The organism is Luteolibacter rhizosphaerae, assembly GCF_025950095.1.
Classification (GTDB): domain Bacteria; phylum Verrucomicrobiota; class Verrucomicrobiia; order Verrucomicrobiales; family Akkermansiaceae; genus Haloferula; species Haloferula rhizosphaerae.
In genome coordinates this window covers 1-56,183 of the sequence record NZ_JAPDDR010000017.1, presented here as the reverse complement: position 1 = coordinate 56,183, position 56,183 = coordinate 1, and the positions used below count along the sequence as shown (strand labels likewise).

Annotated in this window: 55 protein-coding genes, 1 tRNA gene, 1 rRNA gene and 1 pseudogene (1 of these 58 running past the window's edge); 26 read left to right on the top strand and 32 right to left on the bottom strand. The window is 62.6% G+C overall.

The genetic code is table 11. The features are described 5' to 3' along the window. On the bottom strand, positions 1-454 hold the beginning of the coding sequence (locus OJ996_RS24015; RefSeq protein ID WP_264516259.1) for a hypothetical protein. It extends 779 nt beyond the left edge of the window; only the first 454 of its 1,233 coding nucleotides appear in the window; the start codon lies at positions 452-454; its stop codon lies beyond the left edge, outside the window. A 128-nt stretch (positions 455-582) separates the two neighbouring features. Here OJ996_RS24015 and OJ996_RS24010 point away from each other — a divergent pair, with 128 nt between their 5' ends. From OJ996_RS24010 to OJ996_RS26615, 3 genes are read left to right on the top strand one after another with little or no spacing between them, the layout of a single operon-like run. Next, entirely contained in the window at positions 583-2,565 is a 1,983-nt protein-coding gene (locus OJ996_RS24010) for an ABC-F family ATP-binding cassette domain-containing protein (RefSeq protein ID WP_264516258.1), read from the top strand. A gap of 41 nt (positions 2,566-2,606) precedes the next feature. Beyond that, positions 2,607-2,822, top strand: coding sequence for a hypothetical protein (locus OJ996_RS24005; RefSeq protein WP_264516257.1), 216 nt, complete (start codon positions 2,607-2,609; stop codon positions 2,820-2,822). Between the two features lie 8 nt (positions 2,823-2,830). Further along, positions 2,831-3,133 (top strand): type II toxin-antitoxin system RelE/ParE family toxin, encoded by a 303-nt coding sequence (locus tag OJ996_RS26615; RefSeq protein ID WP_425605576.1) that lies wholly within the window; start codon positions 2,831-2,833, stop codon positions 3,131-3,133. Between the two features lie 6 nt (positions 3,134-3,139). Here OJ996_RS26615 and OJ996_RS24000 read toward each other — a convergent pair whose 3' ends face one another. From OJ996_RS24000 to OJ996_RS23965, 8 genes are all read right to left on the bottom strand, one after another. Further along, a complete protein-coding gene (locus OJ996_RS24000) occupies positions 3,140-3,574 on the bottom strand; it encodes a hypothetical protein (protein ID WP_264516256.1) in 435 nt (144 codons plus the stop codon). A gap of 52 nt (positions 3,575-3,626) precedes the next feature. Next, the gene (locus tag OJ996_RS23995; protein ID WP_264516255.1) at positions 3,627-4,424 is read right to left on the bottom strand and encodes an SDR family NAD(P)-dependent oxidoreductase; all 798 of its coding nucleotides are present in this window, start codon (positions 4,422-4,424) and stop codon (positions 3,627-3,629) included. 4 nt (positions 4,425-4,428) lie between these two features. Beyond that, complete coding sequence (locus OJ996_RS23990) at positions 4,429-4,857, bottom strand: DUF6941 family protein (RefSeq protein WP_264516254.1); 429 nt, start codon at positions 4,855-4,857, stop codon at positions 4,429-4,431. A 105-nt stretch (positions 4,858-4,962) separates the two neighbouring features. Next, entirely contained in the window at positions 4,963-7,020 is a 2,058-nt protein-coding gene (locus OJ996_RS23985) for a peptidoglycan D,D-transpeptidase FtsI family protein (protein WP_264516253.1), read from the bottom strand. A 79-nt stretch (positions 7,021-7,099) separates the two neighbouring features. Beyond that, complete coding sequence (locus tag OJ996_RS23980) at positions 7,100-7,846, bottom strand: biotin--[acetyl-CoA-carboxylase] ligase (protein WP_264516252.1); 747 nt, start codon at positions 7,844-7,846, stop codon at positions 7,100-7,102. Next, on the bottom strand, positions 7,843-8,694 hold the full coding sequence (gene nadC, locus OJ996_RS23975) for a carboxylating nicotinate-nucleotide diphosphorylase (RefSeq protein ID WP_264516251.1): 852 nt from the start codon (positions 8,692-8,694) through the stop codon (positions 7,843-7,845). Before nadC ends, OJ996_RS23980 begins: the two co-directional genes overlap by 4 nt. Positions 8,695-8,737: 43 nt before the next feature. Next, positions 8,738-9,157, bottom strand: coding sequence for a secondary thiamine-phosphate synthase enzyme YjbQ (locus tag OJ996_RS23970; protein ID WP_264516250.1), 420 nt, complete (start codon positions 9,155-9,157; stop codon positions 8,738-8,740). Positions 9,158-9,180: 23 nt separating this feature from the next. After that, positions 9,181-13,374, bottom strand: a complete 4,194-nt coding sequence (locus tag OJ996_RS23965; RefSeq protein ID WP_264516249.1) for a LamG-like jellyroll fold domain-containing protein — start codon at positions 13,372-13,374, stop codon at positions 9,181-9,183. 303 nt (positions 13,375-13,677) lie between these two features. Here OJ996_RS23965 and OJ996_RS23960 point away from each other — a divergent pair, with 303 nt between their 5' ends. Both OJ996_RS23960 and OJ996_RS23955 read left to right on the top strand, forming a co-directional pair. After that, complete coding sequence (locus OJ996_RS23960; protein WP_264516248.1) at positions 13,678-14,616, top strand: sugar phosphate isomerase/epimerase family protein; 939 nt, start codon at positions 13,678-13,680, stop codon at positions 14,614-14,616. Positions 14,617-14,625: 9 nt separating this feature from the next. Beyond that, complete coding sequence (locus tag OJ996_RS23955) at positions 14,626-14,856, top strand: DUF2905 domain-containing protein (RefSeq protein WP_264516247.1); 231 nt, start codon at positions 14,626-14,628, stop codon at positions 14,854-14,856. A gap of 25 nt (positions 14,857-14,881) precedes the next feature. On the opposite strand, the gene OJ996_RS23950 is transcribed toward OJ996_RS23955, so the two are convergent. Beyond that, the gene (locus tag OJ996_RS23950; RefSeq protein ID WP_264516246.1) at positions 14,882-15,748 is read right to left on the bottom strand and encodes a hypothetical protein; all 867 of its coding nucleotides are present in this window, start codon (positions 15,746-15,748) and stop codon (positions 14,882-14,884) included. 68 nt (positions 15,749-15,816) lie between these two features. Next, positions 15,817-17,184 (bottom strand): RICIN domain-containing protein, encoded by a 1,368-nt coding sequence (locus tag OJ996_RS23945; RefSeq protein ID WP_264516245.1) that lies wholly within the window; start codon positions 17,182-17,184, stop codon positions 15,817-15,819. A gap of 552 nt (positions 17,185-17,736) precedes the next feature. On the opposite strand from OJ996_RS23945, the gene OJ996_RS23940 reads away from it, so the two are divergent. Both OJ996_RS23940 and OJ996_RS23935 read left to right on the top strand, forming a co-directional pair. Next, positions 17,737-19,296 (top strand): esterase/lipase family protein, encoded by a 1,560-nt coding sequence (locus tag OJ996_RS23940; RefSeq protein ID WP_264516244.1) that lies wholly within the window; start codon positions 17,737-17,739, stop codon positions 19,294-19,296. A gap of 59 nt (positions 19,297-19,355) precedes the next feature. Next, on the top strand, positions 19,356-20,237 hold the full coding sequence (locus OJ996_RS23935; protein ID WP_264516243.1) for a sugar phosphate isomerase/epimerase family protein: 882 nt from the start codon (positions 19,356-19,358) through the stop codon (positions 20,235-20,237). Between the two features lie 82 nt (positions 20,238-20,319). On the opposite strand, the gene OJ996_RS23930 is transcribed toward OJ996_RS23935, so the two are convergent. Next, complete coding sequence (locus OJ996_RS23930; protein WP_264516241.1) at positions 20,320-22,449, bottom strand: glycoside hydrolase family 32 protein; 2,130 nt, start codon at positions 22,447-22,449, stop codon at positions 20,320-20,322. 165 nt (positions 22,450-22,614) lie between these two features. Here OJ996_RS23930 and OJ996_RS23925 point away from each other — a divergent pair, with 165 nt between their 5' ends. The 5 genes from OJ996_RS23925 (at position 22,615) to OJ996_RS23905 (ending at position 26,512) form a co-directional block, all read left to right on the top strand. Beyond that, positions 22,615-23,409, top strand: coding sequence for a tRNA threonylcarbamoyladenosine dehydratase (locus OJ996_RS23925; protein WP_264516239.1), 795 nt, complete (start codon positions 22,615-22,617; stop codon positions 23,407-23,409). A 49-nt stretch (positions 23,410-23,458) separates the two neighbouring features. After that, positions 23,459-24,478, top strand: a complete 1,020-nt coding sequence (locus tag OJ996_RS23920) for an SHD1 domain-containing protein (protein ID WP_264516238.1) — start codon at positions 23,459-23,461, stop codon at positions 24,476-24,478. Between the two features lie 89 nt (positions 24,479-24,567). After that, positions 24,568-25,314, top strand: a complete 747-nt coding sequence (locus OJ996_RS23915) for a hypothetical protein (protein ID WP_264516237.1) — start codon at positions 24,568-24,570, stop codon at positions 25,312-25,314. An 11-nt stretch (positions 25,315-25,325) separates the two neighbouring features. Then, positions 25,326-25,745, top strand: a complete 420-nt coding sequence (locus OJ996_RS23910) for an OsmC family protein (RefSeq protein ID WP_264516236.1) — start codon at positions 25,326-25,328, stop codon at positions 25,743-25,745. A 68-nt stretch (positions 25,746-25,813) separates the two neighbouring features. Further along, complete coding sequence (locus OJ996_RS23905) at positions 25,814-26,512, top strand: SDR family NAD(P)-dependent oxidoreductase (RefSeq protein WP_264516235.1); 699 nt, start codon at positions 25,814-25,816, stop codon at positions 26,510-26,512. 82 nt (positions 26,513-26,594) lie between these two features. Here the strand turns inward: OJ996_RS23905 and OJ996_RS23900 are convergent. The 3 genes from OJ996_RS23900 to OJ996_RS23890 all read right to left on the bottom strand — a co-directional run bounded on the left by OJ996_RS23900 (position 26,595) and on the right by OJ996_RS23890 (position 28,822). Next, positions 26,595-26,671 (bottom strand) — tRNA-Asp (locus tag OJ996_RS23900). Positions 26,672-26,773: 102 nt separating this feature from the next. Further along, the gene (gene fabD, locus OJ996_RS23895) at positions 26,774-27,700 is read right to left on the bottom strand and encodes an ACP S-malonyltransferase (RefSeq protein ID WP_264516234.1); all 927 of its coding nucleotides are present in this window, start codon (positions 27,698-27,700) and stop codon (positions 26,774-26,776) included. Positions 27,701-27,712: 12 nt separating this feature from the next. Continuing rightward, complete coding sequence (locus OJ996_RS23890) at positions 27,713-28,822, bottom strand: glycerate kinase (RefSeq protein ID WP_264516233.1); 1,110 nt, start codon at positions 28,820-28,822, stop codon at positions 27,713-27,715. A 147-nt stretch (positions 28,823-28,969) separates the two neighbouring features. Between OJ996_RS23890 and OJ996_RS23885 the strand changes: the two genes are divergently transcribed. Continuing rightward, the gene (locus tag OJ996_RS23885; RefSeq protein ID WP_264516231.1) at positions 28,970-29,842 is read left to right on the top strand and encodes a hypothetical protein; all 873 of its coding nucleotides are present in this window, start codon (positions 28,970-28,972) and stop codon (positions 29,840-29,842) included. 14 nt (positions 29,843-29,856) lie between these two features. Here OJ996_RS23885 and OJ996_RS23880 read toward each other — a convergent pair whose 3' ends face one another. Both OJ996_RS23880 and OJ996_RS23875 read right to left on the bottom strand, forming a co-directional pair. After that, positions 29,857-30,420: a sugar O-acetyltransferase gene (locus tag OJ996_RS23880; RefSeq protein WP_264516230.1), complete on the bottom strand. Its 564-nt coding sequence runs from the start codon at positions 30,418-30,420 to the stop codon at positions 29,857-29,859. A gap of 38 nt (positions 30,421-30,458) precedes the next feature. After that, positions 30,459-31,679 (bottom strand): TCR/Tet family MFS transporter, encoded by a 1,221-nt coding sequence (locus OJ996_RS23875; protein ID WP_264516229.1) that lies wholly within the window; start codon positions 31,677-31,679, stop codon positions 30,459-30,461. A gap of 148 nt (positions 31,680-31,827) precedes the next feature. On the opposite strand from OJ996_RS23875, the pseudogene blaOXA reads away from it, so the two are divergent. Beyond that, positions 31,828-32,616, top strand: a pseudogene (gene blaOXA, locus OJ996_RS26485) (class D beta-lactamase); the annotation flags it as partial. A gap of 509 nt (positions 32,617-33,125) precedes the next feature. Here blaOXA and OJ996_RS23865 read toward each other — a convergent pair. Further along, entirely contained in the window at positions 33,126-33,833 is a 708-nt protein-coding gene (locus OJ996_RS23865; RefSeq protein WP_264516227.1) for an SDR family oxidoreductase, read from the bottom strand. A gap of 44 nt (positions 33,834-33,877) precedes the next feature. Further along, positions 33,878-34,666: a 3-keto-disaccharide hydrolase gene (locus OJ996_RS23860; RefSeq protein WP_264516226.1), complete on the bottom strand. Its 789-nt coding sequence runs from the start codon at positions 34,664-34,666 to the stop codon at positions 33,878-33,880. A gap of 373 nt (positions 34,667-35,039) precedes the next feature. On the opposite strand from OJ996_RS23860, the gene OJ996_RS23855 reads away from it, so the two are divergent. After that, positions 35,040-35,624, top strand: coding sequence for a L,D-transpeptidase (locus tag OJ996_RS23855; RefSeq protein WP_264516225.1), 585 nt, complete (start codon positions 35,040-35,042; stop codon positions 35,622-35,624). Here the strand turns inward: OJ996_RS23855 and OJ996_RS23850 are convergent, their stop codons facing one another. Continuing rightward, positions 35,625-36,806 carry an RsmB/NOP family class I SAM-dependent RNA methyltransferase gene (locus OJ996_RS23850; RefSeq protein WP_264516224.1) on the bottom strand — a complete coding sequence of 394 codons (1,182 nt, stop codon included), beginning with the start codon at positions 36,804-36,806 and terminating at the stop codon, positions 35,625-35,627. A gap of 100 nt (positions 36,807-36,906) precedes the next feature. Between OJ996_RS23850 and lpxA the strand changes: the two genes are divergently transcribed. Further along, complete coding sequence (lpxA, locus tag OJ996_RS23845) at positions 36,907-37,683, top strand: acyl-ACP--UDP-N-acetylglucosamine O-acyltransferase (RefSeq protein WP_264516223.1); 777 nt, start codon at positions 36,907-36,909, stop codon at positions 37,681-37,683. A gap of 139 nt (positions 37,684-37,822) precedes the next feature. Here the strand turns inward: lpxA and OJ996_RS23840 are convergent, their stop codons facing one another. Next, positions 37,823-38,443: an N-acetylmuramoyl-L-alanine amidase family protein gene (locus tag OJ996_RS23840; RefSeq protein ID WP_264516222.1), complete on the bottom strand. Its 621-nt coding sequence runs from the start codon at positions 38,441-38,443 to the stop codon at positions 37,823-37,825. Between the two features lie 30 nt (positions 38,444-38,473). Continuing rightward, a complete protein-coding gene (gene pssA / locus OJ996_RS23835; protein ID WP_264516221.1) occupies positions 38,474-39,331 on the bottom strand; it encodes a CDP-diacylglycerol--serine O-phosphatidyltransferase in 858 nt (285 codons plus the stop codon). A gap of 73 nt (positions 39,332-39,404) precedes the next feature. Between pssA and OJ996_RS23830 the strand changes: the two genes are divergently transcribed. Both OJ996_RS23830 and OJ996_RS23825 read left to right on the top strand, forming a co-directional pair. Continuing rightward, positions 39,405-39,953 (top strand): rhodanese-like domain-containing protein, encoded by a 549-nt coding sequence (locus OJ996_RS23830; RefSeq protein ID WP_264516220.1) that lies wholly within the window; start codon positions 39,405-39,407, stop codon positions 39,951-39,953. A 157-nt stretch (positions 39,954-40,110) separates the two neighbouring features. Next, positions 40,111-41,685: a family 43 glycosylhydrolase gene (locus tag OJ996_RS23825; protein WP_264516219.1), complete on the top strand. Its 1,575-nt coding sequence runs from the start codon at positions 40,111-40,113 to the stop codon at positions 41,683-41,685. A 79-nt stretch (positions 41,686-41,764) separates the two neighbouring features. On the opposite strand, the gene OJ996_RS23820 is transcribed toward OJ996_RS23825, so the two are convergent. Together OJ996_RS23820 and fabG are read right to left on the bottom strand one after the other, a co-directional pair. After that, positions 41,765-42,241, bottom strand: a complete 477-nt coding sequence (locus OJ996_RS23820) for a SixA phosphatase family protein (RefSeq protein WP_264516218.1) — start codon at positions 42,239-42,241, stop codon at positions 41,765-41,767. A 12-nt stretch (positions 42,242-42,253) separates the two neighbouring features. Continuing rightward, positions 42,254-43,000 (bottom strand): 3-oxoacyl-[acyl-carrier-protein] reductase, encoded by a 747-nt coding sequence (gene fabG / locus OJ996_RS23815; RefSeq protein ID WP_264516217.1) that lies wholly within the window; start codon positions 42,998-43,000, stop codon positions 42,254-42,256. A gap of 93 nt (positions 43,001-43,093) precedes the next feature. On the opposite strand from fabG, the gene OJ996_RS23810 reads away from it, so the two are divergent. Continuing rightward, positions 43,094-43,705, top strand: coding sequence for a TPM domain-containing protein (locus OJ996_RS23810; protein ID WP_264516216.1), 612 nt, complete (start codon positions 43,094-43,096; stop codon positions 43,703-43,705). A 3-nt stretch (positions 43,706-43,708) separates the two neighbouring features. Here the strand turns inward: OJ996_RS23810 and OJ996_RS23805 are convergent, their stop codons facing one another. The 3 genes from OJ996_RS23805 to OJ996_RS23795 all read right to left on the bottom strand — a co-directional run bounded on the left by OJ996_RS23805 (position 43,709) and on the right by OJ996_RS23795 (position 45,535). Then, positions 43,709-44,719, bottom strand: coding sequence for a DNA polymerase III delta subunit-related protein (locus OJ996_RS23805; RefSeq protein ID WP_264516215.1), 1,011 nt, complete (start codon positions 44,717-44,719; stop codon positions 43,709-43,711). Positions 44,720-44,799: 80 nt separating this feature from the next. Beyond that, positions 44,800-45,192 carry an NYN domain-containing protein gene (locus OJ996_RS23800; protein ID WP_264516214.1) on the bottom strand — a complete coding sequence of 131 codons (393 nt, stop codon included), beginning with the start codon at positions 45,190-45,192 and terminating at the stop codon, positions 44,800-44,802. Between the two features lie 73 nt (positions 45,193-45,265). Continuing rightward, positions 45,266-45,535: a hypothetical protein gene (locus OJ996_RS23795; RefSeq protein ID WP_264516213.1), complete on the bottom strand. Its 270-nt coding sequence runs from the start codon at positions 45,533-45,535 to the stop codon at positions 45,266-45,268. A gap of 151 nt (positions 45,536-45,686) precedes the next feature. Here OJ996_RS23795 and OJ996_RS23790 point away from each other — a divergent pair, with 151 nt between their 5' ends. From OJ996_RS23790 to OJ996_RS23780, 3 genes are all read left to right on the top strand, one after another. After that, positions 45,687-46,847, top strand: coding sequence for a class I SAM-dependent rRNA methyltransferase (locus tag OJ996_RS23790; RefSeq protein ID WP_264516212.1), 1,161 nt, complete (start codon positions 45,687-45,689; stop codon positions 46,845-46,847). 346 nt (positions 46,848-47,193) lie between these two features. Next, on the top strand, positions 47,194-47,481 hold the full coding sequence (locus OJ996_RS23785) for a PF20097 family protein (RefSeq protein ID WP_264516211.1): 288 nt from the start codon (positions 47,194-47,196) through the stop codon (positions 47,479-47,481). A gap of 343 nt (positions 47,482-47,824) precedes the next feature. Next, positions 47,825-50,158: a BNR repeat-containing protein gene (locus OJ996_RS23780; RefSeq protein ID WP_264516210.1), complete on the top strand. Its 2,334-nt coding sequence runs from the start codon at positions 47,825-47,827 to the stop codon at positions 50,156-50,158. A 39-nt stretch (positions 50,159-50,197) separates the two neighbouring features. On the opposite strand, the gene OJ996_RS23775 is transcribed toward OJ996_RS23780, so the two are convergent. The 3 genes from OJ996_RS23775 to OJ996_RS23765 form a co-directional block, all read right to left on the bottom strand. Beyond that, positions 50,198-50,824 carry a class I SAM-dependent methyltransferase gene (locus OJ996_RS23775; protein WP_264516209.1) on the bottom strand — a complete coding sequence of 209 codons (627 nt, stop codon included), beginning with the start codon at positions 50,822-50,824 and terminating at the stop codon, positions 50,198-50,200. 296 nt (positions 50,825-51,120) lie between these two features. Next, complete coding sequence (locus OJ996_RS23770; RefSeq protein ID WP_264516208.1) at positions 51,121-51,714, bottom strand: hypothetical protein; 594 nt, start codon at positions 51,712-51,714, stop codon at positions 51,121-51,123. Between the two features lie 64 nt (positions 51,715-51,778). Then, complete coding sequence (locus tag OJ996_RS23765; RefSeq protein ID WP_264516207.1) at positions 51,779-52,162, bottom strand: hypothetical protein; 384 nt, start codon at positions 52,160-52,162, stop codon at positions 51,779-51,781. Positions 52,163-52,252: 90 nt separating this feature from the next. Between OJ996_RS23765 and OJ996_RS23760 the strand changes: the two genes are divergently transcribed. Then, positions 52,253-53,242: an SAM-dependent methyltransferase gene (locus tag OJ996_RS23760; RefSeq protein ID WP_264516206.1), complete on the top strand. Its 990-nt coding sequence runs from the start codon at positions 52,253-52,255 to the stop codon at positions 53,240-53,242. A gap of 14 nt (positions 53,243-53,256) precedes the next feature. Beyond that, positions 53,257-53,979 (top strand): L,D-transpeptidase family protein, encoded by a 723-nt coding sequence (locus OJ996_RS23755; RefSeq protein ID WP_264516205.1) that lies wholly within the window; start codon positions 53,257-53,259, stop codon positions 53,977-53,979. 1 nt (position 53,980) lies between these two features. On the opposite strand, the gene OJ996_RS23750 is transcribed toward OJ996_RS23755, so the two are convergent. Further along, positions 53,981-55,213: an MFS transporter gene (locus tag OJ996_RS23750; protein ID WP_264516204.1), complete on the bottom strand. Its 1,233-nt coding sequence runs from the start codon at positions 55,211-55,213 to the stop codon at positions 53,981-53,983. 140 nt (positions 55,214-55,353) lie between these two features. Here OJ996_RS23750 and OJ996_RS23745 point away from each other — a divergent pair, with 140 nt between their 5' ends. Beyond that, the gene (locus OJ996_RS23745; RefSeq protein ID WP_264516203.1) at positions 55,354-55,713 is read left to right on the top strand and encodes a class I SAM-dependent methyltransferase; all 360 of its coding nucleotides are present in this window, start codon (positions 55,354-55,356) and stop codon (positions 55,711-55,713) included. A 15-nt stretch (positions 55,714-55,728) separates the two neighbouring features. After that, positions 55,729-56,001, top strand: coding sequence for a hypothetical protein (locus OJ996_RS23740; RefSeq protein ID WP_264516202.1), 273 nt, complete (start codon positions 55,729-55,731; stop codon positions 55,999-56,001). 104 nt (positions 56,002-56,105) lie between these two features. On the opposite strand, the gene rrf is transcribed toward OJ996_RS23740, so the two are convergent. Next, positions 56,106-56,183: ribosomal RNA gene (gene rrf / locus OJ996_RS26610) — 5S ribosomal RNA — on the bottom strand; the annotation flags it as partial.

The following is a 56,183-nucleotide window of genomic DNA, read 5'->3' as shown; positions in this document are numbered from 1 at the left end:
TCGTGCCGTGGCAGGACATGCAGAGCGAGGTATCCCGCTCGATATCCAGCCCGCCCGGACCGCCTGGTTCGACCACGTAGAAAACGGGGCCGAGCACCGGGTCCTGGATGATGACCTCGATCGAGCCGCCGGGGACGTAGCCGACGTAGGCCTCGTCCGAGAAGAACAGGGCGCGGGGATTCTTCGGATGGATCTGGGCGATCTGCAGGCTGGTCTTCGAGAACACGAGAACCTGCGATTCCTCGGGCACCGCCAGCTCCTTGAGCACGAAGCGGAGCCGCTCCAGTCCCGTCTGCCCATCCACTTTCTTGGCTCCTGAACTCAAGTCCGCCGCCAGCTTCGCCAGACGGTCGGTGGGCGCGGTATCCGAGTAACGGATCGGCTCCAGATCCCAGAAATCGGCATCCGCAGACGCCACGCGCGTCAAAGCCAGCAGAACTGGAAACCACCTCACGCCGGAATAAAACGGCATGAACGGGCGATTTCCTACGCGTATTTTCCCGAAAGCCACCCGCAGCTTGCCCGCGAAGCCCTCCCTCGCCTTGACCCCGGCCCCCGGGACCGCAAGTCTCCGCGCGGCTCATGCTTTCCGTCCACAATCTCCGCGTCGAATATGGCGCCCGCGTCCTTTTCTCCGATCTGACCTTCTCGATCCTGCCGAAGGAACGGATCGCCTTTGCCGGTCACAACGGAGCCGGCAAGTCGACGCTGATGAAGGCGATCGCCGGAATCATCGAGGTCTCCGGTGGCAAGGTCGTGGTGCCGCGGAATACCCGCGTGGGCTATCTTCCGCAGGAAGGCATCCACGTGAAGGGCATCTCGCTCTGGGATGAAACCATGCGGGCCTTCGGCGAGACTCTCGCCCTCCAGGAGAAGATCGACCGCCTTTCCGCGGAACTGGAGAAGCTCGATCCACGCTCGTCCCCCTATGGCGACCTGTTGGAGGAAATCGGCTCGCTCGAGCTGCAGCTCGAGGACAACGATCCCTCCCGGATGAAGCCGAAAGTCGAGTCGGTGCTCCAAGGCCTCGGCTTCAGCAAGGCGGACTTCGATCGCGACTGCGCCCAATTCTCGGGTGGCTGGCAGATGCGTATCGCCATGGCCAAGCTCTTCCTGCAGGAGCCGGAAGTCCTGCTGCTGGACGAGCCGACGAACCACCTCGATATCGGCACGCAGCGCTGGGTGGAGCAGTACCTCGTCAACTACCCCGGGGCGATCCTCCTGATCTCTCACGACCGCGCCCTGCTCGATACCCTTTGCACTCGCACGCTGGCCTTCCACCACGGGCGCTGCGAGGAGTATTCCGGAAACTACACTTACTACGAGACGGAGTCGGTACTGCGACGGGAGATCCACGAGAAGCGCTATATCGCGCAACAGCGTGAGATCGCCGATGTCCAGCGCTTCATCGACCGCTTCCGCGCTTCCGCGAACAAGGCCACGCTGGTGCAGTCCCGGGTCAAGATGCTGGAGAAGATCGAGCGCATCCCGCCTCCGGAAGCCGCCGATGCGGTGATGAACTTCAAGTTCCCGCCGCCGCCGGCCAGCGGCAATCTCGTTGCCAAGCTGGAGAACGTCTCGAAGGCCTACGGCCCGCTGCAGATCTTCAAGAAGTTCGACTTCGAGATCAACCGCGGCGAGCGCATGGCCATCGTCGGCCCGAACGGCGCCGGCAAGTCGACCTTCTGCCGCCTCATCACCGGCCAGGAAGAGCCCGACGACGGCAAGCACGAGTTCGGCATGCGCGTGGCGACCTCCTTCTTCTCCCAGAACCACGCAGACGAACTGGACCCTAACAAGACGGTCCTCGAAACGGTCGAGGAAGTCGCGAGCCGCGAGTCCGGACCCTATTGCCGTAATCTGTTAGGCTGCTTCCTCTTCCGTGGTGACGACGTCTTCAAGAAAGTGGGCGTGCTCTCGGGTGGCGAGCGTTCACGCGTGGCTCTCGTACGCATGCTGGTGGCTCCGGCGAACTTCCTGATCCTGGACGAACCGACCAACCACCTCGACATGCAATCGCAAGAGGTGCTGCAGAAGGCCTTGGCCGACTATGCAGGCTCGGTGATGATCGTGTCGCACAACCGGTCCTTCCTCGACCCTGTGGTGCAGAAAACGCTGGAGTTCCGCCCCGGCGAAGATCCCCGGCTGTTCCAAGGCAACGTCACCTACTACCTCGAGAAGACCGCCGACGAGAAGGCGGGCCCGCAGCTTTCCACCCGCACGGTCACCGCGACCGCTAGCAGCGGCGCGGCAGCCGCGAACACTGCAGCACCCAGCCGCAAGGATCAGAAGCGCATCGAGGCCGAGCAGCGCAAGATCCGGAGTCAGGTTCTGAAGCCCTTGGAAGACGAACTGGCGAGCGTGGAGAAGCGCATCTCCGACCTCGAAATCGCCCAAACGAACGCCACCGCCGACCTGTCCAAGCCCGAAGTGGTGGCCTCCCCGGCGAAGTTCCGCTTGGTGACGAATACCGTCGAGCAGGTCACCCAGAAGCTCGAAGCCGCGATCTCACGCTGGGAACAACTCAGCGAAGAGATCGAAGGGGTGAAGGCGAAGCTGGTGTGAAATGGCGCTGACAAATACCCCTTCCAAGGGTAGTGTTCCCCATGAACCTCGCGGAAGTCCTTCAAGAACTACCTCGTTTCACGGTCGCTGAACGACAGGAACTGATCCGCTCCGCCTTGATTTGCGACGACTCCGACCTGAACCCGGATGAAATGGCCATCGTTGCCGAGCGCCTTGAGGCTCATGATGCGGACTCTTCAAGTTCCCTGAGCCTTGATGAAATCAGATCTCGTCTTGCTTCGAGGCTAGCCTCATAAGTTGGCGCTTGGATTTCCGGCCGGAGGGGGAGGATGATGTGGCGGAGGCGGCAACTTGGCATGAAGCTCGCGAACCGGGCTTGGGATCGGACTTCGTCCGGGAGGTCTTCGAAGTTTGGAACCGCTTGGCTCGCGCCCCGAGGACGGGAGCCAAGGGCGGCACGCGGAACGTATTTCGCTGGCTCTATCCACAACGATTTGCTTATAAGGTGATCTATCGGATCGACGAGTCCTTGATGAGTGTGCTCGTTGTTGCCGTGCTTCATGCGGCTAGGCACGACCGCAAATGGAGACAACGCGATGACTCCTAAGCTTGCTCAAGCCGCTTCTCTTGACGGCTTCAGCTTTGCCTGAAGCTCTCGGGCAATCGCGACCAACTGCAACCAAGTCTCGCGGGGCATCTCCCGCGAGCGGGCGACAAACTCATCGCCACCGTCCCCGGAGCGATAGAGACGGATGCTGAGCTCGTCCTCCGTGACCGACACCGAATCCACATCGCCCAAAGCCCAGGATCCCGAATCCACTTTCAATCCGCCATCAATGATCTCAACCGATCTCGGCGGGAGCAGCTTGGGCAGGAGACGTGAGCAAAGTGCCATGATCAGCAAGTTCGCCAACAGGCCCAACGCAAGCACGCCCCATATGGGACGACCTAAAGCGACAAACATCAGCCCTGCGGCTACCGCCATCCCGAAAAACGAGAGGACGTGGGCGCGGGTGAAGCGAAGATCCCGCTTCCATTCGACTTTCATATCCTGAGTTAACCGGATCCGGTCTCTGTCGGCGAGGACGGACTCACCGCATCTACTTTCGCGGACGCGTGCTCATCACCAACCGGATGATCGCGATCGGAAGCAGCGAAATCGCAGCGGCGGCGACGGCGATCTTCAGGCCCGGATAGACGCGGGGACGATCGGCGGCGATGCCCGCAAGCGCTTCCGCGACCACCTGTCCCTGCGGCACGTAGAACCATTCGCGCGCACCGAAGTCGGTGTTCGGACCGCGTCCGGCGATCTGGCCGAACTCGGTGTGCACCGGGCCCGGACAGAGTGCCATGACCCTGATCCCGCGGTCGCGAACCTCGATCCGCAGGGCCTCGCTGAAGCTGGTGACGTAGGCCTTCGTCGCGGCATAGACCGCGAAGTCCGGGATCGGCAGGATGCTCGCGAGCGAGCTGACGTTGATGATCGATCCCTTGCCCTGCTCGATCATCGTCGGCAGCAGCGCATGGGTGAGATGAGTGAGGGCCTCGACGTTCAGACGCAGCATCGACTCGATCTTCATCCAGTCGGAGGTCACGAACTCGCCGTAGTCCCCCATGCCGGCGTTGTTCACCAGCAGGTCGGGCACGAGGCCCTTGGAAAGCAAATGGCCCACGGCCTGAAGCCGCGCGGAGGGATCGGTCAGATCCGCCTCCAGCGGCATCACCCGCAGGCCTTCATGGGCCCGCTCCAGTTCACCGGCCAGCTCCACCAAACGTTCCGACCGGCGCGCGATCAGAACCAGCGTCGCGCAATAGGGCGCGAGCTGGCGGGCGAACTCGGCCCCGATGCCGGCGGAAGCGCCGGTCACCAGGGCACAGGAATAACGGGCTTCCGTCACGCGATCAGGCAACGGGTTCCGGCTGCGGCTGCTGGCTCACCTGAAGGATGCGCAGCGGCAGGCGCATCAGCAGTTCGCCATCGCAACCGAGGTCGATCGAGTAGATGCCGGCCTTCGGGAACTGGAGGCCTTGGAGATTCATGATGACGTTGCGGGTCAGGAAGGGCGTGCCCGGCGGCAGTTGCACTTCAAACTCCGGCTCGATCGGCATGTTCTTCGGATCGAGGGACTCGCCGTCTTCGTTGATGATGTTGATCGAAAGCTTGTGACGGCCCACGTCTTCCTGCGTGAAGCAGAAGCGCAGCGCCAGGCTGCACATCGGGTGCACCACCGGGAGCGCACGAGCCGCGAGCGTGTCGAAGGTTCCGGAAACCACGAGCTTGCCATTGTAATCCGCGGCGAAGTCGCAAAGGGAGGCGATTTGAATGTCCATGTTGAGAATTAACTTGGGTCGTTGAATACAGCCCGCACGAAGCGGGCATCGGGTATGTGCCGCCAAAGTGCCCCCGCGTCCAGCCCTGAAAACCGCCCGGCAGGCTTAATCCACGGGAACCGTTTCGGTTTCGTCACCGGTATCGTCGCCCAGGTCCTCGGGCTCCACCGGCAGGGCCCGCGGAACTTCCTCCACCGGAGGCTCTTCGGTCGCATCGTCCTGCATCTGGCCCTCGGCATCAAGCGGCTCCACCTCTTGGGCCCGGAGCACCCCTTCCTCCGAAACTTCGGGCGCTTTTCCATCGCCCTCCGCCCCGGCCACGGCTTCGTCCACGATCTCGACCGCCTTCGGTGCCGGAGCCAGGATATCCTTGAATTCCTCTTCCAAGGGCTCGAAAAAGGACTTCACGATCGGCGCGGCATTCTTACCGCCGCTCGGCTTCTCGCCACGGCTACCCTCGTAGACCGCCGCGAAGGCGAAACGGGGCTCATCGTAGGGAAGGAATCCGGCGAACCAAGCGAGGTTGCGGTTGTTGTTCCACTGGGCGGTGCCCGTCTTGCCGCAAATATCCGAGAAACTCAGCGCGGCGGCGCGGCCGGTGCCGCCTTCCACCACGCGGTGCATGCCCTTGCGGACCACCTCGATCGCCTTCGGCTCGATGCCGAGCCAGTTGCGGCGCTCCGGCACGGCCTGCTTGATCACGCGGCCGTAGGGATCCTGCACCTGCATCACCAGATGCAGTTTCGGCAGCACCCCGCCATTCGCAATCCCTGCCATCGACTGAGCCACCTGCAGCGGCGAGACTTCGAGCGAGCCTTGGCCGATGGAAAGGTTGAAGTCGTCACCGTCTTTGAAGTTCCGCTTGTGGACCTTCATCATCCACTCGTTTGTCGGCACGGTCCCGGCCGTTTCCCCGACCAGATCGATCCCGGTCTTCTCGCCGTAGCCGAAGCGCCGGGCGGTACCGAGGAAGGCATTCGCGCCGAGGTCCATCCCCACCTTGCCGAACCAGATGTTGTTCGAGGAGGCCAGCGCCTGGACCACATTGATCGAACCCGCCGCCTTCTTGTTGTGGTTGTGGAAGGTGTGGTTCCCCAAGGTCAGGGCTCCGGGACAGTCGATGGTGGTATCCTCATCGATCTTGCCGTTGTTCAGTGCGGTCAGCGCGACGAAAGGTTTGAAGCAGGATCCGGGCGGATACTTCGATTGGAAGGCACGGCCAAAGAGCGGCGCGGAGGGATCCTCTTCCAAGGTCTTCTTCTCGGCGTCGGAAATACCGGGGATCCAGTGGTTGAGATCGAAAGACGGGCGCGAAGCCATCACCAGCACCTCGCCGGTGTTCACATCGATCAGCACGAAAGCCCCGCGTTTCGCCTTCTGCCGCAGCACCTTCTCCGCATGCTCCTGCCACTTCAGGTTGAGCGTGGTGACGATGGTGCCGCCTGGACGCGGGCGTCGCGGCTGCTCCTCGGGGAACTTGCGACCGTGCTCGTCGAAGAGAAGTTTCTTGGTGCCGGGCTGACCGGTAAGCTCGCGATTGTAGAGCAACTCGAGACCGGCGCGGCCCTCGGACTCCTCCCACATTGGCTCGTTGAAGTTGATCGGTCCGGTCGGGAGTTTGCCCACGCTGCCGGTGTATCCGATGATGTGCGCGGCCAGGTCGCTACCGGGATAGTAGCGCTGATAGACGGGATGCAGGATCAAACCCTTGGTCAGCGAAGGCTCGATCTTCTTCTTGTCCGCCTCATGGAGGTGGGTGGAGATCAACAAGGGCAGCCAGCGGCGCTCGCGATAGTGATTCCACAGCTCGTCGTCGGTCGGCTCTTTGAGATCTTTGACCAAGGTTCTGGCCTTTTCCAAACGGGCGCGTCCCCAATCGATGACGAACTGGCGGTCCGCTTTCTCGAACTGCTCGAACTGCAAGCCGAGCTGCCAAGCCAGACGGTTCTGGGCGAAAGGAGCACCGTTGCGATCAAGGATCATTCCGCGCGGCGCGGGGATCGCGAGAGTGATAGTGCGCGCATCCTTGCGGTTCGTGATCGAGGCATCGCTCGCCGAGCCGCCCACCGGCTTATCCGGCAAGGCGGCGATCTCCTGTGCGGAAGCCCCGGTAGCCGCGAGGGCGACTCCGAGGAAAAGGTGAACGAAAGAAGAGTTTCTCACGGGCCGGATCACGCGAATCTAGGCCCCTTCCGTCGGGAGGGCAACGCCCAATCCGCGCGAAATGCGGGAAAAACAGCCTTTAACCCGTAATCCGCACCTCGTCCGCCTGCACCAACCTCCGGACCCCGTTGGGAGTTTCCACCAAAAGCTCCCCGCCATCCCCAATCCCGGCGACGGTTCCGGATAGCGCCCCATCCGCAGCAAGCAGACGCACAGCCTTTCCAGTCAGCGCACAACGGACCCGAAAACCGCGCAGAAGTTCCTCGAAGCCCCCGCCGATCTTCGCGCTCCACACCTGCAGTCGCTCCAGCACCAGCAGCAGAACGGCGGACAATTCCGGTGCCTCGCCACACTCCAGCGCCAGCGAGGTCGCGCTATCTGCAAGCTCCAGCGGGAACTCCTTCACTCCCACATTGATGCCGATACCGATCACGACGAAGTCGTCCCCGGCTTCGACCAGTATCCCGGCGATCTTCCGGCCCCCAACCCAAACGTCATTCGGCCACTTCACTTCAGCCAAGGGTCCAAGCCGCTCGATCGCCTCAGCCACCGCGAGACCGGCGGCGAGAGAAAGCCGCGGCCAGAGCGCTTTATTCTCGCGCGGGCGTAGCAAGACGGAGAAGGCGAGCCCCTCCCCCGGCGGACATACCCAAGCAGCTCCGCGGCGACCACGCCCGGACTCCTGTTTCCCGGCTACGATCACCAGACCTTTCACAGCTCCGGCATTCGCGGCACTGCGGACATCGTCGTTCGTGGAACCGGTCTTCTCCCGGAAATCCATGCGGAAACCGGGCGGCAACTCAAGGTCCTGCCAGTCCAGACTCATTCGCTGCGTGTGAAATCGAGCGCCAGATCCATGGCCTTCACCGAATGGGTGATCGCACCCACCGAGATGAAATCGACGCCGGTAGCGGCGATGCCAGCGACCGTCTTCAGAGTTACGCCTCCGCTTGCTTCCAGCAGCGGGGTCGTGGCTTCCCCGCGCATCTTCACAGCCTGCGCCAGATCGGTGAGGCTCATGTTATCGAGCAGGATGTAGTTCACGCCCTCCAAGCCGAGGAAGATCTGCACCTGCTCCAAACGGTCCGCCTCCAACTCGACTTCGACTTGGGGATGCTCCTCCTTCAAGCGCTTGATCGCCGTCTGCAATACCACCGGATCACTGGCAGCCATGAGGTGATTGTCCTTCACCATCACGCGGTCGTAGAGCCCCATGCGATGATTGGTACCGCCGCCATCGAGCACCGCGCGTTTGTCCAAGAGACGCCAGCCGGGAATGGTCTTCCGGGTATCGAGAATCTGGGTATTCGTGCCACGCACGGCATCGACATATTGGCGGGTGGCACTGGCCACACCGCTCATCCGCTGCATGAAATTCAACATGGTGCGCTCGGCAGTGAGGATCGAACGGGCCGGGCCTTCCAACTTCATGAGATAGGCTCCCTCTGCGATCCGGTCGCCATCCGCAACCAGCAGCGAGGCTTGGATGGCGGGATCGACGCGATGCAACACTTCCAGACCGAGTTCGCCTCCCGAGAAGACTCCTGCCTCGCGGGCCACGACGAAGGCAGTCGCACGGCGCTCCTCCGGGACGAAGTAGAGGGAGGTCAGATCCCCGGAGCCGATATCTTCCCGCAGCGCGGATTCAATCAAACGTTCAACACTTTCGTCCACGCGCGGAAACTAGTTCAAGCAGGGCAAAACACGCAATCCATTCTCAATCCCCCGTCACGCTCACCACGATCTGGCGGGTGTGCGGGTCGCGGCGGTGTTCGAAGAGGAAGATCCCCTGCCAAGTGCCGAGGGTCATGGCGCGATCCATCACCGGAATGACCTCGCTGGTCCGGGTCAGGGTCATGCGGATGTGGCTGGGCATGTCATCCGGGCCCTCATAGATGTGCACGAAGTACGGCGTGTCCTCCGGCACCAGATGATCGAAGAAGGCCTCCAGATCGCGGCGCGCGCTGGGATCGGCATTCTCCATGATCACCAAGCTCGCCGAGGTGTGGCGCACGAACACGGTGACGATGCCGGTGGTGATCCCGCTCCGTTTCACGATCGCGGCGACCTCGTCCGTGATCTCGAGGGTGCCCTTCCCGCGGGTGCGGATCTGAAAGGATTCGGCATGTGCAGCCATGCAGCGGAGCTAGCGGATAGGCCTTACTTCGTCACCCGCAATCTCACGAAGCCGCGCGCACCATCTTCCACGGCCACATTGTAGAACCAAGTGATGGTCTCGTATTCGCCATCGGAAACGGGCGTTCCGGATTGAGTCATGCGGGAAGCAGCCGCGGGCGATGCGAGGTCGGCCAGAGTCTCGGCACCTTCGGGGATCAAGGACACCCCCGGCCGGAACTTTTTCACGCGGCTGCTGAGGGTCAAGTAGCGCTTGGCTGGATCGGTGCTGCCGCCGAGTTCGGTACCGCTTTTTATGATCAGGCCGGGGAGCTTGCCATCACCGGCAGCGAGGGGGTCCGAGCCTTGGAGATATTCTAACAGATTGGGAGCACCGTCCCTGTCGGGGTCGCTGTCGGCTGCGTTCTCGCCCTCCGGGAAGCTGATCGCTTGCGCCCAAGCCTCGAAGGAGGGATCGGGCACGACGACGGCGGGTAGTGGTATGGCGAGCGACCGGACCTCGCTGCCGCTGAGACTGCGGTTGTAGATCCGGAAGTCATCGACGATTCCGGCGAAATAGGGATCGGGCCACTGGCTCTTGCCGATGTAGTTGAGCGAGGGCGAGAAGTCGGCCGGGTTGAGAAGGATCGGGCGGGTATCCGCCACCGCGCCGTTCACGTAGAGGGTGCCGATATCCCCGCTCAGCGTGACGGCGACATGCGACCACTCACCGACCGGTAGCGGCGGGGCTTCGAGGATCTGCTCGGAGCCCGCGGCATTGCCGGTGACCGTGATCGTGAAGCGCAGGGTGTTCGCGCCGGACTTCGGGGTGAGCACCATGTACTGGGTGGTATTGTTGCCGAAGTCGAAGATGCGCTGCCAATTGTTGCCGCCATCCCAGAAGACCCGGGCGGCGATGGTGATGTCGGTGAGTCCGTTCACCACGGTATTGCGCAGCCTCACGTAGTCGTCGGTGCCGTCGAGACGGATGCCGCGCTCGAAGAGGCCGTCGGCATAGACCGGGCTGCCAAAATTGGTGGCCGTGGTGCCTCCCGCGCTATCGGCAGGAGAGTTGTTGAACTGGTGATGAGCGATGAGATCGGCGGGGCCCGGCGTGTTGATGTTTAGCACGGCATCATCCGCGAGGCCCGAGGAATCGGTCACCCGCACGATGAAGCGGCTGAGGCCGGCATCGGCTGCGGAAGGAACTCCCGAGAGCCGGCCATTTGCCGCCACGGTCAACCACGCCGGTCCGCCGACCTTCGAGAACACGAGCGTGGCCGCGCCATTCGGATCGCTGGCATTTCCGGAGAGGGTCTGCTCGTAGGCAGTGCCGATCGCGGCATTCGGCTTGCTGATGGTGTCCGACGTGAAGGTCGGCGCCTGGGCGGTGACCAAGGCCCCGATCTGCGTGCCTGTTAGAATCCGGTTGAAGATCAGGAATTCGTCCAAGCGACCATTAAAGAGAGGGTCCGCCGCATACTGGCTGTCGCCGATGTAGTTCATCGCCGGGTTGATATCGGAGAGCTTCATCGTCGTGGCCGTCGTGGAGACTTGGGAACCATTGACGAAGAGGCGGAGATTGCCGCCGCCAAGAGTCGCCGCGAGGTGGACCCATTGCCCGGTGGCGAGCGGGCCGGCATCGACCGAAGTCTCCACGCCATTTCTGCGGATGAGCAGGAGCATGCGGTTGCTAGCGGACTTCGGGCAGAGGAAGAAGTATTCCTCGGTGCCATTGCCGAAGTCGAAGATGCGCTGCCAGTTGCCTCCGCCATCCCAGTTCACCCAAGTGGCGATCGTGATTTCGTCGTGGCTGGCCACCCCTGCTGGCAAAGTGACGAGATCGTCAGTGCCATCCAGATCGATGGCTTGGCCGCGGGTTCCGGCGACATAGGCCGGGCTGCCGCTGGCTATGCCGTGGGCGGGTCCGGTGAGGCTCAGTGGCGTGCCATTGAAGGCATAGCGGGAACTCAGGCCCGCAGCCTCCGTAACCTCCACCTGCACGGTAGCGGTTTGCACGGTGCCGGCCGGAGTGGTGGCACTGACGAGGAAGGTATTGATGCCGCCGTCATTCAGGCCGGGGACGCCGGTCAGGCTACCATCCGGAGCCACGGCCAGCCAAGCCGGGCCGCCGAGCTTGCTGAAGGTAACGCTGCCGCCGCTCAGGTCGGCAGCGATGCTCGCAACATAAGGCTGATACTTCGGTGCTGAGGGCTTGTTAAGAAGATCCGCGCTGAATTGCGCCGGGGTGCTCGCTGCCAGGGTGGCCACCTGGGCATCGCTGAGCGCGTTCGTGTAGAAGCGCAGGTCATCGAGTTGGCCATTGAACATCGGGTCCGCCGCGAACTGGCTATCCCCGATGAAATTCGAGTTCGTGCCGATGGCATCCGGGTTGATGTCCATCGCGGTATTGGTGGCTACCAAGGCACCGTTGACGAAAAGCTTGCCGGTGTTGCCGGTGAGCGTCACCGCCACATGAGTCCAGACATTCACGGGAAGAGCGGCGCTGTGATTGAGTTGCTGCTCGGCCCCGCCGTTCTTGATCGTGAACCGCAACACATTGCTGCCCGCCTTAGGACTCAGAAAGAGGTAGGCGTTCGTGCCGGTGCCGAAGTCGAAGATCCGCTGCCAATTCGCCCCCCCGCCCCACTTCACCCAGGCGGCGCTGGAGAAGTCGGTGCTGTCGCCGAGACGATTGGGCAGCCTCAGGAAGTCGTCGGTTCCATCGAAGGAAAGCGCGGTCCCGTGCTTCCCGGGAACCATTGTCGGCGAGCCGTAGACGACCGGATTGTTCCCGTTGCGCGAGTCCCGCACGTTACCGTCGAAGAGATAGTCGGCGGCAGCTGAAGGGCTGTTGTTCGGCACCACCTGCTGGTAGGCGATGGGGGCGACATGATCGCGGTACATGGCCCCCATCGGCGTGATACTACCGTCATCGTAGTGGGTCTGGCGGAACCACTCGACCCGGCTGTAGATGGCGTAACGCTCGATCCACGGCGTATTGTCCATCATGTTGATCATCGCCTCGATCGCGTTGCGATTCTGCGTGACGTCGGGATCGTGGGCATTGTCAGTCCAGTTCGCACCGTTGTTGAACTCGGTCACCCAGACCGGCTTCCCGGTCGCATCGTAGATGCTCTTGAGGAAATTATACATCTGCGTGGCCGCGCCCGCCGGGTCGGTCTTGTTCCAGTAGCTGCGGTAGTAGTGCACCGGCACGTAGTCGACGCGATGCCCGAGGCTATTCGCCTCGTTCATGAAGGTGTTCAGCCAACCGGTGCCACCATCCGTCACCGCCGGGGCTCCGACGCGTAGCCCGGTGGAAAGCAGGTCGGGCCAGCGCGCGGCGGCATTCACCGCGGAGCCCGCCGGAGTCAGATTCTGATAAGCATCCTCCACCGAGTTGTCCGGCTCGTTGTAGCCGGACAGGTGATTCACCCCGCGCCACTTCCAATCCTGATCCAAGCCCGGCCAGTTCGGCTGCTGCTTGATAGCGACATACTCCCAATCGAGCGTGGAGTTCGAGCTGATGTTCCAATTGTAATTCCAGTTCGCCTTCAGCGAAACGGGACCGACATCGCAGGAACCTTTCTTCCCGGTCCAGCGCCAGGGGAAGACACGGATGAAGCTCACCGTGCGATCGAGAGCGGCGGGCATGAAGGATACCTCGAGATCGCCGTCCTGCGCCACGTAGTTCACGCTGCTGCCGGTGCCATTCTCATTCTGCGCGAAGGTCGCGGTGTAGCCGCGCTTCAGGATGAAAGAGCGGATGTTGTCCGCGAAGGGGCCGAGCGTGGTCGTGTTGTAGGCGGTATAGGAGCCGAGCTTCTTCGAGGTACCGGTGAGATGGGTTCCGGTGAATACCTGGAGCGGCAAGTAAGAGGAAGGCTGGGGAATGAGCACCGTTCCGGCGACGTGCTCCACGACCCTGACGTTCGTATCCAGCACGGCCGCTGCTCCATTGACCCGCACCCGGGAGAGATAGGTGGCAGCCACGGAGGACGGCAGGAGCTGGTGCAGGAAGAGAAAGGAATTCTCCGAGTTCAGGTGGATGGTGCAGCCGGGTATCGGATCGCCACCACCGTTGATATGCAGCTCGGACTTGCCGCTCAGGGTCGCCACGGTATTGGCGGCCAAGGTATCGGCGCGATGGACCTCGTTGTTCAACACGAGGGTCTGCCCCCGGGCGAACAGGGTGAGCAGGCACAAGAGGATCAGGACACAGTGCAGGAGGCCCATGGGTTTCGGGGACGGGGATGAGTTCGGTGCGCGAGACTTGGGTTGCGCACGGAAGGGCTGATGAAAGGTAACCCCGATCCTCCGCGAGACTTGTATGATTCCTCCGGGCCTGCGGAAATCACACAAGGATCCGCGATTCCGCAGAGGCGGCGGCAGCCCGATTCCAAGAGCGGAGGAGGAGCCCCGACCCCATCCGGACCCTTGTCACTTTTCGTTCCTTACGGCGGCGATCGCTGCCAATTCCCACCGGAAATGCGGTCGAGTTCTTGCCACGGCGGCCTCCGCGTGGTGTCTGGAGAGGTCATGAAACGCCGCCATTTCCTCGCCTCCGGAAGCCTCGCCGCCCTTCCCCTCCCCCTTTTGTCCGAGGAGACCGCACCGGCGGCAGCCAGCCCTTCCCGACCGAACCGGATCGGGGTCTCATCCTACTCCTTCTGGGGCTTCCAGCGGGAGAATTTGAAGGACATCCCGACCTGCCTCGATCACGCCGCGCGCATGGGCTTCGATGGCTTCGAGATCCTGCAACGCCAGATCGCCGCGGCGAATGAGATCCCGGACAATGTCACGCTGCAGAAATACAAGCGCCATGCCTTCCTGCTCGGGCTGGACCTGATGGGTTACTCGACTCACCAAGGATTCCTCTCGCCGGATCAGGCGAAGCGCGACGCGCAGATCAAGCACACGATCGATTGTATCGAGCAGGCCTACGCGCTGGGCATCCCGACCATGCGGGTGAACTCGGGCACCTGGGGAACCTCGAAAGATTTCGACGACCTGATGGCAAAGCGCGGGATCGAGCAACCGCTGGAAGGCTATACCGAAGAAGATGCCTACGGCTGGGTGATCGAGTCCTACCGCAAGATCCTGCCGGTGGCGGAGAAGTGCGGCGTGGTGCTCGGACTGGAGAATCACTGGGGGCTCGGCGTGACGCCGGAAGGCGTGAAGCGCGTGGTGGACACGATCAACTCGCCTTGGCTGAAGGTGACCTTGGATACCGGGAACTTCCTGGAAGATCCCTACGAGCGCCTGACCAAGCTGGCCAAGGATACCGTGCTGATCCAGACGAAGACCTACTTCGGCGGCGGGGTATGGTACACGCTGGAGCTCGATTACCCCCGGATCGCAAAGATCATGAAAGACGCGGGCTTCACCGGCTATGTCTCGCTGGAATTCGAGGGCAAGGAGGATCCGCTCACGGCGATCCCGAAGAGTCTCGACTTGCTGCGGAAGGCCTTCGCGTGATCTTGGGGCATGGAGAATGCGGGCAAGCTGCTAGTCTTCGCGGGACTGGGAATCGTGATTCTCGGGGCCGTGTTGTGGTTTGCCGGGGGCAAGGGCTGGCTCTCATGGATCGGCCGCTTGCCCGGTGACATCCGGGTGGAGGGTGACAAGGCCGGCTTTTACTTCCCGGTGATGACCTGCATCCTCGTGAGCGTGATCCTCAGCGGCGTGATGGCGCTGGTGAGGAAGTTCTTCGGGTAAGGAAGGAGAATTCGAGGAAATCCGATCAAGGGACTGGCCTTTTCGCCGCCGAGACCAAGATAACCTCATTGAGAGCCCGGTCGCGGAGGGCTCCGGCTTCAAAGGAGTTGGCCCACGCCTTGGCAGCTTCCGGATCGGTGGTAGCCCACCTGGAGACTATCGTGATCGCAGCCTCTTCTTGAGCGCCTCCGGTAGAGACCAGATCGGAGATCAAGCTTGCGGCATCTTCGGGTGAAGTGGCGCAGCGGATGACCGCGAGACGGGCGAAGATCTCCTCACGCGCGGTTCCGGGAGCTTGGGCTTCAGCCCAATGCAATGCGGAGTCATAGTCGCGTGTAGCCCATCGCCCGACGAGGTTCGCGGTCATGCCGGGTGCGAAGGAAAGCAGGTCGTAGGTCTCTGCCATCTGGATGGACTTGGCGGGATCGGATTGGGAGACTTCGCTAAAGATGCCGTTGAGCAGCATGCCGCGCTCCTCCTGATTGCGCAGATCATTCGCCCAGCGGGCGGCAGCTTGAGGGTCACGGCCGGCCCATTCCTGAGCGACGCGGTGCAGCGCGATCTCGCGGATGGAGCCATTCTCCAAGGAAGCCGCGAAGTCCGAAGCAGCCTGCGGATCTATCTTCGCCAAGGATCGGATCGCGGTTTGGAATGCTTGGAAATCGGAAAGCTCGCCGGAGGCTGTTAGAGACTTGAGCTCTTCAAGAAGCCGACCGGTATCAGAGTCTGCGTTTGCTCGAGCGGTAGCGGAAGATCGCAGCGGCCCGGGTGGTGTGATCGCTTCGGCCGTGGCGGAAGAATGACCGGATCGGTCAAAGGAATAGATCCCTGCCGCCGCGATGGTCAGGACAGAGACGGAAACCGCGAGTTTCTTGGGAAAACCGGGAGTCATGGATTCAAGAAGATCAGATTGGAAAAGAGGGCCGCGGCGGATCTGCCCGCCGCGGCCGGAATGATCCATCAGGGCGTGTAGAACTGCGGGATGAAGGTATTCACCATGTGCAGATAGAAGGCCGGATGGTTCTCAAACACGATCTGGCGACCGGAAGGATTCTGGACGATCCACTGGAAGCCGGAGGCGATGTACTCGGCGGGCGAAACATTCGCGTAGCCGCTGCCGTCCCAACGCTTGGCCGGGTCCGCCGCCTCGGCATTGAAGTAGGCAGAGAGACCGCTGCCGTTGTTCATGTGGTGCATGTACTCATGGATGAGCACGGGCACGCGCTGGCCGACATTTGTGTCCCAGAAGTTCTTGTTATACCAGGTATTCCCGCCGCTGGAACCGGCGGCACCGCCGTAGCTGGAGGTGATATCCAGCATCGAATTCGTCCAGCGTCCGGGGCCGAACATCTTCGGCCAGAAGACATCCCCGCCCATGTAGGTGAGGAAGGACTGGAACTCCGCGGAGTAGGCCGCAGCGGATCCGCCTTCATAGCGCGAATGATTCGCGATGAAGGTGTTCAGGTTCGCAGCCGAGAGCGATGGCGGGGTCGGAGGCAGGGGCGCGAGAGCCTTGAACCAGCCGGACTTCACGACACCCGGAGCGGGATCGCCGAAGCGGGCGTTGTTGAAGGTGATCGTGCCGCTCTGGCTATTCTGATAGGCATAGCTGCCATTGCCACCGTAGGCGATGTTCACCGGCTGGGTGAAGGTGAAGCTGCCATTCTCCGAGACGCAGTAGGTGTAGCCGGCGGGGCCGCTGGTGTTCGTGGCCTTGTAGTAGCCGTTCTTCAGCGTGTTCGGGATCGGATCGCGGAAGGTGGTGTTGTTGAAGGTCCAGGCTCCGTCCGTCTTGTTGACGAAGTGGAAAGAGCTCCCCGCACCATAGGCCAGATCCACCTTGCCGCCCGAGAAGGTCCGCGTGCCCCCCTCATCCCCGGCGAAGATATAGCCCGACGGTCCCTTCGCGAACTTCCACTGCGTGTTGGTGGAGCCGTTGTTCGGGAGCTGCACCACGGCAGCACCGCTGGCGGTGGAGGCACTCTGGACTCCGAGCGCCTTGCCCGAATGGACGAAGACCAGGCTGTAGTAGCCATTGCCACGGTCCTGCAGGGTGAAGCGCTGGTTGTTGCCGCTATTCCAAGTGGAGATGATCGCGGCGGCGTTGTCAGCGGTGGAGGCACCGTTGATATCGAGCACATTCCCGCTGCCGACACCGGTGAGGCGATATTGCCCGCTGCCGAGCGACTCCACCAACCACTGCTGGTTGCTCGCGCCATGTCCAACCGATTGGCCCACGGGCGAACCGCTGGCCGTGGCGGCACCGAGCACATCAAGGAAGTGGCCGGAATGCCGCGCCACCAAGGTGTAGGTGGTCCCGGATGTCACTTGGGCTCGTGACGACAGGAGCGATAGCACTGCGAATCCAATGCTTAACAACAGCGATGGTCTCTTTCGAGTTTGCATGTTACTTGGGTTGTTCATTTGGGTTGTGTTCAACGGCTTCCCGTAGAGGAATCCGGTTGAGATCTGCCCGGCAGCGACGCAGCCCACAGGGTGGATTGCAGTGCATTGCATTGTGCCGAAAATGGATCGTCCGATGTGAAATCGGAAAAATATCACCCCCAGCTTTAGGGCCGGATTTCGCGACCATCACTCAAAAGCCATCCCAAATTCATGCCAAATTGGAGGGAATTTTGGCATTCACCGAAAGCGGATTCTGATATGCGAATATATTATTTATTCTTCGGATAGATAACGGCCATTCATCAGTCCGGAGCGTATCGCGCCGGATCGCAATTTGCATGAAATTGAAGCAAGCTCCCTGCTGATGACCGTGTAGTGCCGGTTTGTCATCCGGCGACGCCCTCCCCTTTTCCTCTCGCGCAGGAGGACGAGGTTAGATAAACGCCGAACCGGATCAGTTAATCCAATGTTGTCATGACCAGCCATCCTCACCATCCGATCATCTACGTCCGTGGCTTCGCCGCCTCCCAAGGAGAAATCGACGAAGCCGTGGCCGATCCCTACATGGGCTTTAACGTGGGTGCCACCAAGGCCCGGAGGGCGTGGAGCGGCAGCTTCCAGCGCTTCTTCTTCGGTTCACCGCTGATCCGGCTGATGCGGGATTATCAATACAGCGATGTCTTCGAGAACGGGGAGGACCTGCTGGAGACGGAGCGCGCGGATCTCAAGCTGCCCTACCGCTCGATCATCATCTACCGTTACTACGACTCCGCCTCCACCGACTTCGGCAACGGCGAGACCCCGCCGATCGAGGAATTCGCAAAGGGCTTGAGCCGCCTGATCCTGAAGCTGCGCGACCGCGTCTGCGGGGATGGCGAGGGACAGGTGAAGGCCTCCGACTTCAAGGTGCACCTGGTGGCGCATTCCATGGGTGGACTCATCTGCCGGGCCTTCCTGCAAAATCCCGCGCTGGGTGCCGCCGATGCCCGCGCCGCCGTGGACAAGGTCTTCACCTATGCCACGCCGCACAACGGCATCGACATGCGCATCGTGCGCAATGTCCCCGGCTGGGCGACCTTCGGCGACATCAACAACTTCAACCGCGAGCGGATGGCCAAGTATCTGGCGCTGGACCAATCCGAGGACGTTTCGCAAGTCACCAACTTCCCCGCCGAGCGGATCTTCAATCTCGTGGGGACAAACCCCGCCGACTACGCGGTGGCCAAGGGCATCTCCTCATGGGCGGCGGGTGAGGCGAGCGACGGGCTGGTCCGGATCGCGAACGCGGTGACCCACTCGCTCGACGCCAAGGGCAAGCGGGCCGGCTCGCCGCGGGCCTTTGTGCACCGCAGCCACTCCGGCCATTTCGGCATCGTGAATTCCGAGGAGGGTTACCAGAACCTCGTCCGCTTCCTCTTCGGCAAGCTGAAGGTGGATGCCATCCTGGATGTCGATGACATCACGCTGCCGCCGGAGGTGCAGAAGAAAAAGGACGAGGGCAAGAAGATCACCGCCTCCTACAACTTCGAGACCTCTGTCTCCATCCGCGGCTGCCAGTGGCAGATCACGCGGCGCGAGGTGCGGGAAAACTCCGCGATCTTCCGGACCTACGACCAGATGTTCCCCGAGCCGAAGCGCAACCCGGACCGCGCTCAGAGCCCGCATCTCTTCTCGATCTTCCTGGATCCCACCAAGAGTGTGATGTCTTCCGGTTCGGTCAGCTTCGCCGTGGACATCAAGGTGCTGGTGCCGGACTACACGGTGGATGGCTTACTCTTCATGGACCGCCACTACGAGGGCGGCTACATCCTGCGCGAGCTGATCCTGGTGGAGGCCTTCCCGGAGGACGGCTCGATGCAGAACTGGCAGATCAAGTACGGCCTGCAGGACAAGAACCCGGGCAAGCCGGGAACATCTGCCGAAACTGCCAAACTCTTCGGCTCCGCCGGGGTGTCCCTCAAGATCCCGCTGGCCCAGAAGACGCGGCCCGGCTTCCAAGGCACGTTGCGCTTCGAGATCCGGCCATGGAGCTAATTATGACACGTTTTAAATAAATTCGTGCAATTCCATGCCGGATCCTGCGTAGTGCTTTCATGCTCCGCCGCCATTTCCTCGCGACCCTAGCCGCCTCCGCCGCTCCCCTGCCCCTCTCCGCGCAATCCGCGGAGAAGCCGCTCCCGATCAAGCTCTCGCTGAAATGCGGGATGGCGAACTTCGGCGCGAATCTGGAGGAGAAGTTCCGGACCCTGAAGGAGATCGGCTACGATGGCGTGGAACTAGACTCACCCGGGGGGCAAAACAAGGAGGAAGCACTTGCCGCCTCCAAGGCGACCGGCCTGCCGATCCATGGCGTGGTCGACTCCATCCACTGGAAGACCCGCCTTTCCGATCCCGATGCCGCCGTGCGCGAGCAAGGCCTGCAAGGTCTGCTCACCGCCATCCGCGAGAGCAACTCGGTCGGCGGCTCCGCCGTGCTGCTGGTGCCCGGCGTGGTGGATGCGAAGACAAATCATGACGAGGCATGGGCGCGCTCCATCGTGGAGATCCGCAAGGCCCTGCCGCTGGCTGCCGATCTGGGCGTGCATATCCTGATCGAGAACGTGTGGAACCGCATGTTCTACAAGGAGGATGGCGGCGACGCGCAATCCGCCGAGTTGCTGGCGAAGTATCTCGACGAGATCAACTCGCCGTGGGTGGGTTCCTACTTCGATATCGGCAATCACCAGCGCTTCGGCAAACCGGCCGAATGGACCCGCACGCTCGGCAAGCGGATCGTGAAACTCGACTGCAAGGACTGGGGCGTGAAGGGCGGCTTCGGCAAGATCGGCGAGGGCGATGTGGACTGGCCCGCCGTGCGCACGGCCCTGCGGGAGATCGGCTACACCGGCTGGGCCACCGCGGAGGTGGAGGGAGGCGATGCGAATGCCTGCGCGGACATCCTCGCGCGGATGAAGAAGCATCTGTTAGGTGCCTGATTCCCCGGCTCCATACCGGCTCACAAAAAGGGATGTCAGCGGAAGCCGACATCCCTTTCGATTTTTCAGATCTGCGGCCGGATCACTTCCACGCGCTCTTGATGCGGTGGATCTTGAGGGAGTCGAACTTCACCTCGCCGCCGTTCGCCACAATGCGCACCGGCTTGGTACCGGCGGTCTGGCGGATGTAGCGGCTGGTGTAAGTGCCGTTCACGAAGACCTCGAGCGAGACGGTGTCCACGAAGAGGCGGATCTTGATCTTGCCATCGACCGGTGACTGCGGGCCGTTCGCTCCGGTGAAGGTCTGGTCGGCACGCTTCCACACGGCGAGGTGATCCTGGAAGATCTTGAAGCCGATCTCCGAGGCGGAGGAGGAGGCATCGATCACCGCCTCGATCTCGAACTGGCCGCCCTCGAACTCCGCGAGCGGATCCACGGACAGCGGCTCGACCACGAGGTCCTTCCACTCCTTGGTATCCTGGCGCAGGCCTTCGATCTCCTTGCTGGGCTCGGCGTGCACGCGGATGCCCTTGCTATCCGTGCGGAGCGTGAAGTCCATCGGCAGGGTCATCTGCAGGTTGAAGGGCGCACCGTTCAGGCCCGGGCCGGTATCGCGCATCCAGCCGAAGTGAACGCGGCGCTTCTCCGGGGCATTGTCGTAGGATTGACCGGCGTAAGCGCTGCCGAAGTAGTACTGATGCGGACCGCTCTCCGCCTTGAAGGTGCGGCCATCGAAGCTGCCGAGCATGTACTTGCCCTGCGCACCCCAGGCCACCCAGCGGGTGTTGTTCGGATCGCCATCCACGGGCAGTTCGAAGAGATCCGGGCACTCGCTATCGGTGGGGATCTTGTAGTCGGAGGTCTTCTCCCACTTCACCATGTCCTTGGAGACATAGATGCCATAGTCGGGGCCATCGTAGTAGAGCGGCATGACCCAGTGCTTGGAGGGTTCGTGCCAGAAGATCTTCGGGTCGCGGTTTTCGGCGATCACGTGCGGGACCACGGGATTGCCCTTGAACTTGGTGAAGGTCTTGCCGCCGTCTTCGCTGTAGGCGACCGATTGCACCGCCTTGTGGTCGGGCAGGTAGCTGAGGAAGCCATTCGCGGTATAGGCGAGCACGAGGGACTCATCCTTCACCGGCAGGGTGGTGCTGCCCTTCGGTGCCACCACGGCGGAACCGGAATACATGTAGCCTTCCGCATCGGGGTTCAAGCCGGCGGGCCGCTCTTTCCAATGGAAGAGATCGGAGCTCACGGCGTGGCCCCAGGTCATGTTGTCCCAATTGTGGTTGTAGGGATTGTGCTGGTAGAAGAGGTGCCAGTTGCCGTCGTGGTAGACGAGGCCGTTCGGGTCGTTCAGCCAGCCGCGGCGGCTGGTGAAGTGGTACTGCGGACGCAGGTCTTCCTGATAGATCTGCTCCTCGCCGGGATAGGTGTCGCTGATTTTCACCTTCTCCCATGCATCCTTCAGCACGCCGGGGATGCTGCCGCTCACGGTGAGCTTGCGGCCCTGAAGATTCGCCAGGTCGGTGAAGACCCAGAAGTCCGGGTTGTTCGAGAGGCAGATGTCCGCGTAGAGGTACGGCTCCTTCTCGCCATCCAGCGTGAAGAAGAAGCGGCGCTTCTGCGTGGTGTCGCGGGTGACGGGCCAGACGAGGTAGCGGCCGCTGATGGCGAATTCCTGGTTCAGCGCGAGGTTCTTCGGCGCGTCACTCTGCACGATCTGGTCGAGCGTGAGGTGGCCCCAAGTGCCCTTGCGCTTGTCGATCACCTGTAGCTTCGCCTGCTTGCCTGCATAGCCGGAGAGATCGAAGGACTGCCACTCCAGATTCTCGGCACCACCCGGGCGGTCGAATCGGCCGGTGGCGCTCTGGACCGTCTTGCCATCCACGATCAGGTTGACCGAGGTCTCGCCGGGGAACTTTCCGCCGCCGATCAGGAAGTTGAGATACTTTCGCTCGATCTTGAACGCCGGGGACTCCAGCTCACTGGTGCTGTCATCGCCGCCGTGGTAGCCATTCACGAAGCCGGTGCCTTGGAAGCCGGTGACGTTCATCTGGCCATCCAGAGCGCCCTTGGCCGGAGCCTTGCCGAACGCTTCCCCGCTCACCTTCCACTCGCCGAAGCTGTCGCCCTCGAAATCAGCAACGGTGATATCGGGCGCGGCGAGGGCGAGACAGGGTAGTAGCAGGAATGGAAGAGTTCGGATCATCATGGTTGAGGTAACGGATTGGTCGCCACAAAACGCATCCGGGCTAGCAGGATCTATCCCCCTGAAGCTGTCAGGTGAAAAGACCTGTGCTTACAGGATTGCAAGCCTGCCAATGACACCGGGCGCTTGCACGTCCCGATTTGCGACGTTAGCACGCTGCATCCCGTGAGCGACTCCTATCTCAACCGCTTCTCCGGCATCGGCCGGCTCTACGGCATGGCCGCGCTGGAACGCTTCCGCCACGCCCGCGTGGCCGTGGTCGGTGTAGGCGGGGTCGGCTGCTGGGCCGCGGAGTGTCTCGCACGTTCCGGCATCGGCAAGATCACCATGATCGATGCCGATGACCTCTGCGTGACGAACACGAATCGCCAGATCCATGCGCTGGACGGCACCTACGGGAAACCGAAGGTGGGCGTGATGGCACTCCGCCTGCGCGCGATCCAGCCGGAGATCGAGGTGACGGAGCGGCAGGAGTTCCTTTCCGATCGCAATGTGGATGAGTTTCTCGACGCGGGATTCGACGCGGTGATCGATGCCATCGACGCGGTGCGGGCGAAGTGCGTGCTACTGGCGAAGTGCCGCGAGCGCGGCGTGCCGGTGATCGCCTGCGGCGGTGCCGGGGGCAGGCGCGATCCCACGCGGATCCAAGTGACCGACCTGGCAAGAACCCGCGATGACGCGCTGCTGATGGCGGTGCGAAAACGCCTGCGCGACGAGCACGGCTTCCCGAAAGCACCGCCAGGAGAGAAGGTGAGGAAGTTCGGTATCGAGGCCGTCTTCTCCGACGAGCCGCCGCTCTTCCCGACCTGCGAGGGCGAGGTGAGCCACGAGCGTCCGGAGGATCTGCCATCGGGCCTGCGCTGCGATGCGGGCTACGGCACGGCCACGCATGTCACCGCCGTCTTCGGAATGATCGCGGCGGGGCGGGTGCTGGCTCAGTTGAGCGGCGAGTCATCCTAGCTCTATCTCGCGGTTGTCGGACCGGCGACGGGCTGTTATCGCTCGCCCGATGATCCGACGATTCCTCCTCCCCGGCGTGCTCGGCGCGCTGCTTTGCTTAGCCGCCAGCGGCCGCACTTGGACCGACACAAGCGGCAAGAAGATCGAAGCCGAGATCGTGGGCGTGGAGGAAGGGAAGGTCGTGCTCAAGTTCAAGGGCAAGGACGTGCGTCTGCCCTTGGAGCGGTTGAGCGAGGATGACCGCAAGTTCGTGGAGGAATGGAGCAAGCAGGAGAAGCCCGCAGCCTCACCGGTGGGAGAACTGGTCCTCTGCGGCACCAAGCTGAAGGCGGACGGCGGCATCACCATCGTCAACGATCCCCTGCCCCCTGCGGCCCTGAAGGAATATTCGAAGGCGGAGACCAAACCGACCAAGCTCACGCTGGCCATCGCGCTACCGAGCGGCTTCGATCCCTCGAAGCCCCAGCACGTGATGTGGACCTGCGCGGCGATCAACGACGAGGGCGAACGCAAGAATGGCAATATCGGCTGCATGGCCGGCTATGCTCAAGCCGCGGTAAAGGCAGGCTGGGTGGTCATCGCGGTGGATACTGACATCGGCAATCCGCGCCGTCCTGAAGGCAATCGCGCCCCCGGTGGTGACCTTGCAGTACACCGCCACGCTGCGGAGCTGCTGACCAAGACATGGCCGGGCTTCAGCACCTGGAAGTTCGCCTGCTGTGGCTTCTCCGGCGGCGGCAAGACCTGCTTCTACCGCATGGGTCATCTGTTAGAGAGCAAGCTGGAGGTCGTGGGACTTTTCCTCGGCGGCTGCAATCAGGACCTGACCGAGTCCGCCCGGAACGAGTCCGGGTTCCGCAAGGGCGGGACGAAGAAGGTCCGTGTCTTTATCAGCAACGGGAAGAACGATACCATCTCCACCGTGGCCCATGCCGAGAAGGTGCGCGACGACGTGGAGGCAAATGGCTATGGCGAGGTGCAACTGGACCTCTACGAGGGCGGACACAGCCTGGACATGGCAAGCTTCGGCAAGGCGATCGCCTGGTTCAAGGAACCGGCAGGAAAATAGCGCGGCAGGAACCGGAAAGATTTCCGGTCACGGCACATGACCTATCTCCAAGATAGGGGTGAATCATTCGACCTCCACGATTCACCACCATGAAAAACATCCGTATCCTCGTCGGGGCAAGTCTCGCCCTGTCCTTGTCCATCGCTTCCCTCCCCGCCTGCGAGATCAAGCTCAACAAAGATCCCGCACTGGCCAAATCACCGAGCCTGAAGATCAAGTCCACGAAGGTGGAGTACCTGAAGGATCTGGACCTGATGGTCTTCAGCATGGACCTGCACGGTCCGGCAGGCAAGACGGTGCCGAAAGCCGTCGGCCAGCTCGATGGCGCGCCCGTGGTCGCCTATGTCTTCCCCACTACCCTCAAGGCCGCCGATGTCGGCATGGGCAGCGCGGAAGGCATCGTTGCCCTGGCGATCACTTCCCATCCCGACTTCGACGACACGCCACTCTGGGACGAGGATGCGAACGGAAAGTATGACGACGACAAGGTCATCTACCACACCCACTGGGCGCTGTTGGCAAAGGATGACCGCGTGCCCGGCGGGCTGGCCGTGAAGGAATTCAAGAAGGAGGACAAGAGCGTGGTGCTACCGCCGACGAACTGCGGCATGCCCATCTATCTGGATGCCGCCGGACATTCCGTGGTGGAGCGCGGGAACACGATCAAAGCACTTGTGCCTGCTTACTATCTCCGCAACAAGACCAGCTTCAAATTCGACGGGGTTACTTGTTACATGCAGGTGAATACTTCCTGTATGGCGAGACCCATGTTAGGCGTCTATGAAGTCTACTCGGTAGCCTCCGGTGACCTGAGCCTGCCCTACTCCACCAAGTAATCCCGCAAGCCATGCACCGACATGCCACCGCCCGCTGGACGGGAAATCTCCAGGCCGGAAGCGGCGTTCTGGATACGCAAAGCGCCGTGCTTTTCGGCACGCCCTACTCCTTCCGCTCACGCTTCGGCGATGGGAAGGAGACGAACCCGGAAGAGCTGCTCGCCGCCGCCCACGCCGGCTGCTTCACCATGGCCGTATCGCTCTTCATCAGTGAGCAGGGCTTCACTCCGGAGGTTCTCGAGACAAAGGCCGACCTGAGCTTTGACCCTGCGGCACTGGAGATTACCTCCATCCACCTGACCCTCAGTGCGAAGGTGCCGGGTTTGTCCCGGGATCTGTTCGCGTCCCTGACGGAGAAGGCGAAGGCGGGCTGCCCGGTTTCCAAGGTGCTGCGGGCCGCGATTACCTTGGATGCCACTCTGGAAAACTGATCGACAGCTCCTTGCCGAAGGGACGGGATGATGCAGATTCGTCAGTCTGCTCACCCGTCCCTTCATTCATGTCCCCCACGGCTGTCATCATCGGATCATCTTCCGGCATTGGTCTGGAGCTCGCCAAAGTCCTCTCCGCCCGCGGCTACCGCGTCGCCTTGGCAGCCCGTCGGCTCGGATTGTTAGAGGAACATGCCTCCACCGATCCGAACGTCATTCTCACAAAGCGGCTTGATCTATCGCAACCTGACGCCGTGAAGATCTTCGCGGCGATGGCGGGGGAACTCGGCCGGGTCGACCTGGTCATCATCTCATCCGGCACGGGTCATTTGAATCCCGACCTCGATTGGTCGCCGGAGGAAAAGACCATCGCCACCAATGTCGCCGGCTTTGCGAGGATCGCTTGCGCCGCCATGAAGCATTTCGAGATGCAAGGTCGCGGTCATCTTGTGGGCATCTCATCGATTGCCGCGCTGCGTGGTGCCGGCGAAGCTCCCGCTTATGGAGCCTCGAAGGCCTTCATCTCCCGCTATCTCCAAAGCCTGCACTTCCGCGCGAAAAAGTCCGGCCTGCCGATCCGCGTGATGGATGTGCGACCCGGCTTCGTGGACACCGCGATGATGAAAGCGGACAAGCCGTTCTGGGTCGCTAGCCCGCGTAAAGCCGCGGAGCAAATCGCGGCCGCCATCGCGAAGGGCAAACGGATCGTATACGTAAGCCGGAGATGGTCGATCATCGGTCACCTGCTGCGCCACTTGCCGGAGTGAACATTCCGCCTCTCCGGAAGACGGGGACCCGAAAACAAAGAGGCCGCCCCGAAGGGCGGCCATACTTTCCACTCTTAAAGAGTGGCGGAGCGGACGGGACTCGAACCCGCGACCTCCGCCGTGACAGGGCGGCATTCTAACCAACTGAACTACCGCTCCACTGGTAGCTTGTCTTGCTTTTCTTGGTGCGCCTTGCGGCGTGCGCGGAAGCTAGGGAGACGCCCGGCTCCGCGCAACACCTATTTTGACTTTTTCTTCTCTTTAATCGAGTTGCTCGGCGACGGCCTCCAACGATGCAAGATCCTCAACGGAATACACCGTCGCATCCTTGTCGATCTTCGCCACCAGACCGGCCAAAACCTTGCCCGGGCCAAGCTCGATGAAGGTGCGGTGGCCCTTCTCGATCAGGAGCTTGATCGACTCCGTCCAGCGCACGGAACCGGTCACCTGCTTCTCCAGCATCGAACGGATCTCGGCGGGATCCGCAACTACGGAGGCCCCGTAGTTGCACACCACCGGAATGCCCGGGGTCTGCATCGGCAGGTCCTTCAGCTCGGCGGCCAGCTTGTCCTGCGCGGACTGCATCAGGCGGCTGTGGTAGGCACCGGCCACGTTCAGCTTGATCGCGCGGCGGATGCCGTGATCGCGGGCCTTCTCTACCGCGGCATCGATGCCCGCGACAGTGCCCGAGAGCACGATCTGTCCCGGGGCGTTGAAATTCGCCACATCCACATCGCACTCCGCGGCCAGGGCGCGGACGCCTTCTTCCTCTCCGCCGATCAAGGCGGCCATCGCACCTTCCGTGGCTTGGCAGGCTTCCTCCATGAAGAGACCGCGGCGCGCCACGATCTTCAGGCCATCTTCAAAGGAGAAGGTCCCCGCAGCCGCGTGCGCGGTGAACTCACCCAAGGAGAGACCCGCGGCAGCCACCGGCTCCAGACCGCCCACCCGCTCGCGCAGGAGTTCAAGAGCGACCAGGCCGTGCAGGTAAAGAGCAGGCTGACAGCGCGAGGTGCGCGTCAGTTGCTCGTCCGGCCCTTCGAACATGATCTGGGAAAGGGAAAATCCGAGTGCCGCATCGGCCTTGCGGAACAAGGCACGGGCCGTCTCGGAGGCCTCGTGGAAATCCTTGCCCATGCCCACCTTCTGGGCGCCCTGACCTGAGAATAGAAGAACGACGTCACTCATTGCGCGCCAGTCCTAGCGGCTGGCGAGGCTGCGGAGCAAGCCCTCATGATCTCCAACGAGTCGCGCCAGCAACTCCGGCGCCCGGGCGATCGACTCCGCAAGCGGCAGCCCGAAGGACTCGAGGGATAGTGCGGCATCGAAAAGCGCGCCGGCGCTCTCCTCCACCCGCCCGGCCACGGCCAGCACCGGCACCCCCGCGGCCTTGGCCATCGCAGCCACCCCGGCAGGCCCCTTGCCCCCCAGAGTCTGGAAATCCAGCGAGCCCTCCCCCGTGATCACCAGATCCGCCACGGCAATCCGCTCCGCCAGACCGAGCGAGCCCGCCACGATATCGAAGCCCGAAACAAGCCTGGCCCCAGCGAAGCGCATGAGCCCGAAGCCAAGACCTCCCGCAGCCCCCGCCCCCGCGGTCTCCGCTTCATTACTGCCTCCGGAGATCTGGACCAGCCGCTCCAAGGCGGCGTCCAGGAAAGCGACATCCTCCGGCGAGGCCCCCTTCTGCGGGCCGAAGACGGCCGAAGCGCCGCGCGGGCCGGTGAGCGGATTGTCCACATCACAGGCAACCACGATCTCCGGCAGCGGGATCCGCCCGTCCTCGAAGACATGGTGCGCGTGATCCAGCATTTCCGGCGTGGGGCAGAGCTTGCAGCCGCGCTCGTCCAGGAAGGTCACTCCGAGTGCCGCGGCCATGCCCGCGCCGCCATCATTCGTGGCGCTACCGCCGATGCCCACCAGCAGTTTCGCAGCCCCGGAGACCTCGATGGCGTGCCGCATGAGCTGGCCAGTGCCGAAGGTGCTGGAGGCACGGGGATTCCGTTCCTCCGCCGGGATCCGCCAGATGCCGCTGGCCGCGGACATCTCGATCACCGCCACCACGCCTTCCGAACTACGATAGATGCCGTAGCTCGCCTCCACCGGTCTGCCGAGCGCATCGTTCGCGGTGGTGGTCACAAGCCCCCCGCCGCTGCCCGCAAGCATCGCCTCGACAAAGCCCTCGCCACCATCGGCAATCGGGCAGACATCCGACTCCCAGCCTTCCGGCAGGGCGGAGCGGACGGCCTCGCAGGCCTCCACGGCTCCCAGGGAACCCTTGAACTTGTCGCACGCGAGCAGAACCTTCATGCACGGAGCTTCCGGGAGGAGCGCCGCGCGGGAAACGCTGAAATGTGCCGCAGCGTGTCAGGCATGCGGCCTGCTGCTATCCGGGATGCACATCGCCGGGACACTTCCCGCTCGTCTTCCGGCGTGATACCCCCTCAAGTTAACAAGGTGAACCGTCGTCAGTGGCTTTACTTGAGCGGCCTGAGCATGGCCGGATGTGGCAGGAAGTCCCCCACCCCCGAGGCAAGCGCGGGAGAGATGACCAAGGCCGGGCCTTTCACCGTGAAGATCCCGGAGAAATGGGCGCAGGGCGTGATTGTGGAGAAGATTCCCCTGAAACCGCTCTACACCACGGAGGAGTGGAAGGATTACCAAAAGGATCCACAGCTCATCCTGAAGCCACACTACGGCTGCCGCCCGGAGCATTGGGCGATCCGCATCCCCGCCGCCCTGCCTAAAGGTTTCAAGGTGGACCTGAGCGAAGCCGGAGACGATCCCACCGCGCCGCAGATCCTAATCCATAAGGCCAGCGAGTGGGCCCTGGTCCACACCGATGGCAAGCATGAGGAGAAGCCCGCGCCGCAATTCCTAAGACAGATGCGTGCAGACATCGATGCCGCACTCGCAGGAGAGGACCAAAATCTCTCACCCGCCTTCATGGATGCCGCGCTCACCTTCCAATGCCTGCGGAAACGCGTGGACTTCGGAGGCGGATTCGGCATCCGCATGCTCTGCCAGTGGACCATCGAGCCGGAGCTGATGCGCAAGCAGGAACTGCACTATCTCTTCGTCGGCCTTTCGGATGACCACACCTGCCAGCTTATCGCCACCTTCCCCATCGATCTGCCCGGCCTGCCGGGCGAGGGACCGGAGGAGGAACACCTCGGCAAAAGCTCATCGCGCGAAGGATTCACTGCGGACTTCGACGGCTACGAAGCCGCGGCTACAAAGTGGCTGGAAGAGCACCAAGCGGAGATCACGCCCGGGCTTGCCGAACTCGATGCCATGATCGCCAGTATCACGGCGAAGACTTGGGGGTGAGCTGGTCAGCCTCCTCATTCCAGTTCCCGGATCACCCGCGCCGGCACACCTGCCACCACCACGTTGTCCGGCACATCCTTCGTCACCACCGCGCCCGCCGCGATCACCACGTTGTTCCCGATCTTCACACCCGGATTGATCACCGCGTGACCGCCGATCCACACGTTGTCCCCGATCGTCACCGGCTTCCCGAATTCCCAGCCCGCAATCCGTGTCGGAGCATCCAGTGGGTGCGCCGCCGTGAAGATCGAGACCCGCGGCGCGATGAAACAATTGTGCCCGATCCTTACCTCACAGACGTCCAGGATGATCAGGTCGTAGTTCGAGTAGAAGTTGTCGCCCACATGGATGTTGTAGCCGTAGTCGCACCGGAAGCCCGGCTCCACAAAGGCATTTGCCCCGCAACTCCCCAGCAACTCCCGCAGCACTGCATCGCGTGCCGGCATCTCTTCTTCCGTCGTCGCGTTGAAACGCCGGCATAGCGCCTTCGCCCGCTGCCGCTCCTGGAATAACTCTTCGCCGAAGGCCTGATAGAGCTCGCCCGCCAGCATCTTCTCCTTCTCCGTCCGCGCGTCCATGCCGCCATCCTAGGCGACATCCACTTCAGCGCAACGGCTCAGGGGCTCGACAATCCCGCCTTCCGGAATGCGCGCCATGCCAAGCCCGCCGCCGCGAGCGACACGGCGCACGCCCCATAGAAGGACAGCCCGGGCAAGGGAAAGGCCCGGTCCTTCGCGATCGACCATGAGAACAGAGCCGTCCACAGCACCGGTGCCACGATGCCCGCAATGCTGGTGATGCTATTCAAGGCTCCCTGCACCGCCCCCTGCTCGTCCGCCGACACCGCCCGCGAGATCATCGACTGCGTCGCGGGCGATCCGATACCACCGATCGAGCCGATCAAGATGATGACATAGACCATCCAGCCGTCCGTCGCTGCCCCATAGCAAAACATCGCCACGGCCATGGCCAGCAGCCCCAGATAGACCCCGCGCCGCTCGCCGATCTTCGCGATCACCTTGCCCGCCAGCCCCGCCTGCACGATCGCCGCCATCACTCCCACCAGCGCCAGCGAGATCCCCACCTGCCTGCTGTCCCAGCCGTAGCGCAAGCCGGTGTAGAGCACCCACAGCGCCGGATAGATATTGCCCGCCAGCATGCTGAAGAAATGCGTCCCGGCCAACCCCATCACCACCGGCCAGCGCGACAGCGCGGTGAGCGCCTTGATCGGGTGGGCACTCTCCCAAGTGAAGGGCCGCCGGTTCTCCTTCGCCAGTGATTCCGGCAGCACGAAGGCCCCGTAGAGCCAGTTCAGCAGCGTGATCCCGGCCGCCACCAGGAAGGGCGTCCGCAAGCCATGCGCGCCTAACAGACCGCCGATCGCCGGACCCGCGATGAATCCCAGCCCGAAGGCCGCGCCGATCATCCCGAACCCTGCCGCCCGCTTCTCCGGCGGCGTCACGTCCGCGATGTAGGCACTCGCCGCGGAGAAATTCGCCGCCGTGATCCCGGAGACGATCCGCGCCAGATACAGCCAGCCCAGCGTCGGTGCCCATGCCAGCACCAGGTAGTCGATCCCCGAGCCGAACAGCGAGGCGAGGATTACCGGCCTGCGCCCGAAGCGATCCGAAAGACTCCCCAGCACCGGGGAGAAGATGAACTGCATCAGCGCGTATAGCGCCCCCAGCCAGCCGACCGAATGAGCCGCCGCCTCCAAGTCGCCGCCCTGCAGTTCCTCCACCAGCTTCGGCAGCACCGGCACGATCACCCCGATGCCGAAGATATCCAGGAACAGCGTGATGAAGATGAAGATGATCGCGGGCTTCGGCCGGGCCATGGCAGCGAGCCTGCCCCCTTACCCCCACCTCGGAAACCCAAATCCCCAGCATTGATCTTCGGCAAGCATCGCCGCTTTCATTCGCTCAGGCCCAGCTCACCACACCACGCCCTTGCACCTCACCCGCTCCGAGCCTACCGGAATCACCATGATCCGCGCCGCCTGCATCTTGGGCACCATCCTCCTTCTCACCCCGCTCCACGCCGAGCCCACACCCCGCGTGGACCGAAGCTTCGGCACAGCATTTCAGAAGGAGCAGGCCACCGGCACCCTCGCCATCCTCGATCCCACGTCCGCCGCCCTGAGGGTCTGGAATCCCGAGCGCGCCAAGCAGCGCTTCATCCCCGCCTCCACCTTCAAGATCGCGAACGCTCTTATCGGCCTCGACACCGGCACCGTGAAGAGCCCCGACGAAATCCTCCCCTACGGCGGCAAGCCCCAGCTCTTCAAGGAATGGGAGCACGATATGTCGCTGAAGGACGGCATGCGCGTTTCCGCCGTCCCTATCTACCAAGAACTCGCCCGCCGCATCGGCCCGGAGCGCATGGCCGCCGGGGTCAAGGCCCTGAATTACGGCAACATGGAGACCGGCAAGGTCATCGACCGCTTCTGGCTCGATGGCCCCCTCACCATCTCCGCCACCGAGCAGGTCGAGTTCATCCGCCGCCTGCTCGCAGACGAGCTCCCGCTCAAGAAGGAAACCATGCAGCAGGTCCGCGCCATCGTCTCCACCGAGAAATTCGAGCACGGCACAGTCCATTTCAAGACCGGTTGGTGCACGGCAACCAAGCCTCAGATTGGCTGGATTGTCGGGTGGGTGACATGGGGAGGCACCCACACTCCCTTTGCTCTCAACATCGATATGAGCGGCTTGGACGAGGCCCCGAAACGAATGGCGATCCTTAAGGAATGCCTGTTGTCTTTGGGGCCGCCTCCATGGAACACAGTCTTCTTTTACCCTGACTTCTACACTCCCGGCAACGAGCACTTACGGAAGCAAGAATACGGGAAAGCCAAGGATAGCCCGGAAACACAGCAACAAGCTGCTGAATTTTTGGAGAAAACCTTCACGGGAATCCGCCTGAGTCTTCTCCAATACACTTCAAAACAAGGAAGGGAATTCACCTGCAGGGTGAAACGTGAATGGAGAATTGAAGATGCCGAGCTCTTGGCAACCTACATGGGCTTCTTCTCGCGTACCTTCCCCGTTCAAGTGCCTCGATGGCCGGAGCCGAGGACTCTGCGCGCTGTCCTTTATGAGTTCGAGGGATCCGATCCGGTATCGATCCTGACCCACTATACGTTCGACCGGCCCGAGATCAGACAGGTGAAGGCAACCCGCGCCGCCCATGGGGTGAAAATCGAGATCTCCGGTCCGGGGCTCATGTCGGAGCAGATGCCTCCCGAGAGCTTCTTTGAATTCTTCAAGGACGCTTCAGACGTTCCTCAGCGGTAGATCATCTTCCGCGTCATACCCCCGTCCACCACCAGCTCCGCGCCGGTGATGAATCCGGCCTCGGACAGCAGGAAGGCCACCGCCGCCCCGATGTCCTCCGGCCGGCCGACCCTTCCCGCCGGGTGCTGCTCGTGATCCTCCTTCGACAGCTTGCCTCCGGACACATCGATCCAGCCCGGCGAGATGCAATTCACCCGCACCTCCGGCCCCATGCTGATCGCCAGCGAGTGGGTCAGGGCCACTAGCCCGCCCTTCGTCGCACTGTAGGCATGCGTGTCCGGCTCGGACATGTGCGCCCGGGTAGAGGCCACCAGGATCATCGCCCCTTTCGACTTCTTCAGGTCCTTCTCCGCCTCCTTCGCCAGCAGGAAGGCGGGGGTCAGGTTCGTCGCGATCACCCGGTTCCAGTCCTCCAGCGTGCACTCCGCCAGCGACCTGAACTCGCTCACCCCCGCATTCGAGACAATCGCGTCGATCCAGCCGAAGCTCTTCCGCGTTCCCTCCACCAACTCTTTGATCGCCGCCTCCGACCGGACATCGGTGGCCAACGGATGGATCCCCGCCGACTTCCGACCCGGCTTCAGATCGGCGGCGACCACCTCCCAGCCATCCTCCGCCAGCCGCTTGGCGATCCCCCGACCGATGCCGTTTACCGCCCCGGTGACGATCGCCACCCGCTTCCGCTTCCTCGCTGCCATCTCCGCCCATCGCTCCGGGAGCGACCGCCGTCAAGGCGACCCTCCTACTCCAGCGCCTTGATCTCGATGTTCCGGAACCACACCCCCTGCCCCTCCGCCTGCAGCGCGATGTGCCCGGCCTTCAGCGCCTGATTCGCCCCCGCCTCGTAGAGTGCCTTGCTCGACTCCACTTGACCCTCCGGGTCGAGCTGCGGATTCTGGTAGCGCAGGACCTCCTTCCCGTTCACCCGGTGGATCACTTCCCGGTCGCCGTGGACCTCCAGCTCGATCTTCACCCACTCATCCGCCGGGAAGGTCGGAGCCGTCGATTCCACGATGTGCTGCATCACCAATTTCCCCTCGATCTCCAGATTCGTTCCGGGGGTGCAGACGTTCCCCGTGGACCGCTTTCCCTTCCCCTCGTCGGCGAGGAATTGGAACTCCAGACTGACCGGAAACGACTGCTTCAAGCCAATGCTTAAAGGCGATTGAGAATGATACATCACCCCGCTGTTGAGGTTCACGTAGTGGGGGGCATCAGAAATCATTTTTCCCTCAAAGCGATACTCCATCCTCAGGACGTAGCTGGAGTAGGCCAAGTTCGAGTAGAGATGCCCATACTGCCCGGCGAACTTGTCGTAGCCAGCGTAGGACACCTTGAGGATCCCGTCCTCCACACGGAATGTATCAAACGGATTCACGCCCACCGCGTGCCCGGCGAACTTGGGCGTCCAGCCATCAAGGTTGCGCCCGTTGAAGAGTTTCACCCAAGGCCGCTCCTCTCCGGCCGCGGGGGAGGTAAAAGATCCGAGGAGGGCGGCCAAGCAAAGCGGGGAAAAGATCCGGCATTTCATTCAGCCAATGAAAGCGAAGGAGCCCCTGCATGGCAATGCCGCAGAAAAGGAACCAAATTCAAACGCTTGATCCGCACATGAACCAAACAAGCACTTCCACTTCAATCAACCGATTCCAACTATTGTTATAATAATTGTTCTTATTTTTCGTAATGCATTTGTGAAAAGTATTTAAAGAATATTTTAACGCTACAATATTAACTGAATCATTCTCGTCAACCATCAGCACAATCAACCGCTCGTATTGCCGATTGAATCTTTTCGTTACTCGCTTGATCACGCATCCATTTGACTTATTCACATGTTTGAATTGAATAAAGTGCTGGAAATACTGCAGCTAAGAGTCTTACTCTTTCTTCGTTCCAAACGCAGCATGAACGCCTCCCGCGCCCTCCTCCTCCTGATTCCATTCCTCCCCTCCTGCACCCTCTTCCAGCCGAAGGAGCCCCCGAAAGCCAGCCAGGTTCTCCACGATTGGAACGATGACGGCGGTCCCGGGGAGCTGAGCGTGGAGATTGATCTGGCTAAGCAGGTGGCCACCTACAAGAGGGGCGATCGACCCGTCGGCTGGTCCTTCGTCTCCACCGGCAAGGAGGGCCACTCAACCCGCCCGGGCAGCTACACCGTCACCGAGAAGATGGATTTGAAGCATTCCAACCGCTATGGCTGGATCGCGGACGCGGCAGGAAACGTCACGAATGGCGATGCCAAACCGACCACTCCGGTGCCCGCAGGAGAGTTCTACCACCCCGCCCCGATGCACTATTGGATGCGCATCACGAACTACGGCGTAGGCCTCCATGCCGGAGAAATCCCTGTCCCCGGCGAGGCAGCCTCGCACGGCTGCATCCGCCTCCCCCGCGACTTCGTTCCGACCCTCTATCGAGCGGTGAAGGTCGGCACCCCGGTCAAAGTTCTCAGCGGCACGACCACCCGCCAGAAGCGTCTGGACGCCTGATCAGGGGACCGCCAAGCGCGCCGCGAAGAACCCGTCCCAGCCACTCCCTGCGGGGGAAGTTTTACGGATTTCCTCCACCGCGAACCGCCCGTCCCGCTCCCGCAGCAGCTCGATCTGCCCTTCATTCTCGGAGGGCAGTACCGAGCAGGTCGCATAGACGAATTTCCCGCCGGGCCGCAGCAGGCCCGGATAGTGATCGAGCAGCCGCCGCTGCAGTCGCCGCGTCTTCTCCAGCGCCCCCTCCGATAGCCGCCACTTCAGATCCGGCTGACGCCGCAGAGTTCCCAGCCCGGAGCAGGGAGCATCAATCAGCACCCGGTCCGCCCAACCCGCATAGCGCTTCAGAGTGTCCTCCCGCCAAGTTTCCGTGCGGATGATCCGCGTGCCCGCCCGGGCCGCCCGCCGCCTTAGCTCCGAGAGCTTCGCCGCCGAAACATCCATCGCCACGATCTCCCCCCTGCCTTGCATGAGTGCGGCCAGATGCAGCGTCTTCCCGCCGGCACCGGCACACGCATCCACCACCCGCATCCCCGGCTCCACATCCAGCAGCGGTGCGATCGTCTGGGAGCCCGCATCCTGAATCTCCACCAGACCTTCGCCGGCCAGCCCCTTCGGCAGGCTGCGCCCGTCCGGCAGCACCAGCGCATCCGGCACCCCATGGACTAGGGCCGACTCCACCCCGTTCTCCAGCAACCAGCCGATCGCCTCGGTCGGGGTCAGCCGCAGCCGGTTCACCCGCAGGAATACCGGAGCCCGCCGGTTCAGGGCGGTGAGTTGCGGATCCCATTCCTCGCCCAACTCCTCGGACGCCCGCTGGTCCAGCCAGTCGGGGATCGACTCGTGGATGGCCCGTGGCTCGGAGCCCAGCAGCTCCTCACGAGCCGTCATCTCGGGAATCCGGTAGCCCTCCCACACCCACCACTCCGGCACCTCCAGCCCGGCCCGGTTCCACTGCGCCGCGCACAGCGCTTGCAAGGTCTCGCTCCCGGCCACGAAGGCCAATGCGCGACGCCAGCGGGTCACTTCAAAAACCGTCTCCGCGATGAATCCGCGGTCGCGCTTGCCCCACTTCGGGTTCGCGCGGAAGACCTGTTCCAGGATCCGGTCCAGCACGCGGCCCTGATCGAAAACCTCCCGCAGAATCCCTGCACATCCCTCCGCCAGCGTCCGGTGTATCCTCACCCCGCCAGCATGCGGGAGCCCCGGCGATTCTCAACGCCGATCTTGCCGGATGCCCGCCTTGCCGCTGGCCCCCTGCCCCACCCGTCGCTAATAAGCCGCCGTGCCGCAGATCCATCCCACCGCCCTCGTCTCTCCGGAAGCCGAACTCGACGATGACGTCAGCGTCGGCCCCTTCTCCGTGATCGAGGGTCCGGTCCAGCTCGCCGCCGGAGTGAAGGTCGCCGGCCATGTCTCCATCTCCGGCCGCACCCGCATCGGGGAGGGCAGCAGCATCGGCTGGGGCTCCATTGTCGGCATCGATCCACAGGACCTTTCTTTCGACTCATCCTGCACCTCCGGCGTGGTGATCGGCCCGCGCAATACCCTGCGCGAATACGTCACCATCCACCGCGGCTCGAAGTCCGGCAGCGACACCGTCATGGGCGAAGGCAATTTCCTCATGACCGGCGTGCACCTTGCCCACGACGTCCGGCTCGGGGATAACAATATTCTCGCGAACAACGTCCTACTCGGAGGCCACGTGCATGTCGGAAACAAGGCCTTCCTCGGTGGCACCGCCTGCTTCCACCAATTCGTGAAAGTCGGCGACCTCGCCATGGTCCAAGGCCTCACCGCCGTCAGCCAGGACGTGCCGCCCTATTGCATCGCCTATGGCATCAACCAGCTCGCCGGCCTGAACTCGGTCGGCCTCAAGCGCGCCGGCCTCACGGCCGATGAACGCGCCGCCATCAAGCGCGCCTACCAGCTCGTCTTCCACCCCCTCAAGCGCCGCCACGAAGCTCTCGCGGAAGCCGCCGAACTCGACTGGCCCGCCTGCGCCAAGAGCTTCATTGAAGCCGTCTCCAGCCCATCTAAGAAGGGCGTGATGAGCCCCTGACCTTCTTTAGATCTCGAGCCCCAAAGGGGGCTAGGAGATAGCCCAGGGTAAGGAGCAACGCGACGCAACTCTGGGTGACCTCCGAAAAACAAGTGGAGCCCTGAAGGGGCATAAGGAGTCCACCCCTTACCCATCGGGCTCACCGCGCCGCTATGATCCCGTCACAAATCGCCTGCGCCGCCGCCTGCTGATAAACCGCCGTCCGGCACCGCCCGCGTTCCGCCGTGTTGCTCATGAAGCCGCACTCCACCAGCACCGCCGGACTCGAGGTCAAGCGCAGCACCTTGTAGCTCTTCTGCTTCACCCCGCGATTGCTCGTCTTCAGCCGCGAGGCAAGCCGGCCCTGAATCGCCACCGCCAGCTTCCGCCCCGCCGGCCCGGCATAGAAGGTCTCCACACCCCGGTAGCGCCGGTCCGGACACGCATTGAAATGGATGCTCACGAACACCGAGGACCGGTGTCGGTTGGCCACCGCCACCCGGCTGCCCAGCGAGACGAAGGTGTCGCTCCGCCGCGTCATCGCCGTCTTCATCCCCTTCTTTTTCAGCAGCGCCTCCAGCCGCTGCGCCACTTGTAGGGTCAGATGGGATTCCCTCACCCCGCCCCAGTAGGCCCCCTTGTCCTTACCGCCGTGCCCGGCATCGATCACCACCGTCGAGAAGCGAGCCTGCGCTTGGGCTAATAGTCCCAAGGACAGCAGGACCAACACCCGGAGCGCTCGCCAGAACGCCGGGCCGGCGGTGGAGGGGGACGCAGGCATAGCCCCCCATAGATGATTAAGTGATCTTAATCAAATGGATTCCCCAGGCCCCGTTTCCCCTGTCTCGTCCGGACCATCATCCACATCTTCGATCTCATGCGTGACCTTCGGCGAGAGGAAGGGCCGCACCGCCAGCCCATACAGGAGATAGGCGCTGAACAGCACCGCCGGCATGATGTGGTGGTATCGTACCGTCGCGATCACCGTCACCACCGCGGAGACGATCAACAGCGGGGTCGCCCGTGTCCGCCATCCCACTTTCTTGAAGCTAGGGTAGCGCACGTTGCTCACCATCAGGATCGAGAGTCCGAGCATTGCTCCGGCCAGCACATACTTCCATGCCCCCAGATTGCGGTCGGTCTCGTTGAAATAGATGATCAGATAGGTCAGCGAGGAGATGAAACCCGCCGCCATCGGGATCGGAATCCCCCGGAAATCGGTGCCCACGTTCGCCGACTTCGGCAGCGCGGCCAAGCAGTTGAAGCGGGCCAGACGGATCGCCCCGCAGAGCACGTAAATGCAGGCCAGCCACCATCCCAGATCACCGATCGGTAGCAGCACCGCCTTCGCCATCAGCATCGATGGCGCCATGCCGAAGGAGATCACGTCCGCCAGCGAGTCGAACTCCCGGCCGAAGGGCGATTCCTTTCCCCCCAGACGTGCCAATCTTCCGTCCAGAAGGTCGAAGATACACGAGGCGAAGATCAGCAGGATCGCCTTCTCGTAGAAGGGCTGGGCCTTCGCGAAATCATAGCCGCTCTCGGTGGTGGCCTCCAGGATGCCATTGAAGATCGTCAGCACCGCGAAGAAGCCGCAGGCGAGATTCCCCGCCGTCATCGCATTCGGCAGGAAGTAGATCCGCGGCTCGTTAGGGTCAATCTGGCGCATGTGGCGGGAACATGGCCCCGAAACCCGACTTGAAACAGTGGAAAATCCTCCCGGGGCCGCTTAGCGTCCCGGCGTGGACCCCGCCAGCATCACTGCCGAGACCCCGATGGGCGATATCATGGGCACCTTCCCCGGTGCCCGTCGCGCGCTTTTCTCCCGTTATCACCTCGGCGGCTGCCAGAGCTGCGGCTTCGCGGATACGGAGACCCTTGCCGAACTCTGCGCGCGCTCCGGCCCCCTCGATGTCGCGGAAGTGCGCGATCATCTCCTCGCCAGTCACGCGCACGATGAGTCGATGATGATCTCCCCCGCGGAGCTCAAGGCCGAGCTGGACTCCCCGGCTCCGCCCCTGCTCCTCGACACCCGCACCCGCGAGGAGCACGAAGCCGTTAGCATCCCCGGCGCCGTCTTCCTCGATCAGGATCTCCAACAAAAGATCTTCTCCGCCGATCCCCAGCGCCGCATCATCCTCCACGACCACAGCGGCAAGCATGTCCTCGACACCTGCGCCTGGTTCCTCGGCCACGGCATGAAGAACACCCGCGCCCTCAAAGGCGGCATCGACTCATGGAGCCAGGACATCGACCCCAAGCTTCCCAGATACCGCTTGGAGATCGATTGATCGCCGCGGCGTTCCCGATGCTTGGTCGTTCAGATTTGGCGCTTTTTCGCGCATTTAGCGGTTAGATCAACCCGCTCGCGGCGAAGCGGGCTCATCGCCTGCCCTGCTTCGCAAACCCTCCTTGCCATCCGCCTCACCGCCATGGCCTATACGACGCATGAATCCGCTCCTCGGAAAACACGTTTCACTGGTGGTCGCCGCCCTGACCACCGTCTCTTTCCAAGCCTCCGCCCAAGACGCGCCTTCCGCGACCTTCCGCAATCCCGTCATCGCCGGTGACTTCTGCGACCCCAGCGTCATCCTCGTCGGCGATACCTACTACGCCACGGGCACTTCCTCGGAGTGGGCGCCCTACTACCCGATCTACACCTCAAAGGACCTCGTCAACTGGCAGCACGTCGGCCATGTCTTCGACAAGAAGCCGGAGTGGACCTCGGGCAGCTTCTGGGCCCCCGAGCTCTACCATCACAACGGCACTTTCTACGTCTACTACACCGCTCGTAAGAAGTCGGATAACATCTCAGTGATCGGCGTCGCCACCAGTAAGGACCCGTCGAAGGGCTTCACCGATCACGGCATCATCTGCGAATGGGGCTCCGAGGCCATCGACGGCTTCGTCTTCAAGGACAACGACGGCAAGTTCTACTTCTCTTGGAAAGCCTACGGTCTGGAGCGCGGCAAGGACGTCACCCTCATCTTCCAGGAAATGACCGATGATCTCCTGAAGCTGAAGGGCGAGACGGTCGAGATCCTGAAGGCCGATGGCAAGCCGATCTCCGCCGAGGGTCAGGTCATGACCCGCCGCGGCGACTGGTACTACGTCTTCTACTCGCCGAAGGGCTGCTGCGGCAGGGGCTGCGACTATGAGCTCTCGGTCGCCCGCTCCAAGAGCCTGAAGGGCCCATGGGAACCCTCCCCCGTGAACCCCATCCTCTCCGGCGGCGATGAATGGACCTGCCCCGGCCACGGCACCTTGGTCGATCTCCCCGACAAGCGCAGCTACTTCCTCTACCACGCCTACAACAAGAAGGAGAACGTCTACACCGGTCGCCAGGGCATGCTCGGCGAACTCACTTGGCAAGACAACGGCTGGCCCATCTTCGCCGATGGCACCACCCCTGCCACCACCGCGGCTTCTCCCTTCGGCAAGTCGCAAGCTCCTCTGCCCGCCGACTTCGTTCAAACCTTCGACACGCCCGAGCTCTCGCCCTCATGGCTGTGGGATCTCCAGCGCGAGCCCAAGACCAGCGTTGCGGAAGGCCAGCTTCAACTCGGCGTCGCGGATGCCGCCGAGCCCAGCCTCGCCGGAACCTTCTTCGGCACCCGCGTCCAGAAGGGCGACTACACCCTCACCGCCACCATCGACCCAAGCGGCCCCGTACAAGAGGGCATCGCCATCTACGGCGACTCCAAAAGTGCCTTCGCCCTCCGCATCGAAGGCGAGAACGTCGTCCTCTCGAAGGTCGAGAAAGGCGAAGCCAAACAGCTCGCCAGCACCGCCCTTCCCGCAGGCTCCAAGACCCAGCTCCGCATGAGCGTCCGCGAAGGCCACCTCTTCAGCTTCTCCGCCAGTGGCGATGGCAAGGACTGGAAGCCCGTCGGCGAGCCCTCCATCGACGGCGCCTTCATTCCGCCTTGGGACCGCGCCCCTCGCGCCGGTCTCGTCGTCGCCGGCAAGCCGGGCGACACCGGCAAGTTCGATTCCTTCGAGCTCCGCTACACGAAGCCTTGAACAAGGAGGGGGCGCGTCTCGCGCCCCTTTCTGCTCAGAAAGTTCCCGGAAAGGTCGGCCATCGCGGTCTTTCCGGGTCTCACTCTCCCACCATCCCCGGCGGAATGTGAAACAACAGCCGCGCGTGCCACGCTGGCGGATGCACCAGCAACCCGCTGATACTCGCCTTCTTCACCTCCACCGAACTCCCGCTGCAACCTAACAGCCACTCGATCAGCGAGGACAAATCCGGCTCGTGCCCGACGATCGCCACGCGCCCGAAATCGCTGAAGGCCACCAGCTCGCGGATCGCCGTTTCCGGGTCCATTCCACAGGCCAGCCAGCCTTGCACCACCGGCCCCGGCATTTCCGCAGCTTCACACAGCCGCTCCGCCGTTTGCCGCGCCCGCACCAGCGGACTCGTTAGAACGACGTCCGGCCGCCGGTCGATCTTCTTCAAAAACCGACCCAGCTTCTCCGATTGCTCGAAGCCCTTGGCGACCAGTGCGCGCTCGCCATCCCCGCCGGGATGCCCGTGGGCTTCGGCCTTTGCGTGACGAATGACGAGCAGTTCCATGGACCGGCAAACTTACATCGTCATCCCGCCATCGACAGCAAGAACTTGCCCGGTGATGTAACGGGCTTCCTTGCTCGCCAGGAACAGCACCGCCGCAGCGATGTCACCCGTTTCGCCGAAGCTGGAGAGCGGAATGTTCTTCAGCACCTCCTCGCGCACCTTCTCCGGCAGCTCGCCGGTCATGTCCGTGGTGATGAAGCCCGGTGCCACCGCATTGCAGGTCACCGCGCGTCCGGAAAGCTCCTTTGCCACCGACTTCGTGAAGCCGATCAAGCCCGCCTTGGAGGCCGCGTAGTTCGCCTGCCCCGCATTGCCGATCAGGCCGATCACGGAGGCGATGTTGATGATCCGCGGATCCTCCGCCTTCATCAGCACCCGCATGAAAGCCTTCACCGTGTTGAAGGCACCCTTGAGATTCGTATCGAGCACCGTGTCCCAGTCCTCTTCCTTCATCCGCATCAGCAGGCCGTCCCGCGTCACCCCGGCATTGTTCACCAGGATGTTCACCGTGCCGAAGTCCGCGATGATCGTCTTGCCCAGCTCCTGCACCGCTTCGTGGTCGGCCACGTCGATCGCATAAGCCTTCGCTGCTCCCGGATAGAGCGCGTTGATCTCCTCCGCGGACTTCCCGCAGCTCGATTCACTGCGGCTCACCACGGCCACCTTCGCCCCCTCGGCGGCGAATGCCATCGCGATCGAGCCACCGATCCCGCGTCCACCGCCCGTCACCACAGCCGTCTTTCCTGCAAAGCGTTGCATGCACGGAGCGTGCGACGGGCCCGGGAGCTTTGCCAATGGAGAAATGCCCTCCGCCCTTCTCCGGCAAGCCGCGCTTTGCTCTTCCGCCCCCTCGTGCCCGCCGCTTACATCGGCCCCATGCGCTGCCCCTATTGCAGTCACCCCCTCGCCGAAACCGCGGTGGAGTGCCTGCATTGCCATCTCACTCTCGACCGCGCCACCGCCATCCTCGGTGCCGTCCCCCGCATCAGCCGCGGCGTCTGCGATACCACCGGCACGCTCTCGAAGAAGGAGGTTCAAAAAATCGCCAAGGTCGGCGGCAAGCTCGCCTGGACCTTCCCCCAGATTTCGCTCCACGTCCTGCTCCACCACTTCCCGCAGGAGCATCCCTTCTCCCTCCACGTCTTCTGGCTCTTCAATTGCGGCGGCCTCTCCACCGAGTCCTCCCGCGGCGAGAATAACCACGCCATCCTCCTCGCCATCGATCCCCGCCAAGGCCGCTCCGCACTTACCGTCGGCTACGGCCTCGAGCCCTTCCTCAGCGACGAAGCGATGGACCATCTGCTGGAACTCTCCGAGCCCGCATGGAAAAACGGTCACTGGACCCGCGGGATCCTCGATGTCATCGCCGGCCTCGACCGTCTGTTAGAGAATGCCGCGCTCGAAGTCGCCGCTGGCTTCGGTCTCAAAGCACAGGCAGAATCCGGCCGCGGCAAGGAATTCTGATCCTCAGGCGAAGGCCTTCAGGAAACCCACCTCCAGCGCCAGCTGCTCCTGCGCGTTCGTGTCCAGCGTCGAGCGCAGCTCGCCCAGCGCCTCCATCCGCCGCACCAGTTGCGGCAGATCCTCGGTCGCGGCCACCGCCAGCGTCTGTTCTGCCGAAAGCGGGAAATCCAGCCCGGCCGCCACGCCTGTCTTGCAGCGCAGTACATCCGCCATCCAGGACTGCAGCACCTCGAACAAGCGCGAGCGCTCCTCCAGATACTCGGACTCCGCCGCCGCCTTCAGCGCCTCCTCGCGCCGCTTCAGATAATCGCCCTCGAAACCCTTGTTCAGCGCCTTCTCCTCTTCGGCCAGCTGCGCTTCCGCGGCTTCCACCGCTTCCGCTTTCCGCTGCTCCAGGATCGTCGCGAAGACCGACTTCAGCGTCAGTGCCACCGTCGCCGAGCCGAAGCCCCCTTTCGAGGCCTGGTCCAGCGCCCGCACCAGCTCTCCGCCGGCGCCCTCCATCAGATCGGTGACCCCCGTCAGCGGCATCCGCACGCAGCGCGAAAGCACCGTCGGCAAAAGGGCGCCCGGATTCGGCGTCAGCAGCAGCAGCAGGGTCCGCGGCGGCGGCTCCTCCAGTGTCTTCAGGAAGGCATTCTCGGACGCGGCCGCCATCCGGTCTGCATCCACGATCACGCCCACCTTCCAGTTGCTCCCGGAGGAAACGTAAAGGCTCTTCTCCAGCTCCCGAATCGCGTCCACCACGATCCTACGCGACTTCGATTGCGGCCTCACGATCCGCACCCACTCGCCCTCCAGCTCGTCCAGCGGCGGAGTTTCCTCCACCACCGGCTCGCCGAAGAGATCGAAGCCCCCGCCCCCACCGCCGCCTTGCAGCAGCTTCACGATCCGTGCCGCCAGCCGCTCCTTCCCGCAGCCCCGCGGGCCGCTGATCAGGAAGGCATGCGCCAGACGCCCGCGCTCATGGGCGGACTTCACCAGTTCAAAGGCATGGTCGGGCGGGAAAGCCATCGCGGGCGATGCAAGCCCTCAATCCCCCACCCTTCAATCCCCAACTCTCAAATCTTGGCTCTTGGCTCTTGGCTCTTGGCTCACATCCACTCTTCCAGCTCCTCGATCCTCATCGCTTCCGCGCCGAAGGTCGTGGCCGTCAGTTGCACCATCCCGTCGTTGGTCGCCACCATCACCCGGTCGCCCTTTTCCGCGAAGCGCGCCGCCAGCCGCTCGATCACCGCATCCGCCGTCTCCCGTGCCTTGGAGTAGATGATCAGGATCCCGTCCTCGTTTCCACCCTCGTAGCCGCGCTCCGTGTGCCGACCGTCGAAGACCACTACCACTTTCCACTCCCCGCGGTCCCCGATGTCCCGCAGCGCCTTGATCAGCTCGTGCCGCGCCAGATGCCGCTTCGGCCCGTGGTGCAGTTCCCGCAGTGCCTCGATCCCGAAGATCGCGCTATGTCCGTCCACAATAAGAAGCTGCTCCACCGCGCCACAAAGAAAGAGAGCCGGTCACGAATCGCAACCGGCTCCCTGAAAATAATTGCTACTTTGAAGCGCTTTACTCCTCGGAGGCGGGAGCGTCGGCACCTTCGGTGGCTTCCGGAGCCTCGCTGTCCTCGGACTTCGCGGCCTTCTTGGCCGGAGCCTTCTTCGCGGCGGCTTTCTTGGCCGGAGCCTTCTTCGCGGCAGCCTTCTTGGCAGGCGCGCCGTCCGACTTCTTCGCCACGGAGGTCTTCTTGGCGACTCCGCCCTTGCTCTGCTCTTTCTTCCGCTTCAGGTAGAGCTTGCGGCGGCGGCGCTTGACGATCGTTTTGGTTTGCTGGCCCATGATATTGGTCGGGGCGGGGTTTTAAGGCCCCGCCCGCCCGGGTAGCAAGAGGAAATCCCTCAGAATAAACGCCAGCCCCGCAGGACCACCGCCCGGAGGCACCTTTCAGCCTTGCCCGGAACCCTCCCCGCCCCAAGCTTCCCCCCAAGTCATGCCCGGTCTTATCATCGCTCCCCGCGCCCGCATCTTCCACGGCCACGAGTGGGTCTACGCCACCGAAGTGAAGAAATCCTTCGGCGATCCCCAGCCGGGCGACGTCATCACGCTCAAGGACTTCCAAGACCGATCCCTCGGTAGCGCCATCTACAATCCCGCCTCCCAGATCGTCGCCCGCCGCTTCTCCCGCCGGAAACAGGACCTCGATGCCGAGTTCTTCCTCCGCCGCATCCAGCAGTCCATCGATCTCCGCCAGCGCTCCGGCATCGATCCCACCCTTGCCCGCCTCGTCTGGAGCGAATCCGATGGCATGCCCGGCCTCATCATCGACCGCTACGGCCCGCACGTCGTCGTCCAGACCCTCACCTTGGCCATGCGCCAGCGCCTCGATCTCATCGTCGCCGCGCTCCAGGAACTCGTCGCTCCGGACTCCATCATCCTCCGCAATGACTCCCCGGTCCTGAAGGCCGAGGGCATCGAGCAGGAAATCACCATGGTCCACGGCTCGAACCCCGGCGCCTTCATCGTCGAGGCAAACGACCTGAAGTTTGAGATCGACCTCTTCGACGGTCAGAAGACCGGCCTCTACCTTGACCAGCTCCAGTCCCATGCCGAAGTCGCCGCCCTCGCCAAGGGCAAGCGCGTCCTCGATTGCTTCACCAACCAAGGCGGCTTCGCCCTCGCCTGTGCCAAGGCCGGTGCCGCGAAAGTCACCGCCGTCGATATCTCCGAAAGCGCCTGCGCCGCCGCCCGCCGGAACGCCGAGCTGAACGGCCTCGAAATCGAAGTCATCGGCCACAATGTCTTCGACTTCCTCAAGCACGCCTCCCCGGATTACGACCTCATCATCCTCGATCCCCCTAGCTTCACGCGGAACAAGAAGACCCTCATGGACGCCATGCGCGGCTACAAGGAGATCCACCTCCGTTCCCTCAAGCTCTTGGATAAGGGCGGCATCCTCTCCACCTTCTGCTGCTCCCACCACGCCAGCCGCGAGCTCTTCCAATCGAACCTCGTCGATGCCGCCGTGGACGCGAAGAAGTCCCTGCGCCTCCTCGCCAACCACGGCCAGCGCCCCGACCACCCCGTCCTCCTCGCCATCCCGGAAACCGAGTATCTCAAAGGCATCACCGCCGAACTCATGGCCGGGCGCTGATCCCCTAGGAGCACGCCCCACCCCGCCCCCATGGTAGCGGAAGCACTTCGTGCTTCCGGCTGCTTGCGTCCGCCCGGAAGTCGTCATCCTGTTCTCGTTCGATATCCCCTCTCCCCCCGCTTCACCGGATTCGTAACAGCATCTAACAGAATCTGCCCCTCATCGTCCCACCCGGGACCGCGGATCTTCAGTCCGCCCCACCGTGCCTGCGAAGCGACCAACGCGGCCCGCCCATCCATCTCGGCCACGCGACCGGGCCCAAATCCCGCAACACAGCCGGACACCGCTTCCTTGCCTCCCCTAATGACCGGGATAGCATCCAAGGCTCATAGAGAGGCACCCCTCCATGGCTGATTCCGACAACCCATATCAAACTCCTCAAAACACTTCCGCCGCCCCGCTCTCTGCAGTGAACTGCCCGAACTGCGGCAGTCCCATGCAGGAAGGGAATGTCACCGGCCACATCTACTGGAGAACCAAGGGCTCTCCGACCGGATGGCGCTTCTTCCCGAGGAAGCGCCTCACCATCTTCGGAGGATCCTTCGAGTTCACCCTCACCACGCCCCGCGCCCCCGGGCACCGCTGCCCCTCGTGCGGACTCGCCATCCTCCAACTCAAGCCGAATGCCGTTTAGGCTTGAGGAGCCCCCCACTGCACCGATTCAGAGGATCAGATGGATTTAGAGACAGGATCCGGAAAGTCGACAAGGGAAGTCCATCCTTGGAAAACCCACACAGTCTCATCCGTGTAATCCGTGTAATCCGTGGGCAATCTGCCCGAAGTCCGATGTGGATTGCTTCTGAAGAACGAGTCCTTAACGGCATTGAGTTCAAGCCGGACCGATAACGCTCAACGCTGATCTCCGCGTTTTCATCCACGGTTCGCACCGCCTTCACACGCGGGAGATCCGCTTCGCGATCCTTGTCGCTTGCGAAGCTGTCCCGGCTCCGCCTGAATTCCCCGCGTCCCCCTTGTCCATGTTTCTCCGCCTCACCCTCCTGTTCGCCGCCTTCCTCCCCCTCCTCGCTGCGGCCCACCCCATGGACGAGAGTTTTGTCTGGGGCAATCAAACCGTCGCCACCGCCACCGGCGTGGACCCCCAATATGGCGGAGTCGTTTGTGATCTCACCCTCTCGGAATCGCGATACCCCTTCGTCGCTTACGGCACCACCAACCCCGCCTCCCTGCGCTCGGTCAGATGGCGGAACGGCAACAAGATCGACGAGCCTATCCTCACTACCTCTGGTGAAGTCACCGCGGTCCAAGTGCAGGCCACCGGCCGGGACATCGTGATGATCCATGAGGTCCGCACCTACTACCCCGTCAACTTCGCCTGGGGCCATACCCTTTACTATTCGCGCCTCAAGGAGTCGGCCTGGTCCACACCGGAACCCATCCTCACCTCCAGCGGCGGTCACAGCTTTGATCTCGATCTCGCACCCGACGGGACACCCCTCGTCGCCATCAATTGCCCCCTCTACACTGGCTATCCTTCCAGCGATGAGGTCCGCCTCTACCGCCGCCAAGCCTCCGCATGGACCTACGAGCTGGTCCGCCCGGTCGTCGACTACGCCTCCGTCTCTTCGGTCCGGCTCGCCATCCTGCCGGACGGCCAGCCACACATCGCCTACATCGAGTACAGCCCCATCAGCGGCGGCCCCCCGAATCACACCCGGCACGCATCACGTCTGAATGGCACTTGGTCTTCCACCACCATCCTTCAAGGGAATCTCGGCGCATTCGCCTGCGGGCGGGATGGCATCCTTCGCGTTGCCGGTGCCGGGGCCTATCGCGAGTTCAGGAATGGCTCATGGTCTTCCATCGAGCAACCCGGCGAACCTTGGGCCAGCGGTACCAGGGATAGCCTCGCCGCATCAACGGATGGCACGGTCTACCTCGTCGGCATGATGGAACTCCGGGTCCGCAGGCAGGGAGTCTGGAGCACATTCCCTACCACGACCCATCACCGCGTGCTCGTCGATGACAACGGCATCCCCCATCTCCTCGGTGCGAAGGGCAGCCTCGTCCGTCATCAGACCCGTATCCCTTCCTCATGGAATCATTCCGACATCACCGTGGTGGGCTCCCCGGATGCGCGCCTGCTCGGTGTCGTCGCACCGGTGAATGACGATCCCCGCGTCTACGCCTATCACTTCGAGGATCCGGCAGGAAACCGCGAGTATTCCTTGGCGAATGGCTCGTGGACCAACGCTTCGGTCGCACACCAGACTGCACAGGTCGAGTATGTCAGGCAACCGGGAGGTCCCCTTCACGCGCTCTCCGGCGCCTTCCACTGGTTTGGCAGCCGCACCTCCCTCACCAGCGATCCCATCCCGGTTAACACCGGTGGTAGCAGCTCGACCGCAATTTACTCGCTCGCCTTGGACTCCGCCGGCAATCCTCATGCCACCTTCCCCGTCTACATTTCGGGCAGCGGGAACTGGATCTACTATGCCGCGAAGCGGAACGGCTCTTGGCAGACCAGCCAGGTCGCCGCCGTGAGCGCCACCACTCATTCCGCCGTCGCCGTCGATAGCCAGGAGGTCCCTCACATCCTCACCTCGGACGGATTCTACAAGAAGGTCGGAGCCACATGGCAGCGCGAGTTCCAGCTCTCGAATGTCCGCTATACCTGTCTCGTCGCCACTGCGGACGGAAACCTTCACGGCCTCTATGTGTCCGACTCCGCCCTCTTCACCTTCACCGGTAAGAACGGCAACTACCGGATCGAACGCCTCGATGAAGGCATCGGCCACTCTTCCCGCCCCTCCCTCGCACTCGCCAAAGGCCGCCCGATTGCCGCATGGGTCAGTACCCGCGAGTATCCTCGCTCGTACATGCTCAACTTCGCGGAGTATGTCGGCAACTACTGGCGCCAGGAGACCGTCGTCCCGATCGCCGAGAATCAGGAATACGGGGATGAGGTCCGCGTCACCGCCGATCCCTCGGGGCAAGTCTACCTCGTTGCTCCGCGGTCGTATGTCGTAAGCTCCACCATCAAGAACCGCTTGCTGCTCCACAAGCGGCTGATCACTGCTCCCGCCACTCCGGATCGACCTCTTAGGCCGGTGATGAATCCTGCCCGCCCGCGGGAGTTTCACCTCCCTCTCCCGCTCGCCTCGCTGCCGCTCGAGTTCCAAGCCTCCACCGATCTATCGACTTGGACCACCCTCTTGGATCTTTCCGCGCACCCTGCCCTTCCCGCAGCGCCGGACTCCATCGAAATTCGTGGCGATGGCTTTCGCAATGATCTGATCTACCGCGCCCCGGCCGATGCCCGCCAGCGCTTCGTCCGGATCGCGGAGAAGTAGCTCCTTCATCCGCCTTCCCACCGGAAAAGGCCCTGCCACTCAGTTCCGATCGCTTGCAACCATGGAATGCTTGAAGAAGCGATAAGTGTGCCGCGACTTGGTTTCGGTTAGATGGGTATCCGAACCCGCAGGCGGAAAAAGCACTCGCTTTAGGGGCGCGATCTCGAATGCCTTCAGGCAAGCCGGGCGCCAGGGATCAACATCATTCCAACCCAGCACCAGCCACCCTCCGGGTTTCAAGGCTCTCGCCAGTTGCCCCGCAGCCTCCGCGATCTGGTTCCGCTCGTTCACTCCCCATCCGAGCACGCCATTGCACATGATCAGATCGAAGGCGTCGGCTTCCACATGACGGTCCAACTCCAGCACCGATCCGACATGGTGCTTGCTGCTTCTCGCATGCCTCGCCTTCGCCGGATCCAGATCGATCGTCTCGTAGCGCTCCGCACCTGTTAGATCCGGGTAGGCGCGGGTATACCAATCGCAGCCGACATCCAGCACCGCTTTCACCCCGGCCTGGTCCCGCAGCCACGGAACTACCTCGTCCTCCAGGAAGATCCGGTCCGGAGTCCGCAAGCGGAAGTGACCACCCATCCGCCGGGTCCTCAGATAGAGCCGGAAGTCGGATGGAAGAAGCAATCGTGCAATGGGGGCTAGGAGGCTTCGCATGAGATCCGGGGATTCCTAGAATCCCTTCTTCTCTCGCACCTCGGAATCCCATGGCGATTGGAATTCCCTTTCCATATCCCACTCGCCCCGAATTCTGCGCATAAGGAGCAGCGACCTTACTGTCGCTGGCACCGGTTTGGGCAGCTACGCCCGCGACCTGCCTCACCTCCTCGTCGAATCCGTCCCGCCCCGGATTCCTTTGTATCGATGATTCCAGATTCCCAAGTTTGGAGCCTGAAACATCAGATCTCAAATCTCTCAACTCTCCCCGCTTTCAAATCGGCGCCCCGTCGCGATCATTCCTCCGGCGGCGCACTATCCTGCGGCACATCGATATTCTCCGGCAGCGACGCATTCCCATCCTCCTCGACTCCCGCAGGAATCCGGAAGTGCTTCCTCTCCGCCGCCGGGAAGGTGGGATCCGCCACCAAGCGTCCAGCGGGGATGCCCCGCACATCGACGACCTTGTTATTATACGGGCTCATGACGTAGCCCGGCTTCCCGGGCACCACTTGAGCCTCGGGGATGGTCTCCTTCATCTCCGGCACCTCGAACTGCTTGCTCGCATCGCCCGGATATTTCGGATCCTCCACCAGTTCGCCTTTCGACTTCCCGCCCACATCGACGATCTCACCACTGAAGGGACTGATCACCTTCCCCGGCTGACCCACCGCCGGAGTCGCCACCGGCGGCCTCTTGGGCTTCGCCTCCCGCTCGCCGCTCTTTCCTTCCCTCGCCGGCTCCTTCGACTCGGCCTCGGTCAGCTTCGGCAGAGCAGAGCTGCTCTTCTTCGGTCCCGCCTTCGCGGCCTCACCTCCCGCCGCTTCACCCCCTTTGTCACAAGAGGAAAGGGCTAGGGCAGACAACACAAGGCAGGTTCGGATCTTCATCCTCCCAGATGAATCGAAGACAAGCCTCCACGTCAAGGAGCCACCTTGTCCCGGCTACCATTCCTCAAGGCTTCTCCTTCGCCCCTTCCTCCTCCCGCACCTCCTTCGACGGAATCGGCCGGATCAGGTCCGCCGGATCTAACAACTTCGGCGGCTCAGCCTCGCTTTTCGGCGGCTCCGGCACGCGGAAATACTTCTTCTGCTCCATCGGATACGTCGGATCCGCTACCAGGGTCCCGGGAGCGATTCCCTTCACATCGATGGGCTTGCCATTGTAGGGACTGATCACCATTCCCGGCTGACCGGACACCGGCTCGGCCACCGGTGGCTTCTTCTCGATCAGCACCGCATCGTCCTCCTCCTTCGACGGCTCTGCCATTGCCGCCTCCTTCACCTCGCCCTGTCCCTGCTCCGCCGGGCGTACTGGCTCGTTTCGCTCGCAAGACACGAGCGGAAGCAACAGCATGATCCCGATCCAAACACCCTTCACCCACTGAAGGAATGGAAGAGGGATTGCGACCCGTCAAGCCGACCTACGATGAATTCCTCTAACTGGCCATGGAAAGACGGCGGAAAGCTTCGCTTCGACCGCTTCATGGACCTCGCGCTCCACGATCCGGACCGCGGTTACTACGCCCGTCGCATCCGCGCCGTGGGTAAGGGTGGCGACTTCACCACCACCCCCATGCTCACACCGGCCTTGGGCAAGGCGGTCGCGGCGTGGGCTCTCGACGCGCTTCGCGAGACCCGCTGCCGCGATCTGATCGAACTCGGCCCCGGCGAAGGCCTGCTCGCCCGTGCGGTGATCCAAGCCCTACCGTGGTGGCAACGCCTCCGCACCAGGATTCACCTCGTCGAAACCTCCTCCCCCCTCCGCGCCCGACAGCAGAGTCTCCTCGGCCCCAAGGTCCGCTGGCATGCCTCGATCAATGAAGCCCTCGAAGCTTGCGGCGGTCGTGCCTGCATCTACTCGAACGAGTTTGTCGATGCCTTCCCCGTACGCCGCTTCCGCCGTGAGCCGGATGGATGGAGCGAGCTCTTTCTCTCTCCCGCCGAAGTCTGGGAACCCTGCTCCGATCTTCCCTCATCCTCCGCCCTTCAGTCCTCTTTCCCTTCCGGACAAATCGTGGAAGTGATGGATGCCTATCACGCTTGGCTCGATACTTGGACCGGACACTGGAGGGCCGGTCGCATGCTGACCATCGACTATGGAGCAGAAGTGGACACCCTCTACCATCGCCGCCCCCGGGGCTCCTTCCGCGCCTACCTCCTCCAGCAGCGACTGGAGGGCCCGGATGCCTATGGCAATCCCGGCAAGCAGGATCTCACCGCGGACGTCAACTTCACCGATCTCCAAGACTGGTCCTCCCCTTCGCTCGAAACCCGTGCACTCACGACCCAAGCCGAGTTCCTTCGGCCCCACGCCGATCCCTCCCGTCCCGCCGATGCCCAGGCGATCGATCCGCAGGGCGCGGGCGGAGCCTTCCTCGTCCTCGATCAGCAGCGCCTTGCGCCCCGGGCGGATTGACGCATCTTGGACCCGTGATCCGCTTCGTCTTCATCCTCATCGCTAGCGCCCTCACCGCCGTCGGCTTCGAGCTCCCGGCCAAATCGACCCAATGCATCGTCGGTGTCGCCAAAGACTGGAACTCATCCAACGTCACCCTCAAAGCCTACGAGAAACGCGGCGGCAAATGGGTTGAAGTCCTCGGCTCTTGGACCGGCCGCCTCGGACGCGATGGCTTGGTCTGGGGACTTGGCATCCATCCCCTGCCTCCCGGCGCCAAGGTGAAGAAGGAAGGCGACTTCCGCGCTCCCGCCGGCGTCTTCCACCTCGGCGGTGCTTGGGGTGCCCACGAAGGCATCAAAAAACACCCGAAACTCTTCTATCGCCAAGTCACCACCCGCGACCTCTGGGTCGAGGACCCTTTTTCCCCCAGCTACAACAAGCACCTTGTCCTCAATCACGAACCGGCCAGCGCTTGGGAGAAGAAGCAGCAGATGAAGCAGGATGACTACCCGCATTCATTGAAACTCTTTATTGCACATAATGCTCCCCCGAAAGTGTCTCCAGGCCACGGGAGCGCCATTTTCTTCCACATTTGGCGCGGCGCCGGCTCCAAACCCACCGCCGGTTGCACCACCATGGAGGAAGCCAAGCTCCGTCAACTCATCGCGTGGGTCGATCCCGGCAAGCAGCCCATCTACGTCCTACTTCCGCAAGCGGAGTACGCCACCAAAAAGGCGGAATGGAAACTCCCCTAAGCTAAGCCGTTTCCCGCTTGGAGGCAGCCACGCCCTGATAGAAGATCGCGAGAATCGGAATACAAATCGCGATACAAGCGCACTGGACCCACCAGTAAGTCGCCCAATCACCGTTGTGTGCACCCACCGTGAAGTCGTGTAGCCGCACGGCGAGGAGTGTTCCGATCACGGATCCCACGCCATTGCTCGCTAGACTTAGCAGCCCTTGTGCTTGAGTCCGCATCCCCGGGTCCACCCGACGATCCAGGAAGAGTTGCCCCGTGATGAAGTAGAGCGTGTAGCACAAACCGTGAAGCGAGATGCCGGCGATGAGCCATCCACTCGCTCCACTCATTCCAGCCACCGCAAACAAGCCATAGCGCAATGCGGAGAGACCAAGCGCGAACATCAGGACCGTTTTCACGCGAAAGCGATTCATGACGACCGACATGAGAAGCATCGCGGCGATTTCGCTGATCTGCCCGATCGTCATCGTCGCGGTCGGCTTGTCATTGCCGAGCGCGAACAGATGCATCGGCGTGTGCATGAAGAAGGCCGCTAGAGGAATCGAGAGAAGGGTCGTTACTGAGAAGAAGACCAGATGATCTCGCTCTTTCAGCAGGCGGAAGGCGTCTAGGCCAAGGAGCGTGCGGAGAGAGCGCGAGTTACCGAGCGGAGGAGTGTTCGGGAGAAAGAATGAGGAGATTCCGCAAACGCAGCGCGTGATCGCAGCGGCGTAGCCGGCCTTGGGTGAGGCGTCCGCGAAGATAACGAAGCTGGTAATGTAGCCGGCCGCCATCCAGCCAAGAGTGCCGCCGAGCCTTACGATCGGGAATTCCTCCTCTCCTGATCGGAGGTGGGCCATCGCGATCGTGGCGAGCATGCTGGCCATGGGGGCTGCAACGATTGAACTGCAGGCGAGAAGGCTGATGAAAAATGCCGGCGGACCGTTCCGATCCAAGACCGCGAAGGCGAAAGCCAAGAAACAGGAACTGATGATCCCGCAGAAGCCAACGACGCGCTGGGCGGAGAAACGATTATCGGCCAAGGCGCCGATGATCAGCGGAGAGATCATCGAAGCGACGGGGCCGGCCAAGAAGGCGAGAGAAAGCCATTCGCTCCCGAGGCCCTTCGCCTTGAGGATATTGGGGATGGCTGGCGTGTAGTAGCCGGGCGCCATGCCCCAGAGGAAGAAGGCGATCCAGAGGCCGCTGATGACTGCGGGTGCAGTGCGGGAAAGCGGGGGTCGCGTCACGGCGGCGGAGGCTAGCGGGGAGGATGGCGGGTGCAAGACACACTTGCTAGCGGGGAAACTGATCAGAAAGGATTAAGGTTTGCCCTGCGAAGTTAATAAGAGCTTCAAGGCAATATCGGGGGCGAACAGGATGCGCCGGAATGAAGAAGCCATCAGGAATCCGGAAGACCCTGCCGTTCAAGGTCACCCATGCAGCTCTGGCCCAGCTGACCCGGTCCCGTCTGGTCCAACGCTCCTTGGAAAGGGTGATTTCCTATGCGCAGAGCCATTTGGGCATCGGGAGCGGGGCGGACGTTCTGTTCAGCGGCGAGAATTTGATTGTCAAGCAGTTGCGGAATCTTGCGCGTCCCGATTCCGCTCCCCTTTGCGTCTTCGATGTGGGCGCGAACCAAGGGCAGTTTCTCCGGCTGATTGATGAGAATGTCGAAGCTCCCCATCAGGTTCACTGCTTCGAGCCATCGGGCTATTCCCATGCGATCCTGCAGAAGTTCGGCGGCTAGCGTGCGAATGTCACCTTGAACCGCTTCGGACTCGGTAAGATTGCCGGGGAGTTCGATCTCTTCTGCAACGAGGAGGGCTCAGGCTTGGCTTCGCTGACCAAGCGCCAGCTGGATCATCATGGTATCGACTCGCGCACCTTCTTCCGGGACTTCTCTCACTTCTTCCGGGCTCATGGGATGGGCTCCACGTTCCGGATTCTACCCGCGGGCGATCTTCAGCCGATCCAAGGCTACACCGAGGCGCTCGAGCAGTTCCGCACGACCAACTTCCTGGTGCTACGGGACTGAGGATTCGCCCCGTCTACCGCCGACTTGGCGCGCGTCGGCTTTGCACCCGGCCATGAGGGTACAAAAAAGCGCCCGGCCCCGATGTTACTCGGGGCCGGGCGAATACCTGGCGGCGACCTACTCTCACAGGACCTGTCGTCCCAATACCATCGGCGCTGCAGCGTTTCACTTCCGGGTTCGGA

Excerpts from the sequence above, each read along its gene's own strand:
- OJ996_RS24010 (WP_264516258.1), top strand. The coding sequence starts at position 583 with ATGCTTTCCGTCCACAATCTCCGCGTCGAATATGGCGCCCGCGTCCTT.
- OJ996_RS24005 (WP_264516257.1), top strand. The coding sequence starts at position 2,607 with ATGAACCTCGCGGAAGTCCTTCAAGAACTACCTCGTTTCACGGTCGCT.
- OJ996_RS24000 (WP_264516256.1), bottom strand. The coding sequence starts at position 3,574 with ATGAAAGTCGAATGGAAGCGGGATCTTCGCTTCACCCGCGCCCACGTC.
- OJ996_RS23990 (WP_264516254.1), bottom strand. The coding sequence starts at position 4,857 with ATGGACATTCAAATCGCCTCCCTTTGCGACTTCGCCGCGGATTACAAT.
- OJ996_RS23980 (WP_264516252.1), bottom strand. The coding sequence starts at position 7,846 with ATGAGTCTGGACTGGCAGGACCTTGAGTTGCCGCCCGGTTTCCGCATG.
- OJ996_RS23970 (WP_264516250.1), bottom strand. The coding sequence starts at position 9,157 with ATGGCTGCACATGCCGAATCCTTTCAGATCCGCACCCGCGGGAAGGGC.
- OJ996_RS23965 (WP_264516249.1), bottom strand. The coding sequence starts at position 13,374 with ATGGGCCTCCTGCACTGTGTCCTGATCCTCTTGTGCCTGCTCACCCTG.
- OJ996_RS23960 (WP_264516248.1), top strand. The coding sequence starts at position 13,678 with ATGAAACGCCGCCATTTCCTCGCCTCCGGAAGCCTCGCCGCCCTTCCC.
- OJ996_RS23955 (WP_264516247.1), top strand. The coding sequence starts at position 14,626 with ATGGAGAATGCGGGCAAGCTGCTAGTCTTCGCGGGACTGGGAATCGTG.
- OJ996_RS23950 (WP_264516246.1), bottom strand. The coding sequence starts at position 15,748 with ATGACTCCCGGTTTTCCCAAGAAACTCGCGGTTTCCGTCTCTGTCCTG.
- OJ996_RS23940 (WP_264516244.1), top strand. The coding sequence starts at position 17,737 with ATGACCAGCCATCCTCACCATCCGATCATCTACGTCCGTGGCTTCGCC.
- OJ996_RS23935 (WP_264516243.1), top strand. The coding sequence starts at position 19,356 with ATGCTCCGCCGCCATTTCCTCGCGACCCTAGCCGCCTCCGCCGCTCCC.
- OJ996_RS23930 (WP_264516241.1), bottom strand. The coding sequence starts at position 22,449 with ATGATCCGAACTCTTCCATTCCTGCTACTACCCTGTCTCGCCCTCGCC.
- OJ996_RS23920 (WP_264516238.1), top strand. The coding sequence starts at position 23,459 with ATGATCCGACGATTCCTCCTCCCCGGCGTGCTCGGCGCGCTGCTTTGC.
- OJ996_RS23915 (WP_264516237.1), top strand. The coding sequence starts at position 24,568 with ATGAAAAACATCCGTATCCTCGTCGGGGCAAGTCTCGCCCTGTCCTTG.
- OJ996_RS23910 (WP_264516236.1), top strand. The coding sequence starts at position 25,326 with ATGCACCGACATGCCACCGCCCGCTGGACGGGAAATCTCCAGGCCGGA.
- OJ996_RS23905 (WP_264516235.1), top strand. The coding sequence starts at position 25,814 with ATGTCCCCCACGGCTGTCATCATCGGATCATCTTCCGGCATTGGTCTG.
- fabD (WP_264516234.1), bottom strand. The coding sequence starts at position 27,700 with ATGAGTGACGTCGTTCTTCTATTCTCAGGTCAGGGCGCCCAGAAGGTG.
- OJ996_RS23890 (WP_264516233.1), bottom strand. The coding sequence starts at position 28,822 with ATGAAGGTTCTGCTCGCGTGCGACAAGTTCAAGGGTTCCCTGGGAGCC.
- OJ996_RS23880 (WP_264516230.1), bottom strand. The coding sequence starts at position 30,420 with ATGGACGCGCGGACGGAGAAGGAGAAGATGCTGGCGGGCGAGCTCTAT.
- OJ996_RS23875 (WP_264516229.1), bottom strand. The coding sequence starts at position 31,679 with ATGGCCCGGCCGAAGCCCGCGATCATCTTCATCTTCATCACGCTGTTC.
- OJ996_RS23865 (WP_264516227.1), bottom strand. The coding sequence starts at position 33,833 with ATGGCAGCGAGGAAGCGGAAGCGGGTGGCGATCGTCACCGGGGCGGTA.
- OJ996_RS23860 (WP_264516226.1), bottom strand. The coding sequence starts at position 34,666 with ATGAAATGCCGGATCTTTTCCCCGCTTTGCTTGGCCGCCCTCCTCGGA.
- OJ996_RS23855 (WP_264516225.1), top strand. The coding sequence starts at position 35,040 with ATGAACGCCTCCCGCGCCCTCCTCCTCCTGATTCCATTCCTCCCCTCC.
- OJ996_RS23840 (WP_264516222.1), bottom strand. The coding sequence starts at position 38,443 with ATGCCTGCGTCCCCCTCCACCGCCGGCCCGGCGTTCTGGCGAGCGCTC.
- pssA (WP_264516221.1), bottom strand. The coding sequence starts at position 39,331 with ATGCGCCAGATTGACCCTAACGAGCCGCGGATCTACTTCCTGCCGAAT.
- OJ996_RS23825 (WP_264516219.1), top strand. The coding sequence starts at position 40,111 with ATGAATCCGCTCCTCGGAAAACACGTTTCACTGGTGGTCGCCGCCCTG.
- OJ996_RS23820 (WP_264516218.1), bottom strand. The coding sequence starts at position 42,241 with ATGGAACTGCTCGTCATTCGTCACGCAAAGGCCGAAGCCCACGGGCAT.
- fabG (WP_264516217.1), bottom strand. The coding sequence starts at position 43,000 with ATGCAACGCTTTGCAGGAAAGACGGCTGTGGTGACGGGCGGTGGACGC.
- OJ996_RS23805 (WP_264516215.1), bottom strand. The coding sequence starts at position 44,719 with ATGGCTTTCCCGCCCGACCATGCCTTTGAACTGGTGAAGTCCGCCCAT.
- OJ996_RS23795 (WP_264516213.1), bottom strand. The coding sequence starts at position 45,535 with ATGGGCCAGCAAACCAAAACGATCGTCAAGCGCCGCCGCCGCAAGCTC.
- OJ996_RS23790 (WP_264516212.1), top strand. The coding sequence starts at position 45,687 with ATGCCCGGTCTTATCATCGCTCCCCGCGCCCGCATCTTCCACGGCCAC.
- OJ996_RS23785 (WP_264516211.1), top strand. The coding sequence starts at position 47,194 with ATGGCTGATTCCGACAACCCATATCAAACTCCTCAAAACACTTCCGCC.
- OJ996_RS23780 (WP_264516210.1), top strand. The coding sequence starts at position 47,825 with ATGTTTCTCCGCCTCACCCTCCTGTTCGCCGCCTTCCTCCCCCTCCTC.
- OJ996_RS23775 (WP_264516209.1), bottom strand. The coding sequence starts at position 50,824 with ATGCGAAGCCTCCTAGCCCCCATTGCACGATTGCTTCTTCCATCCGAC.
- OJ996_RS23770 (WP_264516208.1), bottom strand. The coding sequence starts at position 51,714 with ATGAAGATCCGAACCTGCCTTGTGTTGTCTGCCCTAGCCCTTTCCTCT.
- OJ996_RS23760 (WP_264516206.1), top strand. The coding sequence starts at position 52,253 with ATGAATTCCTCTAACTGGCCATGGAAAGACGGCGGAAAGCTTCGCTTC.
- OJ996_RS23745 (WP_264516203.1), top strand. The coding sequence starts at position 55,354 with ATGAAGAAGCCATCAGGAATCCGGAAGACCCTGCCGTTCAAGGTCACC.